This window comes from Streptomyces sp. (assembly GCF_036524955.1).
Lineage (GTDB): Bacteria > Actinomycetota > Actinomycetes > Streptomycetales > Streptomycetaceae > Actinacidiphila.
This window is the reverse complement of record NZ_DATDBG010000147.1, coordinates 1-57,671: the sequence shown is the minus strand read 5'-3', so window position 1 is coordinate 57,671 and position 57,671 is coordinate 1. Positions and strand designations below refer to the sequence as shown.

The window sequence follows — 57,671 nt, the reverse complement described above, 5'->3', positions numbered from 1 at the left end:
CCGGTACCGGTGACCTGCTGTCGCGGATCACCACCGACATCGACCGGCTGTCCAACGCGATGCGTGAGGCCGTGCCGCAGCTCGCGATCGCCGTGGTGTGGGCAGGACTGCTGCTCGGCGCGCTCACCGTCACCTCGCCGCCGCTCGCGCTGTCCGTCCTGGTCGCCCTGCCCCTGCTGCTGGCGGGCTGCCGCTGGTACTTCCGGCGCGCCCCGCAGGGCTACCGCTCCGAAGCCGCCGGATACGCGGCCGTCGCCGCGGTGCTCGCCGAGTCGGTGGACGCCGGGCGCACCATCGAGGCGCACGGACTGGGCGTCCGCCGCGAGGAGCTGTCCCGGCGCCGGATCGGCCAGTGGGTGGCGTGGGAGCGCTACACCCTGTGGCTGCGCAGTGTCCTGTTCCCGGTGATCAACCTGACGCACACGCTGATCCTGGCCTCCGTGCTGATGATCGGCGGCGCCTTCGCGCTGCGCGGCTGGGTGACGGCGGGCGAGCTGACCACCGGCGCCCTGTACGCGCAGATGCTCGTCGATCCGGTCAACCTCATCCTGCGCTGGTACGACGAGCTCCAGGTCGCCCAGGTGTCACTGGCCCGGCTCGTCGGAGTGCGCGAGATCGCCGAGGCCGAGGGCGACGAGGCGATCTCGCCCGACGGGCGGGAGGTGGCGGCCGACAGGGTGCGGTTCGGCTACCGGGCGGGCAGCGACGTGCTGCACGGTGTGACGCTGAACGTGCCGCCGGGCACCCGGCTGGCCCTGGTCGGACCGTCCGGCGCGGGCAAGTCCACTCTCGGCCGGCTGCTGGCCGGGATCTACGCCCCGCGCACGGGCGAGATCACCCTCGGCGGCGCGGCCCTGGCCCGGATGCCCGCCGAGCGGGTCCGCGAGCACGTCGCCCTGGTCAACCAGGAGCACCACGTGTTCGTCGGCACGCTGCGCGACAACCTGCGGCTGGCCCGGCCGGAGGCCGCGGACGAGGACCTCTGGGAGGCGTTGCGGGCGGTGGACGCCGAGGACTGGGCGCGGACGCTGGACGACGGGTTGGACACGGAGGTCGGGTCCGGCGGGTCGGTGCTGACCCCGGCCCAGGCGCAGCAGCTCGCCCTGGCGCGGCTGGTCCTCGCCGATCCGCACACCCTGGTGCTGGACGAGGCGACCTCGCTGCTCGACCCGCGCGCCGCCCGCCACCTGGAACGCTCGCTCTCCCGCGTGCTCGACGGCCGCACGGTCGTCGCCATCGCACACCGGCTGCACACCGCGCACGACGCCGATGTCATCGCGGTGGTCGAGGAGGGACGGATCAGCGAACTGGGCAGCCACCACCAGCTGGTCGCGGCGGGCGGCGCCTACGCGGCGCTGTGGCGGTCCTGGCACGGCTAGTGCCGCGCCCACCGGTGCGGTCGGGTCGAGCGGCCCGACCGCACCCGGGGTCAGCCGATGACGCCCAGGGCGCCGAGCGCGCTTGCCCCGCCGAGCAGGAAGAACACCGGGGTGAGCACCTTGAGCTCCACCCAGCTCCCGGCCCGGAACCGCATGAACTTCGGCGGACCCACCGGGTACCAGCGCTTGCGGCCGATCGGTATCGGCCACAGGATCGGGCACCCCGACACGGTCAGTGCGTCGCCGAGGCAGTGCACCAGCGCGCCCAGCACGATCGGCAGGCCGATCCAGACGTACTGCAGGTCCGGCTCGGTGAACAGCCAGGCCTTGCCGTTGCCGGGGTCGTCCAGCACATCGGCGAGCACCCAGGCGCTGGTGGCACCGAGCAGCCAGACCAGGACGTCGCTCGACATCCGGGCATGCCGCCACAGCAGGCCCTCCACGGCCAGCACCATGTGGACGAAGAGAATCCCCAGCACCGCCCAGCGCCCACCGTAGACAGCGGCGGCCGAGGAGCCGGAACCGAGCAGCACGGCCCAGACCCAGGTGTGGGTCAGGGTGCGGTGACCGCCGGAACGCCTGGGGTCGCCCATCTTCCTCGTCGCCTTGTACGCGGAGTGCGCCAGCCCGTCGATGATGCCGCACAGGGCTCGCGAGAAGGGTCCGAAGGCCCGTGAGATCGTGGCCGCCTTGTGATCGAGGTCGGGGGCGAGTGCCGCACCCGCGCAGATGAGCGCACCGACCACCAGCGTGGGCCACGGCATCGGGTGGTCGACGCCCGCCGCGACAGCCCCGACGACGAGCCACGCCGCCGCTCCGGACAGTGAGTGCGCAGGTCCCATCATGGTGGTGCTCATCCCCCCTGGACAACCGCCCGCAGGCGTTGTTGACGCGTCGTCGACGGCACACCCTACCCTTGGCGATCGCGGTCTTCTCCTCCGGTTCCACCGCTCATGGCCGGGACGGGCAAGATGGAGGGGTGACCCTTATCGATCAGCTCCCCGCCGACCCCGGCCCCGATGCCCTCTTCGAAGCGTTCTCGACGTGGGCCGAGGGACAGGGCATCTCCCTCTACCCCGCCCAGGAGGAGGCGCTGATCGAGGTGGTCTCGGGTGCGAACGTGATCCTCTCCACCCCCACCGGCTCCGGAAAGAGCCTGGTCGCCGCCGGTGCGCACTTCGCCGCGCTGGCCCGCGACGAGGTCACGTTCTACACCGCGCCGATCAAGGCGCTGGTGTCCGAGAAGTTCTTCGACCTGTGCAAGCTGTTCGGCACGGAGAACGTCGGGATGCTGACCGGCGACGCCTCGGTCAACCCGGACGCCCCGGTGATCTGCTGCACCGCCGAGGTGCTGGCCTCCATCGCGCTGCGGGACGGCAAGGACGCCGACGTCGGCCAGGTCGTCATGGACGAGTTCCACTTCTACGCCGAGCCGGACCGCGGCTGGGCCTGGCAGATCCCGCTGCTCGAGCTGCCGCAGGCCCAGTTCCTGCTGATGTCGGCGACGCTCGGTGACGTCTCCCGGTTCGAGGAGGACCTGACCCGCCGTACCGGCCGCCCGACGGCGGTCGTACGGTCGGCCACCCGACCGGTGCCGCTGAGCTACGAGTACCGCTCCACCCCGCTGACGGAGACCCTCACCGAACTCCTGGAGACCCGCCAGTCCCCCGTCTACATCGTGCACTTCACGCAGGCGGCGGCTGTCGAGCGGGCGCAGGCACTCATGAGCATCAACATGTGCTCGCGCGCCGAGAAGGACGCCATCGCCGAACTGATCGGCAATTTCCGCTTCACCACCGCCTTCGGCCGCAACCTGTCCCGCTTCGTGCGGCACGGCATCGGCGTGCATCACGCCGGGATGCTGCCCAAGTACCGGCGGCTGGTGGAGAAACTCGCCCAGGCCGGCCTGCTCAAGGTGATCTGCGGGACGGACACGCTGGGCGTGGGCGTCAACGTGCCCATCCGCACGGTGCTCTTCACGGCGCTGACCAAGTACGACGGGCAGCGTGTACGGGTTCTGCGGGCGCGGGAGTTCCACCAGATCGCCGGCCGCGCGGGGCGGGCGGGGTTCGACACGGCGGGCTTCGTGGTGGCGCAGGCGCCCGAGCATGTCATCGAGAACGAGAAGGCGCTCGCGAAGGCGGGCGACGATCCCAAGAAGCGCCGCAAGGTGGTGCGGAAGAAGGCTCCCGAGGGGTTCGTGAGCTGGTCCCAGAGCACCTTCGAGAAGCTGATCGGGTCCGAGCCCGAGCCGCTCACCTCCCGCTTCCGGGTGACGCACGCGATGTTGCTGTCGGTCATCGCCCGACCGGGCAACGCCTTCGAGGCGATGCGCAGGCTGCTGGAGGACAACCACGAGGACCGGCGGTCCCAGCTTCGGCACATCCGCCGCGCCATCGCGATCTACCGCTCGCTGGTGTCCGGCGGTGTGGTGGAGCGGCTCGACGAGCCGGACTCCGAGGGCAGGATCGTGCGGCTCACCGTCGACCTCCAGCAGGACTTCGCGCTCAACCAGCCGCTGTCCACGTTCGCGCTGGCCTCCTTCGAACTCCTCGACCCCGAATCCCCCTCGTACGCCCTGGACATGGTGTCCGTCGTGGAGTCCACCCTCGACGACCCGCGGCAGATCCTGGCCGCGCAGCAGAACAAGGCGCGCGGCGAAGCGGTGGCCGCGATGAAGGCCGACGGCATCGAGTACGAGGAGCGCATGGAGCGCCTCCAGGACGTGTCCTACCCCAAGCCCATGGAGGAGCTGCTGCTGCACGCCTACGGCGTCTACCGGAAAAGCCACCCGTGGGTCGGCGACCACCCGCTCTCCCCCAAGTCCGTGGTCCGCGACATGTACGAGCGGGCCATGACCTTCTCCGAGTTCACCTCGTACTACGAACTCGCCAGGACCGAGGGCATCGTGCTGCGCTACCTGGCCGGCGCCTACAAGGCGCTGGAGCACACCGTGCCGGACGATCTGAAGTCGGAGGACTTCCAGGATCTGACCGCCTGGCTCGGTGAGCTGGTCCGGCAGGTCGACTCCAGCCTGCTCGACGAGTGGGAACAGCTCGCCAACCCGGAAGAGGAGAGCGCCGAGGAGGCCGCCGAGCGCGCCGACCAGGTCAAACCGGTCACGGCGAACGCCCGCGCCTTCCGTGTCCTGGTCCGCAACGCCCTCTTCCGCCGGGTCGAACTGGCCGCGCTGGAGAAGTACGAGCAGCTCGGCGAACTCGACGCGGAGAGCGGCTGGGACACCGACGCGTGGGCGGACGCCATGGACGCGTACTGGGACGAGTACGACGACCTCGGCACCGGTCCCGACGCCCGCGGCCCGAAGCTGCTGCTCATCGAGGAGCAGCCGGAACACGGCCTGTGGCGGGTGCGGCAGACCTTCGCCGACCCCGACGGAGACCACGGCTGGGGTATCTCCGCCGAGGTCGACCTGGCGGCCTCCGACGACGAGGGCCGTGCGGTGATCCGGCTGACCGGCGTGGGCGAACTGTGAACCGGGCGATGACGAAAGGATCGCGATGAGCAATCCGGCCGAGCGGCTGGTCGATCTGCTCGACCTGGAGCGGATCGAGGAGAACATCTTCCGCGGGCGCAGCCCCGAGGAGCGGCTGCAGCGGGTGTTCGGCGGCCAGGTGGCCGGGCAGGCGCTGGTGGCGGCGGGCCGTACCACGGACGGTACCCGGCCGGTGCACTCGCTGCACGCGTACTTCCTGCGGCCGGGCCGGCCCGGCGTGCCGATCGTCTACCAGGTCGAGCGGGTGCGTGACGGCCGCTCCTTCACCACCCGGCGGGTGGTGGCCATCCAGCAGGGTCGGACGATCTTCAATCTGACGGCCTCCTTCCACCAGCCGGAGCCAGGTTTCGAGCACCAGTTGCCGATGCCCGCGGTACCGGAACCGGAGAGCCTGCCGCGGCTCGGCGACGAACTCCGGGCGCACCTGGGAGTGCTGCCGGAGACGCTGGAGCGGATGGACCGACGCCAGCCGTTCGACATTCGCTACGTGGAGCGGCTGCGCTGGACGCCCCGGGAGATCGAGGGCGCCGAACCGCGCAGCGCGGTGTGGATGCGCGCGGTGGGACCGCTGGGCGACGATCCGCTGGTGCACACCTGCGCGCTCACCTATGCGAGCGACATGATGCTGCTCGACGCGGTGCGCGTACCGGTCGAACCGCTCTGGGGGCCGCGGGGCTTCGACATGGCCTCCCTCGATCACGCCATGTGGTTCCACCGGCCCTTCCGCGCCGACGAGTGGTTCCTCTACCAGCAGGAGTCACCCACCGCGACCGGGGCTCGCGGGCTGGCGCGGGGCCAGATCTTCGACCGCCAGGGACGTCTCGTCGTCTCCGTGATGCAGGAGGGGTTGTTCCGCAAGGTCGGTGGCTGACCGGCGCCCCCGGCAGCCCGCGCGGTCCGCGCCGCGCGCACGGACCGGCTGCGGGCGGCGGCGCCCGGCGGTGGCATCCCCGGGGGGAGCGGCGCCGTCCGCAGCGTGGAAGCGAGTCCCACAACCAGGTTGGGGAAGCCGATCCCGTGGTCATGGCCGCGCGTTGACCCTGACGGGCTGCGGTCGCCGGATGGACCGCCGCCGGGCTGACCGCCGCGGGATCGGCACCGCCGACACCGAACAGCCGGCACGGGACCGCCCGGGACCGCCGGAATGCGACCGCCCCCGGGCAACGGTGTCAGAACGGTGCCGCGCCGGATTGCCGGGGGGCGACCCCGAGGTGCTCGCCGACCCGGTGAACGAGGAGGGTCATCTCGTAGGCGACCTGACCGACGTCGGCTTCCATGCCGCTGAGCACGGACAGGCAACTGCCGTCGCCGGCGGCGGTCACGAAGAGAAAGCCCTCGTCGAACTCGACCATGGTCTGGCGGACACCTCCGGTGCCGAACTGGCGGCCGGCGCCCTTGGCGAGGCTGTGGAACCCGGAGGACACGGCGGCCAGATGTTCGGCGGTCGGACGGTCCAGGTCTCCGCTGACTCCGGTGACCAACCCGTCGTTCGACAGGACGAGCGCGTGCTGCACATGCGGCACTCGCTGCGTCAGGTCGTCGAGCAGCCATGCGAGCCCGTTGCCCACCGTCATCGCCTGCCTCCCGTTCTCCGCTGCGGTACGAGCCTGTACCGGTCGGCGCGCCACGGCAACCCCTCCTCGGGAGCCAGCCATGATCAAGTCGAACCGGGGAGGTCGGACCGGCGGGATTCAGCCGCCGCGCGGCACGTACATGATGACGCCCACCCCCACCAGACAGGCCGCTGCCCCGATGACGTCGAACCGGTCGGGCCGGTAACCGTCCAGGACCACGCCCCACAGAAGGGAGCCGGCCACGAAGACACCGCCGTAGGCGGCCAGGATGCGCCCGAAGTCGGCGTTCGGCTGGAGGGTGGCGACGAACCCGTAGAGCCCGAGGGCGACGATCCCGGCCCCCACCCAGGCGGTGCCGCGGTGCTCACGCACCCCTTGCCAGATCAGCCACGCGCCGCCGATCTCCAGCAGCGCGGCGAACATGAAGAGAGCGACGGAGCGGAAGGGGATCATAGGATCATGATGCATGGCCGGCAAGGAGAGCGGACAACAGGAATCAGGGAGTTCTTCGCGGCCCGGGCGGTCGGCTGGGAGACGCGATACCCCGATGACACGCCGGCCTACGCGGCGGCGGTCGGCGAACTGGGGCTGCTGCCCGGCGGGCGGGCGCTCGACGTGGGGTGCGGAACGGCACGGGCGTTGCCGTTGCTGCGGGGTGCGGTCGGCGCCTCCGGCACGGTGGTGGGTGTCGACCTGACACCCGAGATGTTGCGCGAGGCCGCGGCCCTGGGCCGCCGCGGTGCGGGCGCCCTCGTTGAGGCGGACAGTGAACTGCTTCCGTTCCGGGAGGGCGTGTTCGACGCGGTGTTCGCCGCGGGACTGGTGCATCATCTGCCCGATCCGGCCGCCGGGCTGCGGGAGTTGGCCAGGGTGACCGGGCCGGGCGGGCGGCTGGCGCTGTTCCACCCGCTGGGCCGGGCCGCGCTGGCAGCCCGCAGGGGCCATGGGCTCCGGCCGGACGATGTACGGGCCCGGCCGCGGATCGGCCGGCTGCTGGACGCGACGGGCTGGGAGCTGTTGCTGCTGGACGATGCCGAGAACCGTTATCTGGCACTGGCGGTCAGGCGGCGCTGACCGGCTCGGCGTGACGCCTGGTGTCGTTCGACCCCGATACGTTTCGGCGACCGGCACGGGTGCGGACCGGTGGCGGCCGGCTGGGCACGGGGGCGGTGACCCCCGGCCGGTCGGCGGCACCGGCTCCCGCGGGGGCAACACGGCCCGGGCCCCGCGGCACCCGGGCAGAGGCTCGGTCTCACGGCGGAAGGCGCGAGAAGCCGCCCCGGGGATCGTGCTTCCCCTCGATCGGATCCCCTGACCGCACCGGGCACCCTATCCGGGGTCGTACCTGCTCAGCGACCGATCTGCCGCCGGGTGACCCGGCGCAGCCGACGCCGCTGGGAGGAGTCGAGGGTGAGGTAGGCGGCCACCGGGACGCCCACGATGATCAGGAAGAACGCCCACAGGGGGATCCAGTACAGCAGGAGCAGCCCTACCGCCACGCCACCGATGACGACCTTCGTACGATTCGACATGTCCCCGCCTCCGTCCACGGCGGCGGCGCCGCGCCCTCGCCGTATCTACCCACTGGAACGCGCCGCGGACCGCCCGGGTTCCCCCGGAAAGTACCGGTCGGCCCGGTTCGGCCGCCGCGGCGGACGAGGACGCCGCGGCGGGCCGTACCACCTCGGCGCGCGACACGCCCGTGCGCGACCCGCGCCCTACTTGCCCCCCGTCAGCCCCGCCCTCCGCAACGCGTCCGCCATGGCGCCGCCCGCGGCCGGCTGGGGGGACCCGCCACCGCGCCGGCCACCGCCCTGGCCGCCGTGACCGCCCCGACTCCCCTGACGCGGCGGCTGCCGCCGCTCCCCGCCCCGCTCCTCGCCCCGCCGGGCACGCGGCTCCTCCTCCAGCCGCAGCGTCAGCGAGATCCGCTTGCGCGGCAGGTCCACGTCCAGCACCTTGACCCGGACGATGTCACCGGGCTTCACGACGTCACGCGGGTCCGACACATACGAGTCGGACAGCGCGGAGACGTGGACCAGACCGTCCTGGTGCACGCCGACGTCCACGAAGGCGCCGAAGGCGGCGACGTTGGTGACCACGCCCTCCAGCAGCATCCCCGGCCGCAGGTCCGTCATCTCCTCCACGCCCTCCTTGAAGGTCGCTGTCCTGAAGGCGGGGCGCGGGTCGCGGCCGGGCTTCTCCAGTTCGGCGAGGATGTCGGTGACGGTCGGCAGGCCGAACGACTCGTCCACGAAGTCCTGCGGCCTCAGCCCGCGCAGCACGGAGCCGTTGCCGATCAGCGAGGAGATGCCGGTGCCGGCCGTCGCGCTGATCCGCCGGACGACGGGGTACGCCTCCGGGTGCACGCTGGAGGCGTCCAGCGGGTCGTCGCCGCCCTGGATCCGCAGGAAGCCGGCGCACTGCTCGTACGCCTTCGGGCCGAGCCGCGCCACCTCCTTGAGGGCCTTGCGGGTGCGGAAGGGGCCGTTGGTGTCGCGGTGGGCGACGATGTTGGCGGCCAGGCCCTCGGTGATGCCGGAGACGCGGCGCAGCAGCGGTACGGAGGCGGTGTTGACGTCCACGCCGACGCCGTTCACGCAGTCCTCGACCACCGTGTCGAGGGAGCGGGACAGCTTCACCTCGGACAGGTCGTGCTGGTACTGGCCGACACCGATGGATCGCGGGTCGATCTTGACCAGTTCGGCGAGCGGGTCCTGGAGGCGGCGGGCGATGGACACCGCGCCGCGCAGGGACACGTCCAGGTCGGGGAGTTCCGCGGAGGCGTAGGCGGAGGCGGAGTAGACCGAGGCGCCCGCCTCGGAGACCACGGCCCTGGTGAGCTTCAGTTCGGGGTGCAGCCTGATGAGGTCGGCGGCGAGCTTGTCGGTCTCGCGGGAGGCGGTGCCGTTGCCGATGGCGATCAGGTCCACCTGGTGGGCGGCGGCCAGCCGGGCGAGGGCGGCCAGCGACTCGTCCCAGCGGTTGCGCGGGGCGTGCGGGTAGATCGTGTCGGTGGCGACGACCTTGCCGGTGGCGTCCACCACGGCGACCTTCACGCCGGTGCGCAGGCCCGGGTCGAGTCCCATGGTGGCGCGGGTGCCGGCGGGCGCGGCGAGCAGCAGGTCGCGCAGGTTCGCGGCGAAGACCCGTACCGCCTCGTCCTCGGCCTGCTGGCGCAACTGGACCCGCAGGTCGATGCCGAGGCGGACCAGGAAGCGGGTGCGCCAGGCCCAGCGGACGGTGTCGCCGAGCCACTTGTCGGCGGGCCGGCCGCGGTCGGCGACGCCGAACTGCTGGGCGATGCGCCGCTCGAAGCCGGTCGGGCCCTCGGCAGGCTCCTCCGGTTCGAGGGTGAGGTCGAGCACCTCCTCCTTCTCACCGCGCAGCATGGCCAGCACCCGGTGCGAGGGGAGCTTGGTGAAGGGTTCGGCGAAGTCGAAGTAGTCGGAGAACTTCGCGCCGCTCTCCTGCTTCCCGTCCCGCACCTTCGCCACCAGTCGGCCGCGGTTCCACATCCGGGTGCGCAACTCGCCGACCAGGTCGGCGTCCTCCGAGAAGCGCTCGGTGAGGACCGCCCGCGCGCCCTCCAGCGCCGCCGCGGCGTCCTCGACGCCCCGGTCCGCGGAGACGTACGACGCCGCCTCGGCCTGGGGGTCCAGTCCGGGGTCTGCGAGCAGCGCGTCGGCGAGCGGTTCGAGGCCGGCTTCCCTCGCGATCTGCGCCTTGGTGCGGCGCTTGGGCTTGTACGGCAGGTAGATGTCCTCGAGGCGCGCCTTGGAGTCGGCGGCCATGATCTGTGCCCGGAGCGCGTCGTCCAGCTTGCCCTGCGACTCGATCGACTCCAGTACGGCCGCGCGCCGCTCGTCCAGCTCGCGCAGGTAGCGCAGCCGCTCCTCCAGGGTGCGCAGCTGGCTGTCGTCCAGGGTGCCGGTGGCCTCCTTGCGGTAGCGCGCGATGAACGGCACCGTCGCGCCGCCGTCCAGCAGCCCGACCGCCGCCCGTACCTGCCCTTCGCGTACGCCGAGCTCCTCGGCGATCCTGGCCTCGACCGACCGCACAACCGACGTCGTCACGATGCTGAACCCGCTCTCTTCGCTGGACTCCTGCCCGCATTATCCAGGTCGCGGGCGGGCGACCGCCGAGGCGCGGCCCCGTCGCGCGACGCGGCACCCGCTCGCACGGCGGGACGGCACCCGGTCGGGCGGCGGGGGCGGCGCCCCCGCCCCCGGATCAGGTCAGCTGCTTCTCGAACCAGTGGTCCGCGTACGGGTCGTCGTTGTACGACGCGTGGCGCGTCACCGCGCGCTCACAGGTACGACGGACTCGCCCGGTCGCGCCGTCGCATGCGCCCCGGCGGCGAGGGCTTTCACAGTTCTGGTGGCACAGCGATACTGTTCCGGTGCCCCAGACCGGTCTCACCATCGACGAGCTGGCCGCCCGCGCCGGGGTGACGGTACGCACCGTCCGCTTCTACAGCGCCCGCGGCCTGCTGCCGCCGCCCACGATCGGCCCGCGCCGGATCGGCCGGTACGGGCCCGCGCACCTGTCCCGGCTGGACCTGATCGGGGAGTTGCAGCACCAGGGGCTGACCCTGGCCGCGATCGAGCGGTACCTCCAGCAGCTTCCCGGCGACATCAGCGCCCACGACCTGGCGATCCACCGCGCGCTGGTGGCGTCGTGGCTGCCCGAGGGCACCGAGGAGACCGACCGGGAGAAGCTGGAGCGCCGGCTGGGCCGTCCGCTGGCGGCGGCCGACCTCGACCGGCTGGCCGCGATGGGAGTGCTGGAACGCACCGCGGACCCGGACGCCTTCCGGGTGGACCCGGGCACCCTGCACCTGGGGTTGCGGCTGATGGACATGCCGATCCCGGTGGACGCGATCCTCGCCGCCCGCCAGGTGATGCTGGAGCACGCACGGGCGGCTGCCCACGAGATCGGCCGGATCTTCCGCGACGAGGTGTGGGAGCCGGACCGGGTCGAGCAGATGCGCTCGCTGTCGGCACAGATGCAGCCGCTGGTGGTGCAGGCGCTGGTGACCACGTTCCAGCGTTCGCTGCGGGAGGAGGTGCGGGCCTGGCCGGAGTCCGACGCCCGGCCCGGCCCGCGGCCGTCCCCGTGAACCGAACCGGTGCGCTCGGTCCGCGCGGACGGCCGGGTACCCCTCCGTCCGTTCAGTCCGTGAAGGTCTCCCCGCTCTCCGCCTTGGCGACCAGCAGCGCGGGCGGCGTGAAGCGCTCGCCGTAGGCGGCGGCCAGTTCCCGCGCCCGCGCCACGAATCCGGCGGGCCCGCCCTGGTACCCGTTGATGTACTGGAGCACTCCCCCGGTCCACGCCGGGAAGCCGATGCCCAGCAGCGAGCCGACGTTGGCGTCGGCGACCGAGGTGAGGACGCCCTCCTCCAGCAGCCGTACGGTGTCCAGGGCCTCGGCGAACAGCATCCGCTCCTGCATGTCGCGGAACGGGATCTCGGCACCCGCCTTGCCGAAGTGCTCGGTGAGACCGGGCCACAGGCGGGTGCGGCGGCCGTCCTCGTACGCGTAGAAGCCGGCGCCTCCGCTGCGTCCCGGTCGGCCGAACTCGTCCACCATGCGCTCGATGATCCGTTCGGCCGGGTGTTCCTGCCAGACCCCGCCGGCCGCCTCGACCGCGGTGCGCGCCTCGCGGCGGATCCTGCGCGCCAGGGTGAGGGTCAGTTCGTCCAGCAGCGACAGCACCTTGGCGGGGTAGCCGGCCTGCGCGGCGGCCTGCTCGACTGAGGCCGGTGCCAGGCCCTCGCCGACCATGGCGACGCCCTCGTCGAGAAAGTGGCCGATGACCCGGGAGGTGAAGAAGCCGCGCGCGTCGTTGACCACGATCGGGGTCTTGCGGATCTGCCGGACCAGGTCGAAGGCGCGAGCCAGCGCCTCGTCGCCGGTCCGCCGGCCGCGGACGATCTCCACCAGCGGCATCCTGTCGACCGGCGAGAAGAAGTGCAGGCCGACGAAGTCCTGGTCGCGCTGGACGCCTTCGGCGAGCACGGAGATGGGCAGCGTGGAGGTGTTGGAGCACAGCAGCGCGCCGGGCGCCACGACGCCCTCGATCTCCTGGAACACCTTGTGCTTGAGGGCGGCGTCCTCGAAGACCGCCTCGATGACGGCGTCGCAGCCGGCCAGGTCCGCGGGGTCGGCGGTGGGGGTGATCCGGGCGAGCAGCGCGTCCCGCTTCTCGGGGGTGGTACGGCCCCTGGCGAGCGCCCTGTCCAGCAGCCCGGCCGAGTACGCCTTGCCGCGCTCGGCGGCCTCGACGGAGACGTCCTTGAGGACGACCTCGATCCCGGCCCGCGCGCAGGAGTACGCGATGCCCGCGCCCATCATGCCCGCGCCGAGGACGGCGACCCTGGTGACCTTTCGGGCGGGCACGTCCGAAGGGCGGCCCGCGCCGGAGTTGACGGCCTGCATGTCGAAGAAGAACGCCTGGATCATGTTCTTCGAGGTCTGCCCGCAGACCAGCTCGGTGAAGTAGCGCGCCTCGATGACGGTGGCGTTGTCGATGTCCACCTGAGCGCCCTCGACGGCCGCGGCGAGGATGTCACGCGGCGCCGGGTAGGGCGCGCCCGCGAGCTGCTTGCGCAGGTTGGCCGGGAAGGCGGGCAGGTTGGCGGCGAACCCGGGGCTCTTGGGGGTGCCGCCGGGGATCCTGTAACCGGGGACGTCCCAGGGCTGGCACGCGGCCGGGTTGGCGTCGATGAAGGCGCGGGCGGCGGCGAGCATCGCGTCGCGGTCGGTGGCGACCTCGTGGATCAGTCCGGCCTCCAGGGCGCGCCGCGCGTCGTACTGGCGGCCCTGGAGCAGCACCTTCAGCAGCGCGTCGGCGATGCCGAGCAGCCGTACGGTACGGACCACGCCTCCGCCGCCGGGCAGCAGGCCGAGGGTCACCTCGGGCAGGCCGATCCTGGTCCCGGGGGTGTCCAGGGCGATGCGGTGGTGGCAGGCGAGCGCGATCTCGTACCCGCCGCCGAGGGCGGCGCCGTTGATGGCGGCGACGACGGGCTTGCCGAGGGTTTCCAGGCGGCGCAGGCGGCGCTTGATCCGCATCGAGCCGGCGAAGACCTGCTCGGCTCGGTCGGGGGTGACCCGGATGAGGTCGCGCAGGTCGCCGCCGGCGAAGAAGGTCTTCTTGGCGGAGGTGACGATGACGCCGCGCACCGCGTCGATCTCCGCTTCGAGGCGGTCGAGGGTGGCGTCGAGAGAGTCGGCGAACGCCGCGTTCACGGTGTTGGCGGACTGGGCGGGGTCGTCCAGGACGAGGGTGACGATGCCGTCGGCGTCCTGCTCCCAGCGGATGGTGGTGGACTCGCTCATGGTCTTCGGGCTCCGTTGGATCCGTTGAAGGGGCAGGGCGTCAGAGGCGTTCGACGACGGTGGCGACACCCATGCCGCCGCCGACGCAGAGGGTGGCGAGTCCGTACCGCTGGTCGCGGCGCTCCAGTTCGTCGATGAGGGTGCCCAGGATCATCGCGCCGGTCGCACCGAGCGGGTGGCCGAGCGCGATGGCGCCGCCGTTGACGTTGACCTTGTCGATGCTGATGCCCATGTCGGCGGCGAAGCGCAGCACGACCGCGGCGAACGCCTCGTTCATCTCGAACAGGTCGATGTCGTCGACGGTCAGGCCGGCCTTGGCCAGTGCCTTGCGGGAGGCGGGTGCGGGGCCGGTGAGCATGATGGTCGGCTCGGAGCCGGAGACGGCGGCGGAGACGATCCGGGCCCTGGGGGTGAGGCCGTAGCGCTCGCCGATCTCGCGGTTGCCGATGGCGACGAGGGCGGCGCCGTCCACGATGCCGGAGGAGTTGCCCGCGTGGTGGACGTGGTCGATCCTCTCCACCCAGTGGTACTTCTGCAGCGCGACCGCGTCGAAGCCGCCGAGGTCGCCGATGTCGGCGAAGGACGGCTTGAGGCCGGCCAGCGTCTCGGGGGTGGTGCCGGGGCGGACGTGCTCGTCGTGGTCGAGGACGACCAGACCGTTGCGGTCCACGACGGGCACCACGGAACGGGCGAACCGGCCTTCCTTCCACGCCTCGGCGGCCCGCTCCTGGGAGAGCGAGGCGAAGGAGTCCACGTCGTGCCTGCTCCAGCCGCCGAGGGTCGCGATCAGGTCGGCGCCGATGCCCTGCGGGACGAAGCCGGTCTCGTACGCGGTCATCGGGTCCATCGCCCAGGCGCCGCCGTCCGAGCCCATCGCGACCCGCGACATCGACTCGACGCCGCCGGCGAGGATCAGGTCCTCCCACCCGGAACGGATCTTGGCCGCGGCGAGGTTGACCGCTTCCAGCCCGGAGGCGCAGAAGCGGTTCTCCTGCACACCGGCCACCGTGTCGGGCAGGCCCGCGGCGATCGCGGCGATCCGGGCGATGTCGGAGCCCTGGTCGCCGATCGGGCTGACCACGCCGAGCACGATGTCGTCGATCGCCGCCGGGTCGAGGTCCGGGAAGCGCCGCCGGAGTTCGTGGATGAGGCCGACGACGAGGTCGATCGGCTTGGTGCCGTGCAGGGATCCGTTCGCCTTTCCGCGCCCGCGCGGGGTGCGGACGGCGTCGTAGACGTAGGCGTCGGTGCTCAACGTGGTGCCTTTCGGTGAGGGTGCGGGCCGGGGCGGGTGGTGGTGCTGTCAGGGGTCAGGTACGGAACGGGTCAGCTGCGGAACGGGTCAGGGCTCCAGCGCGGGCGTGTCCCAGTCGCGGGCCACTTCCGCGGTGTGCGCCCCGGGCCGGGCGGGCGGGCGGCGGACGGCGGTCGGGGTGGCGGAGAAACGGGGCGCCGGGGCGGGCTGGATGATCCCCGCCGACCGGACGAAGGTGCCGCGGTCCGCGAGGTGCGGGTGGTGCGGGGCCTCCTCCAGCGAGAGTACGGGGGCCACGCACGCGTCGGTACCGGTGAACACGCCGGTCCACTCGGCGCGGCTGCGGGCCCTGAACCGTTCCGCCACGGCCGCCCGGAGCTCCGCCCACCGGCCCGGGTCCGTGCGCAGCGCCGCCACGTCCTCGCCGAGGCCCAGCAGCCGGGCGAACTCCTCGTAGAAGCGCTGCTCCAGGGCGCCGACTGCCATGTGTCCGCCGTCCGCGGTCTCGTACACGCCGTAGAAGGGGGCACCGCCGTCCAGGAGGTTGGCGGCGCGGCGGTCCTGCCAGGCGCCGGCCGCGCGCATGCTGTGGATCATCGTGGTGAGGTGGGCGGTGCCGTCCACGATCGCGGCGTCCACCACCTGGCCCACGCCGTGCGCGCGGGCGTGGTGCAGGGCGGCCAGCACGCCGGTGACCAGGTAGAGGGAACCGCCGGCGTAGTCGCCGAGGAGGTTGGCGGGGGCGACGGGCGGGCCGTCGGCGGTGCCGGTCATGCCGAGGGCGCCGGTGACCGCGATGTAGCCGAGGTCGTGTCCGGCGGTGTGGGCGAGCGGGCCGTGCTGACCCCAGCCGGTCATCCGGCCGTAGACCATCCGCGGGTTGCGGGCCAGGCAGGCGTCGGGGCCGACACCGAGGCGTTCGGCGACACCGGGCCGGTAGCCCTCGATCAGGATGTCGGCGCGTTCGGCCAGGTCCAGTACGGCTCCGGGTCCGCGGTCGGCCTTCAGGTCGACCAGCACCGAGCGCTTGTTGCGGTTGGTGACGTCGTACGCCGGGTCGATGCCGATACCGGCGCCGCCGGGCCGGTCGACACGGACGACGTCGGCGCCGAGGTCGGCGAGGAGCATGGCGGCGAACGGGGCCGGTCCGATGCCGGCCAGTTCGACCACGCGGACGCCTGCCAGCGGACCGGGCGTCGGGCCGTACGCCCCGTCGGCCGACGGGTCGTACACGGGATCGCCCGCCCCGCCGGTCGCCGGCGACCGGTTTGACACTCCTGATGTCACATCAATGATGCTAGGAACGTGTTCCAGTCTTGGCAAGGGCTGACCGAGCGCTCGCTCAGCGCGGTGGCAGTGGTCCGGGAAAGGCGACGGCCCGCCTCCGCCCGGTCGGGCGGAGGCGGGCCGTCGGGGACGACGATCAGGCGGAAACCCCGGACGCGGCAGCCGCCGCCTTCTCCAGTTGGAACGCCTCGTTGCCCTGGCCGATCCTGGCGTGCACGCCGGGGCGCCTGGCTTGCAGCACCATCCCGTAGACCAGGCCGATGGCGGCGGCCAGCGCGATGATGCCGGGGAGGATCCAGCGCAGCCCGTGGCCGGGGTTGGCGCCGAGCAGGACCGCGAAGTCCTTCACCGAGTACACGAAGATCGCCATCAGCGCGACGGCCGCGAGCCCGGAGGTGACCAGCCGCCACGCCTGGACGCCGGCCGCGCCGCGCTTGACGAAGAAGGCGATGACGGCGACCGCCGCGGTGGCCATCAGCAGCACGATCCCCAGCGCGCCGACGTTGCCCGCCCAGATGAACAGCCGCAGGACCGGCGCGGTCGGGTCGCCGGTGGGCTTGCCGTCGGTGACGGCGAAGGCGACGACGACGGCCAGCGACACGGCGGTCTGCAGGAGGGAACCGACGGCCGGGGCGCCGCTGGACTTGGAGGTGCGGCCGACCGCGGCGGGCAGCAGGCCGTCGCGGCCCATCGCGAAGGCGTATCTCGCGACCACGTTGTGGAAGCTCAGCATCGAGGCGAAGATGCCGGTGATGAAGAAGATGTTCAGGGTGTCGGTGAACGCGGTGCCGAGCCGGTCCTGGTTGAGCGCGAAGATCAGGTTCGGGCCCTGTTCCTGCGCCGCCCCCACAACGTGGCCCGGGCCGGTGGCCACGGTGATCGCCCAGGCGCTGAGGGCGAAGAAGATGGTGGCGAAGCCGATGGCCAGGAACATCACCTTGGAGACCACGCGCTGCGGATCGCTGGTCTCCTCGGCGTAGACCGGGGCCTGTTCGAAGCCGACGAACCCCGCGATGGTGAAGCACAGCGCCGTACCGAGGCCGGCCCCGCTGAGCGTGCCGGGGTCGAAGGCGTGCACCGAGACGCCCTGCGGACCCGAGTCGGCGAGGAAACTGAGGTCGAAGACGACGGTCAGCGTGGTCTCGATGAGCAGCAGCAGACCGAGCGCCTTCGCGTTGAGGTCGATCTTCAGCGCGCCGAACACCGCGGTGATCGCCACACCGCCCAGGGCGGGGATCCACCATGCCACGTTGTGGTGCCAGTGCTCGGCGATCTGGCTGGATATCTGGAACCCGAAGATGCCGTAGGTGCCGATCTGCATGATGCTGTAGGCGAACAGCGCCACGTAGGACGCGCCGGCGCCCGTCGTGCCGCCCAGCCCGCGGGCGATGTAGGCGTACAGCGCACCGGCGTTGTGCACATGACGGCTCATCTCGGCGTAGCCGAAGCTGAACAGGATGAGCACCGCCCCCACGATGAGGAACAGCAGCGGCACACCGACGACGCCCATGGTGGCGAAGGTCGTCGGGACGACTCCGGCCACCACCATGAGGGGTGCGGTGGCGGCGAGCACCGAGAGCAGGAGGGCCGGAGCGCCGATCCGGTCCGCGCGCAGCGCGCGCTGCTCACCCTTGAATGTGCTGATCTCGGTTGTACTGCCCGTCAGCATGGCTGCGGTTCCTTCCATGGAGGTGCGAGGGGGTGCTGGTTGCCGGTCTTACGAGGAACCGAATCCGAGCGCGTGGTTGCGCGCGGTACGGAATGTCTTCTTCGGATCACGGTCGAGGTACGACCACGGGGCGCGGGTGGCGTGTCGGCCGATCCGGTTGAACAGCGCGGCGGCGGCCACCGTGTCGCCCGAGTGGAACTTGGCGAAGGCGAGGTAGTTGAGGTCCAGAGCCAGGCGCGGGTGGCTTCTGCCGTCCCAGTCCAGCCACCAGTCGAAGGAGCCGCGCAGGCTGGTACGGGCGCGCGGGCTGGTCCAGTACGGCAGCCGGGCCGGATCGGCGGGCATCGCCCCGGCCGCGGCCAGCGCCCGGTACCGCTCGACCAGGGCGACCAGCGGCAGCATGGAGAGCGGCGATCCGGGGCCGGCCTCGTCGGCGGCCCACTCGGCGAACTCGTACACCTCGTGGAACGGGTCGTCGCCGTCGGTCTTCTGGCGCTCCGCGAGGCACTGGGTCATCAGGTAGTGGCCATGGTGGTGGCCGCGGTGCCGGCCGCGTACCTGGTCGAAGGCGCGGACCTGCTCGTCGTCGGTGCCGGTGCGGCGGGCCAGGATCAGCAGGCCGAGCCAGGGCGTGGGGTCGCCGGGGGACATCCGGGCGGCGCGCATGCAGGCGTCGCGGGCCGTCTCTGGGCTCTGCTTGCCGGCCGACGCCCGGAACACGGCCGCGCAGGCGCGCAGGGCGACGGCGTCCGGGCTCTCCGGCTCGGCGAGCAGCCACTCCTCGGCCCAGGCGGCGGCGGACTTGCCCTCGCCGAGCACGACCAGCCGGTGGCCGCGGCTGTCCCAGTCCTTGCCGGTACGGGCGAGGAGCGCGCGGACATCCGTCCAGCGACCCTGCGTCAGGGCGGCCCGGGCGGCGACCAGTTCCTCGTCGTCCAGCGCGGGGTCGAAGGCCACGTCGTCCTTGCCGCGGGTGAGGCGGAAGGGTGGCAGCGGTGGGGTCATCCGCGGGCAGCCCTCCACGGCGCGCTACGTCATGTGATCGCGAACAGCCAACCGGTACGCGCGGGTCCGCTACAAGGCTGCACCTGTTGTCTCGGTGTAGTCCCGTATCGTTGGCGGCGTTTGAGGCGCGGATCATCAGGGATGACACGGCTTGGCAGGGGATGGGTACGGTTCGGCGGGGCATGGACGCCGTTGAGCAGGGGACGGATCGCGTTGGGCAGCGGATCGGCGCTGATCACGGGGTGGCCGGTGCGGGGCCGCACAGCCGCAACGAGAAGGCGTGACCGTGGCGCCGCGGTGGCGAACGGCAGTGGGGACCTGGTGAATGGACGGCGGTAACGTGGCGAGCGAACGGTCTGCCGCGTCCACGCACCCGCTCGCCTACGTACGGCGCCGGCACGGCTGGAGCTACCAGGACCTGGCCAGGGTGATCGCGGACCACGCCCGCGCGCTCGGGGTGCCGATGGCCGCCCGCCGGGAGAAGGTGTGGCGCTGGGAGCACTGGGGTGTCGTCCCGGAGGCCGACAGCCAGCGGGCGCTGGCCCGTGCGCTCGGCATCGCGCCGCGTGAACTGGAGGAGCGCCCCTGGCCGCGCTGGCTCCCCGCGCACCAGGGCATGCCGGACGGCCTGCCCTGGAGCACCGAGGGCAGCCTGACCGCCCTGGGCTCCCTGGTCGACGACGGCACCGCCGACCCGCGCGGCTTCCCGATCGCCGACGAGCGCGCCCTGCGGGACGCGATCGCCGACTGGGACGCGGCGGAGGCGGAGGGGCCGGCGGCCTTGCTTGGGGACGACGTGTGTCCGTGCGGCGACCGGGTGCCCCGGGTCGGCTCCGCAGTGGCCCCGGAGCACGACCGCGTGTCCCCGCCGACCGGCGAGCAGTGGATGTCCACGCCGGCCGGTCCCGCGTCGCACCCCGCAGCGCCGGCCGTCCACCGCGTGCTCGCCCAGCCGGCCCCGCGCGTCCTGGGCGGCGGCCCGGCGATGACGGACCCGGCCGGCGTCGGCGCCTCCGTGGCGGAGTGGCTGGAAGCGGGAGTGGCGGGGCTGCGGCGGCTGGACGACCGGTTCGGCGGCGCGGCGGTACGGCACCGGGTGGAGGCGGATCTGCGGCTGGTGTGCGGGCTGCTGCGCAGGGGGTCGCGGGGGCCGGTGATGGAGGCGCGGCTGCTGCGCGTCGCGGCGGATCTGGCGCAGCTCGGCGGGTGGGCGGCCACCGACACCGGACGCCATGGCGCCGCGCAGCGGCACTATCTGACCGGGCTGCGCCTCGCGCACACCGCCGGCGACCGCGCGATGGCTGCCGCGCTCTGGGGCGGGCTCGCGCTTCAGGGGGTGATCGCGGGCCGCCCGCAGGACGCGGTGCTCGCCGCGGAAGCCGCCGTACGTGCGGCCGACGGCGCTCCCCCGGTCGTACGGGCGATGGCAGCCAGCCGGCTGGCCCGCGCGCATGCCGCACTCGGTGCGGACACCGCCTTCCTGCGTGCGGCGGCCGAGGCCGAACACCACCTGGACGCGGCCGAAGGAGATCCGGGGCCGCCCTGGCTGTACTGGTTCGACGCCGCCGAACTCGCCGCCCAGACCGGCCAGTCGCTGCTCGACCTCGGGGAAGCGTACGAGGCCCGGCCGCTGCTGGAGCAGGCGCTGGCGATGCAGGACGAGGCGTTCGTCCGCGACCGTTCCCTGTACTCGGTGCGGGCCGCCGAAGCCCGTGCTCTCACCGGCGACGTGGAAGGCGCCCGCGTGCTCGGCCGCGAGGCCGCCCGGCTCTCCCGGCACTGCGGCTCCCCGCGCCTGGCGGACGCGCTGGACGCCCTCAAGGTCTGCCTGGACGCCAGAAGCTGACGCGGGGGCCCGTCCGCTACACCCGGCGCAACCGCACCACCGGGATGTCCCGGTCGGTGTTCTTCTGGTACTCCTCGTACGGCGCGTACACCTCCAGCAGGTGCGGCCAGACGCGGGCCTTCTCCTCCGGGGACAGCGTCTCCGCGCGGGCGGGGAACCGCTCGCCGAGCACCCGCAGATGGACTTCCGGGTTCTCCACGAGGCTGTGGAACCACAGGGGGTGCACGGGCGCTCCGCCCTTCGACGCGACGACCAGATAGTCGCCGCCGTCGCGACCGTAGATCAGCACCGTACGGTGCCAGTCGCCGCTGAGCCGGCCCTGGTAGTCCAGCAGCAGGCAGGGCGAGCCGTTCATGTCGGTCGCCTCGGTGCCGCCCGACTCCTCGTAGCGGCGGGCCTGGTCGGCGACCCACTGCGAGGGGCTGAGCTGCACGGTGGCAGGGTCGTACGCGGTCATCTGTGTCCTCCTGTGCGGGAGTTCGTCGGCAGTGATCCCCAACCATAGGGACTCCGGCAGCCCTCTGACGGTGTCACAGGCCCGGCGCGCCCCAGACCGGGAACCAGCGCGACAGGTCGTTCTCCAGTCGCAGGTCGTTGGCGACCAGCGCCTTCACCTGGAGCTCCAGGGCGCTGTCCCGCTTCTCGCCGGGGAGCGGCGCGAACGGGTAGAACGACCCGCGCTTGTAGAGGTACACCAGCGCCAGGGAGCGGCCCTGCGGGTTCGTGAAGGCGAGCAGGGAGCACAGGAGCTGCGGGCCGAAACCGTGGTCCTCCAGCGTGGAGTTGACGGCGTGCAGATCGGTGACGAGGTCGGTGGTCTCGGTGGGCCGGTGCCGGCTGAGCAGCCACGTGTAGCCGTAGTCGTCCTGGCTGGACTCGACGGTCAGCAGGGCGCGCAGGTCCTGCTGGATCTCGGCGAAGGCGCCGCCCTCGACGGCCGCGAAGCACACCGAGCCCAGCCCGGTGGGCCGCAGGTCGCTCGCCGCCTCCAGGGTGATCGCGGCCGAACTGAGCCCGAAGAGCTGGTCGAGGTCGGGGCGTACGGGTTTGCTGCGCCCGAGCAGCACGTCCAGCAGCCCCATCAGCGGCGGCCCAGTTCGAGGGTGATCCGGCCGAGCTGCTCCAGCCGCTGCTCCAGGGTGGGGTGGGTGGACAGCAGCCTGGACAAGGAGGGTCCGGCGCTGAGCGCGGGGGCGAAGTAGAAGGCGTTGAACGGCTCGGCCTTGCGCAGGTCCCTGGTGGGGATCGCGGCCATCTCACGGCTGACCTTGGTGAGCGCCGAGGCCAGCGAGGAGGGACGGCCGGTGAGCAGGGCGGCGCTGCGGTCGGCGGACAGTTCCCGGTAGCGCGACAGCACGCGGGTGAGCAGGAAGCTGATGACGTACACGGCGGCGCTGACCAGCGGCACGAGGACGGCCACGGCGGCCGTGCCGGGGTCGCGGCTGCGCTGGAAGCCGCCCCACAGCCCGATCCGGGTGATGACGCCGGCGAGCAGGCCGAGGAAGGAGGCGATCGTCATCACGGCGACGTCCCGGTGCGCGACGTGGGACAGCTCGTGGGCGATGACACCTTCCAGTTCGTCCGGTTCCAGCCGGCGCAGGAGTCCGGTGGTGGCGCAGACCACGGTGTTCTTCTCGTTGCGCCCGGTGGCGAAGGCGTTGGGCACGTCGGAGTCGGCGATCGCCACCCTCGGCTTGGGCAGGTCGCCGAGGGCACAGATGCGGTCCACCACGCCGTGCAGCTCCGGGGCCTGTTCGGGGGTGACCTCGCGGGCGCCCATGCTGAAGGCGGCGATGCGGTCGCTGAACCAGAACTGGGCGATGAACAGGATGCCCGCGATCACCAGGATTATCGGCCAGGAGCCGCCCAGCAGCGCCAGCAGCGTGCCCACGAAGACGACGTAGAGCAGTCCGATCAGGAACATGGTGACGATCATGCGGGTCGTCAGTCCCCGGTCGGGCGCGAAGCGGTTCCGGTTCATGGCCCCTCCCGAGTTCGTGCGGGGCGTGGGTCGCGGTCCGCGGCCCGACGTGCTCCGTCGCTGTGGGTGTGTCTCTGCCACCAGTGCAACGACCAGGACGGCCTCACCGGTTCCGCTCAACGGGTCATATCGAGGACCAGCTTCCCGACCGTGCGGCGGGCCAGCAGGTCCCGGTGGGCGCGAGCGGCCCCGGACAGCGGGTAGACGCCGCCGGTCCGGGGCCGGAGAGCGCCGGCCGCGGTCATGGCGAGGAGTTCCGCCAACGGCTCGTGGTACATCCCCGGACGGCCGAGGCAGTGCGCCAGCCAGAAGCCGACGAGGGTCTGGGAGCGGGCCAGCAGCTTGGCGGCTTCCACCGGGGCCGGCGGGGTGCGCGACGCCATGCCGTACGTGACGAGCCGGCCGAACGGCGCGAGGGCGGCGAGCGAGGCGTCGAAGACCGGGCCACCGGTCATCTCCAGGACGATGTCGGCCTTCCGGCCGCCGTTGGCCTCGACGATCCGCTCCTTGAGGCTCGCCGGGTCGGGGTCGAGCGCGGCATCCGCGCCGAGTTCCAGGGCGAGGGCGCGCTTCTCCTCGGTGGAGGCTGTGGCGATCACCCGGCCCGCGCCGAACGCCTTCGCGAGCTGTACGGCGAGCGAGCCGGTGCCGCCGGCCGCCGCGTGCACCACGACGCTCTCCCCCGCGGTCAGCCGCGCGGCGGTGCGCAGCAGGTGCCACGCGGTGAGGCCCTGGACGACGAGGGCGAGCGCCTGAACGTCCGAGACGCCGTCGGGCACGTCGTGCGCCAGGTGCTCGTGGACCACGGCCTGTTCGGCGTAGCCGCCGTTCTCGGTGAGCGCGACGACCCGGCGGCCGTCGGGTGTGCGGCCGACGACCTCGGCGCCGGGCACCATCGGGAGGCTGGAGCGGGAGAGGTACGAGTTCTCCACGGTGTGCGTGTCGGCGTAGTTGACGCCCGCGGTGTCCACCCGGACCAGGAGTTGTCCGGGGCCGGCCACCGGATCGGGCAGTTCCACCTCGCGCAGCACCTCGGGGCCGCCGAACTCGGTGATCTGGATCGCGCGCACGATGACTCCTGGGGACGGGGGCGGCTTCGCTCCCCGCCTGCGAGCGCGGGGGCCTGACCCGAGATTACCGACTGGTCGGTATGGAGTGCACTGGTCGGAGTGCGCCGCCCTCGACGGAGCGCACCGCCCTACCCGGGCCGCCCGTCAGACGGCCGGCGGCCGGGCGCGGGGGCGGCTGAGGCGGCTGAGGCGGCCGGGGCCCGCGTACCGTGCGGGGCCGGGGCGGACGATGCCGCTCTCCTGGGCCTGTTTCCAGGATGTCGGCGCTCGGCCGGGCACTCACCCGCCTGTCCGTCCGCCCTCAGACGCCGGTGAGCCCGGGGACGCGGCCGACCAGCTCGGCCCACTCCGTGTCGGCGTGCCCCGGTACCATGCGGCCCGCTGAACGCCACTGGTCGGCGAGGGCCGCGAAGACGGGAGCGTCGGTGCACCACAGAACCGTTTCGCCGCGGGTGCCGCACCCCGCCCGTCCCTGGCCGGCGTCCTGGCCGGCCTCGCCGCCGCTGTCCGGGATGTGCTGTCTCGCTGCTGCCATACGCCGACCAACGAGCGCGGGGGCCCACGCCACCGCGATCGCGGGTCGCGCCACCCGAATGAGTGAACGGGACGCGGAGGCGAGGTGGAATTTCCGGCGGCGGCGACTCGTTGTGAGGGCATGAGCACTGTGGAGCTGACCAAGGAGAACTTCGACGAGGTCGTGTCGTCGCACGACTTCGTCCTCATCGACTTCTGGGCCGCCTGGTGCGGGCCGTGCCGGATGTTCGCGCCGGTCTACGACAAGGCGTCGGACAAACACGAGGACCTGGTCTTCGCCAAGGTCGACACCGAGGCCCAGCCCGAGCTGGCCGCGGCCTTCCAGATCCAGTCGATCCCGACGCTGATGATCGTGCGCGACAAGGTGGCGATCTTCGCCCAGCCGGGCGCCCTGCCGGAGCCGGCCCTCGAGGACGTCATCGCCCAGGCCCGCGCCCTCGACATGGACGAGGTCCGCAAATCCGTGGCGGAGGCGGAGGCGCAGCAGACTTCCTGACCCCTCCCCTTCCGCCCAGCCTCACGGTCCGGCGGTGCCGGTTGTCACACCCGTCCGGCACCGCCGCGCCGCGCTCTGCCCCGTCCCGCCGCGCCACCGGGAAGAGCCGAACCCGAACGGGCCGAGCCACGTCCCCCGGTTGTGCCCGGGCGGCAGCGGAAGACCCCGCGTCCGCGTCGCGAAGCCGGGCCGGCCGGTTCTTCCCGCCACGACGGCGAGCATCCCGGCGGCGCCGGACCGCGCCGGCCACCGGTGGGTGGACCCCACCCCGGGCGACCAGTCCCCCTTTTCCCGCATGTACCACGACCCACCGCCCCCGGGCTGCAGCGGAGAGCCCCCAACGCCTCCGCGGCCCCCGGAAGACCCCGCTCCCGTACGTCCGGCGGCGCTGTCGGTGGGGGCGCTTACGCTCGGGGCGTGGGGAGAGCCGAAGCCGTCGCAGGGCGGCTTGCCGTGGTGGCCGATCCGGTTGGGTCGGGCGGACGGTTGCGCGCCGTCGCGGAGGACGGGACAGCGGCGGGGCCGGAACTCGTCGTACCGGACCTGGCCGCGGAGGTCGCGCGCCGGGAAGCGGCCGAGGGCCCACGCTGGGTGTGGGTCGCCACGGACGAGACCTACCCGTGGCTGCTGGACCGCGGCGCGCCCCGCCTCGCCCGCTGCCACGACATGAAGCTGGTCGAATCGCTGCTGCTCGGCCAGGAGGGACGGCACGGCCGCCCCCGGTCGCTCGGCGCCGCGTGGGCGCGGCTCGACGGGCGGCCCGAGCCCGAGGACGCCCCGGAGCCCGGCACCGACGACCAGCCCGTACTCTTCACCGCGGACCGCCACCGCCTGCCGCCGGATGTGGACCCGTTGACCGCCCTGATCGCCGTACACGCGGCCCAGCAGCGGCGGATCGCCGGCGGTGAGCGCCCGGACCGGATGCGACTGCTGTGCGCGGCCGAGTCCGCGGGCGCCCTCGCCGCGGTGGAGATGGGCCGCGACGGGCTGCCCTGGAGCGCCGCCGTCCACGACGAACTCCTCACCGGCCTGCTCGGCCCCCGCCCGTCGCCCGGCGCGCGACCGGCGCTCCTGGGCGACCTCGCCCGGCGTATCCAGGACTGCCTCGGCCACCCGGTGAACCCCGACTCCCCCGCCCAGATGCTGCCCGCCTTCGCCCGGGCCGGCGTGCACCTGAGGTCCACCCGCTCGTACGAGTTGCGCGGCGTGGACCACCCGGCCGCCGCGCTCCTGCTCCGGTACAAGGAGCTCTCCCGGATCCACACCGCCCACGGCTGGGCCTGGCGGGAGACATGGGTGCGCGACGGCAGGTTCCGGCCCGAGTACGTGGTCGGCGGCGTCGTCTCCGGGCGGTGGGCGACGCGTGGCGGCGGAGCGCTGCAGATCCCCCGGCCGCTGCGGGCCGCGGTGGTCGCCGACCCCGGGCACCGTCTCGTCGTCGCCGACGCCGGGCAGTTGGAGCCGCGTGTGCTGGCGGCGATGTCCGGCGACGCGGGACTCGCCCGGGCCGCGGGCGACGGCGACCTCTACGCGGCGCTGGCCCGGGACGCCTTCGCCGGTGACCGCCCGCGCGCCAAGGTCGGGCTGCTCGCTGCGATGTACGGGCAGACCAGCGGCGAGGCGAGCCAGCTCCTCGCGGTGATGCGGCGCCGTTTTCCCACCGCGCTGGCCCTGGTGGAGTCCGCGGCCCGCACCGGCGAGGCGGGCGGCACCGTACGCTCGCAGCTCGGCCGCACGTCCCCGGCGCCGTCCGCCGACCGTTTCCTCGACGAGACCGCCGACCCCGGTGACGGCGCCTCCCCCGACCGGCGCGCGGCCCGCTCCTGGGGGCGGTTCACCCGTAACTTCGTCATCCAGGCCAGTGCGGCGGACTGGGCGCTGGCCATGCTCGCGGCACTGCGGCGACGGCTCACCGCGATCGGCCCCGAACCCCGGCTGGTGTTCTTCCAGCACGACGAGGTGATCGTGCACACGCCCGTCCACCTCGCGACCGCGGTCGAAGCGGCGGTGACGGCGGCGGGCGACGAGGCCCGCCGCCTGGTCTTCGGCGCCACGGCGGTGTCGTTCCCCCTGGAAACGCACGCGGTGGAGTGCTACCTGGACGCCAAGTAGCCCGCGCGACCGCTCACTTGTCCGCGGCCGCGTCCGACTCGGCCGCGGCGGCGGCCGAATCCGCGTCGTCGACGAGCTGGCGCAGATGGGCGAGGTCGGAGACGGATGGCGCCGACGGCGTACTCCCGGGCGACGCCCCGCCCCGGTCGTCCTGCCCGCACCCGGCGACCAGCAGCGCGGCGAGCGCCACCGCCGGCAGCACCGCGAAGCCCCTGATCCGGCCGGTCACTTGGCGGTCTCCGGTGTGCCCGCGCCCTGGTGCCGCGTGCCGCACCACGTCCGTACGGCGTCCAGATCCGTGCTGCGCTGGTTCAGCATCGGCACGAGGGACTTCCGGAAGGCCAGCTTGTCCTTGAGGTACGTCTCCACGACGGTGTTGCCCGCCGCCGCCGCGTTGTCCACCCGCTTCTGCAGCCGCGCCACCGAACCCCGCACCGTGGCCGGCCCGTTGAGCCGCCGCAGCGCCCGGTCGATCCGCGCGTCGATCCGCGGTACCCGCTTGCACAGCGCCCGGTCCTTCGCCCTCGCGGAGGGCAGTCCCGACTCACGGCTGTCCGCGGCGGCGCTTCCGGCGGTGGCCGCCACCAAGGCGATGGCGGCTGTCGCCGCCGCCAGCGCGTTACGCGTGGTACGCATGGGGTTTCTCCTCCGACATTCCTACGGCTCGCCCGTGCCCGGGTCCCCCGCAGCGTAGGAATGCTCTTTGTGGAAACCTTGTGGACCTCGCGCCGGTCGGCTCGGGGTTCCGGCGGAGGTACGAGCCCTGGGGCCACGGCCGGAAAACGGTCCGCCGTCCCGGACGACGGCACCCGGCACCCGGCCACACGCTGAGCTGGTCCTCGTGGTGACGGCACCAGGCCGTCGCCCGCCGCCGCACTCACCGTCGCACCCGACGTCACAAACTCACTCAACCTGACGGTGCGCCAGTCGGCCATACCGCAGAGAACAGCCCTGACCAGCACAGACAGCAAACTGCGACTGGAGTAGGGCCCGATCATATGCGCCTCGCCGCGTATGAAGCCGTCGTAGCGCCGGTCAGCCAGTCGCGTTGACGGGGCAAGGTCGATACGCCCTTGGCTCGTGGAAGGTCGAGGACGAAGCACGCGCCGGGACGGCCGTCGGTTCGGTCCGTGACCGTGACGGCGCCACCGTGCAGGGCTCCTTGCTGGCCGACCAGGGCCAGGCCAAGGCCGGAACCGAGGCTGTCGGGGCGGCGGTGGAAGCGGTGGAAGACGACGTGGCGGGCGGCCGGGGGTATGCCCGGGCCGTGATCGGCGACGGTGAGGCGTACCGCGGTCCCGTCCGGGGAGGGCTGGAGCGAGACCTCGACGGGACCTGCGCCGTGCACAATCGCGTTGGTGAGCAGGTTGTCGACGGCCGAGCGCAGGCCCGGCGGCCACATCTGGATCACGCAGGGGCCGGGTGCGACGGTCTCAATGTGGGCCTGCGGGTAGTCACGGCGCAGGTCGCGTACGGCCGCGTCCACGAGTTCGGCGAGGTCGCCGGGTACGAACGCGTCGGCCTCGACCAGGTCGCCTTGGGCGAGGGTACGCAGCATGACGAGCAAGCCGAGGAGCCGTTCGTGCGCGGCTCGCAGGTCGGCGACGACTTCGGCTTGCTCTGCCGGGTCGGGCAGCGGATCGCCGTCCAGTACATCCAGATTTATCCGCATGCTCATCAAGGGGGTCCGCAGTTCGTGGGACGCGGCCGCGGAGAACGATCGGGCGGTTTCCAGCGCGTCGGCGGTGCGGACGGCCTGCTGGTCATAGCGGGCCAAAAGGGTTTGCAGGGTGCGGGCCAGGTCGTCGATCTCCGGCACCCGGGTCGGAGCGTGGTCGAGGCGGGCCTTGCTGGTGCGGGGGTCGATGCCGCTGGCGCGTCGCTGGAGGAGGAGCAGCGGGCGGGACACCCGGGCTGCCGCAAACCATGCCAGGCCGCCGGCGAGGGGAGCGGTCAGGAGCGCCACGGTCAGCACCCGGCGCCGCACCTGGTCGATCTCCGACTGGCCCGCGGTGTCGCTGCTGAACAGCCACAGCATGCCGGACGCGGCGGGCCTGGCCCCGCGGACCGGCACGGCCAGCACCCGCCAGCTCTGGTGTCCGGCACGAAGAGTGATTGGCCGGGCGGCGCTCCGAACGGACGGCAGCGGCACGGAGTCAGCGGGCTGGGGCCCGCCGGAAACCGTTCCCTGGGGGCCGGTGACGCGGATGCCGACGTCGAGCGCGGCGCTGAAGAGCCTGCGTCTGCGGGCCTCCTCCACGCTCGCCGGACGGTCGTTGGCCATGGCCCGCAGCAGGTCGCGGGCCTGCCGTTGGACGTCGGAGGCACGCTGGCGCAGATGCACGTCCGCCTGCCGGTGCACGTCGCCCGTCACCAGGCGGACCATGATCCACCCGGAGGCGAGCACCAGCAGTGGCACGAGGACGCCCACCGCCAGGGCGATCCGGGTCGACAGCCTCATCCGCCCACTCCCCTCTCCCAACGGCTGCCGGACGGCATCGCCGGTGAGCGGAGCATCCCGGGCGTCACGTCCGGTGCCTGGCGCCCGCCGCGGTCGCCCCTTCGGCTGTCGGCCGGCCGGTTCCCCGGCACCACCCGCCTTGCCGCCCGAAGCCTCCGCTTCGCGATCGCAGCATCGTCGCACTGCGGCGGCCAGGCGTCACGGTCAGGGTCCTCCCTTGTGAACCCAACATGGAGTTCGGCGCCGTACCGGCGTCCGGCGGCTCGGCCGGTCCACCGAGCACCGCGCAGACCCGTCCCCGGCAGCCGACCTGTCCACAACGGGTGAGCGTGCACCGACAGCAGCGCTCACCAGGACGTCTGGCGGAATATGCCGGAAGCAGCAGATCGAACGTCCGGGGCCGAGCCGGGTCGGTGAGGGCCGACTGGCGACTCGCCTCGTGCCGCCCACCGCGCGTGACGTCACCTGGCGGCGGTGCGCGCCACGGACACCGAAGCGGCGGCCGGGAAACCCGATGGATCAATTCCGTTTGCTTTCCCGCGCGCAACTGCCGTCACCGTACCGTCACCTGTCCCACCGACGCATTCAGGGCCCCTCGTCGGCGACGAGCCCACTGGCCGCGAGGTCGGGGCGACAGGATTCGAACCCGCGACCCCGTGACCCACGAGTCCAAAGGTTTGGCATCGATCACGGCTATCCTGGGCTCCGAATACTGTTCGGCAGGCAAGCAGCGAGGCGAGTCGCCGATCGCGACACACGGGAATGAGCCTATTTCGTATACATCTACCGCTTTGATCACGGCCGGTGCGACGGTGCACGCAAGCCCGATGCCGGGCGGTTCGGCTCCTGACCCGCAGTCGAAAGAGCCGGCAACCCAGGAATCGGAGAGAAATGCGCAGCCAGACAGTAACACCAGGACTCCCACCTGAAATGCAGAGGTTCTCTCCCGCAGGGCGCTCCCGGGGAAACACGGTCGAGAGGATTGGGGACGACAGGACTGTTTCACGACCCATGCGGGAGACCGAAGACGTCGGCTGGAGGATTCATGGCGCGACCGGTCCCGTCCGCCCCTCCCCGCGGGAACCCATGCACCACCAGAGCCTCATCCTACTGCGGGCGTCGGCACACGGTCGCTCGCACCCCCCTGCCGACCACCTCGGAACAGCCGTGCCGCACGTCCCGGAGCGGTAGTGACACACATCACGGCCCGAAATCCGCCATCGCCGCGAACAATTCCGGCCTTCTTTCTCGTGCCGGTGCACCGGACATCTCGACTCCCCCCTTCCCACCGGACGCCGCCGCCGACGCCGTCGACCCCTCGGGGAATGCCCCTCACGCATGGCACGTTAAGGTTGTGTTTCGCCTCCCGAAACCGCACGACGATCCTTGATCCGCACTTCGAGCCGGATACCGTCTTGCCTTCCGGCCCCGGTCTTCCCCGGGTCACCGGGCATGTCGGCGAGCCCGTACGATGAAGGGCCCCACCGACGGCGGCGACCGGACCGAGGCGAAGAGCGCACCGACGCGCGGCGACCGGAACGCGCCCCGCAGCGATCTCGTCTCCCATGAAAAATCATTGACAGATCGGGAGACCGGCATTTGACTCTTAATGTTCGCCGAGATAGTCGAGACTGCGTCCTAAGGCCGGGGGGCAAGATTGATTACCAGCACGTGGACCGGTTCTGCCGGTACGGGATTATTTGAAGCCCGTACCGCAGATCCTCAAGCGCTGTACGAGCGTGACGCCCAGCTGTCCTCCCTCCTGGCACTGCTCGCCGAAACCCGCCGAGGCAGAAGCGGGGTCGTCGTGGTCAGCGGCGCGGCCGGCCACGGCAAGACCGAGCTGCTGCACACCTTCACCCGCCATCCGGACGCCCGCGCCGCCGTCCGGCTGACGGCCCTGGCCTACGGGGCCGAGCGGGAAGTGCCGTTCGGGGTGCTGGCCCAGCTCTTCCGGTCCGCCCGGATCTCCGGCGAACCGGGCGTCCGCGTCAACCGGCTGCTGCGCGAGGCGCAGAGCACGGCCGCCACCGACGAGATCCTGCCGCAGCTCTTCCACGGTCTGTGTTTCGTCCTGCTCGATCTGATCGAGCACAGCGACCAGCCGGTGATCATCGGGATCGACGACGTCCAGTACGCGGACGTTCCGTCCCTGCGCTGCCTGTCGGCCGTCATCGGACGGCTGCCGGCGTCGCGGCTGCTCGTCGTGCTGAACGAGACACCGCAGCCCGGGCCTTCCACCGCGTTGCTGCTGGCGGAGCTGCCGCCCGAGCCCCGGTCGCGGTGGCTGCGGCTGGAGCCGCTGACGCCCGGGGGTGTCGAAGCGCTGCTGGCCGAGCGGCTCAGCCCGCAGGCGGCGCGCGGGCTGAGCGCCGAGATCCACACGCTCTCCGGTGGGAACCCGCACCTGGTCCGCGGACTGGCCGAGGACAACCCCGAGCCCGCGTCGTCCGAGGACCGGCCGCGGGCCGTCGTCGGGGCGGGATTCCGCCGGGCGGTGCTCCACTGCCTGTACCGCTGCGATCCGGCGATGCTGACGCTCGTCCGCCAGTTGGCCGTACTGGACCGCCCGCTGCCCGACGACCTGCTGAGCCAGCTCGTGGGATGGGACGTCGAGACCACGGTGCAGACCCTTGATTCCCTGAACGCGACGGGCATCGTGGCGGGGAGGGAGCTGCGGCACCCGGAGATCGGGGCAGCGGTGCTCACCGGGATGGTCCCGCGCGAGCGGAGCGACCTGTACGTGCGCACCGCGGACGTACTGTGCACGGTGGGTGCCTCCGTGGTCGTCACCGCCCGGCTGCTCATCGCGGCCGACCGGATCGACTCGCACTGCGCCGTACCGCTGCTCCAGCAGGCCGCCGAACAGGGGCTCGCCGACGGCGACCACGACCTTGCACTCAGGTGTCTGCGCCTGCTGGGCCGTCATCCCACCGCTCCGCACACCCATGCCCGCACCCTGGCGCTGCTGCTGCGCACCGAGTGGCGCAAAGACCCCTCGCTGGCCGCCCGCCGGCTCCCCGAACTGGCCGACGCCGCCCGGACGGGGGCACTGTCCGGGCAGGCCATGGCGCTGCCGGTCCACGGGCTGATGTGGTTCGGCAACGAGGAGGAGGCCCGGACGGTACTGGAGGAGGCGGAACGCAGGGCCGGCACCGCGCAGGACACGGAGGCCCTCGCGCAGTTGGGGATGTCCAGGCTCTGGCTCGACCTGCTCTATCCGGCGACCGGCGGCGGCCCGGGAGCGGGCGACGCCGTCATGGACGCCCACTCCGCGTCCGCGGTCTCGCCGCACCCCGGCGCCGTGGCCACGGTGCGCGGTGTGCTGACGGCCGGGCCCGGCCCCGACACGGTGGCCGACGCGCTTCAGACCCTGTACCGGAACCCGCTGACCGAGCAGACCTTCCCGTCCCTGATGGCGGCGCTGGTCACCCTGTGGCTGAACGACCGTCTCCCGGAGGCCCGGCACTGGGCCGACGCCCTCGCCGCCGAGGCCGAGGGGCGGTCCGCCCCGGTGTGGCACGGCATGCTGCTCACCGTGCAGGCGCTGGTCGCGCTGCGCAACGGCGATGTCCGGACGGCCGAACTCCGCGCCCACCGGGCGCTCGACACGGTCTCGCTGGAGAGCTGGGGGGTGGCGATCGGGTTTCCCGTGGGAGCCGCCCTCCAGGCGCTGACCGCGCAGGGGCGGTACGACGAGGCGCTGACCCTGCTGAAGGAACCCGTGCCCGAGGCCCTGTTGCGCACCCCGATCGGGATGTTCTACCTCCGGGCCCGCGGCCACTATCTGCTGGCGACCGGCCAACCGCGGGCGGCGCTGGGGGACTTCCGCACGATCGGGCGGATGGCCGACCGGTGGAAGCAGGACGTCCCCGCCGTCATCCCCTGGCGTGGCGACGCGGCGCTCGCGCTGGTCCGGTGCGGGGACACCAGACAGGCCCGGGAACTGGCCCAGGAGCAACTGGCCCTGGCCGGACCCGATCAGCACCGGGTGCTGGGCGCGACCCTCCGGGTGCTGGCCGCGGCCGGTCCCCCGAAGGGCCGCACATCGGCGCTCACCAGGGCGACGCAGCACGCGCAGGACAGCGACGACCTGCTGGAGCTGGTGCACATCCTGGTCGACCTGGGCTGGGCACATCAGGAACAGGGCGCCTACAGCAAGAGCCGGCAGACGCTGCGCCGGGCGCAGAATCTCGCGGACGACCTGGGGATCGTGCTGCCGCAGCGGCTGCTGCCCGGACCGGCGGGGGGCACGGGAGACCGTCCACCGGGGACGGCGCAGGGCGGTGAGTGGTCCGACGCCCTCAGCGACGCGGAGTTGCGGGTGGCCACCCTCGCGGCCGGCGGGCACAGCAACCGTCAGATCGCCCACCAGCTCTTCGTCACGACCAGCACCGTGGAGCAGCATCTGACCCGGGTCTACCGCAAGCTCAACGTCAAGAACCGCACGGATCTCGCCGACGAGCTGCACGCCGGCCTCGGCCTGCGGGCCCGCTCACGGGCGGACGTCGGAGCGGGCCGCCCGGTCGGCGCGGACCCCATCGGAGCGGACCCCATCGGCGCGGGCCCGGCCTCCGACCGGGAGGACGGCTGAGAGGGGCTCGTGCGACCGTACGGGGGATCGGTGCCATGAGCCCCGAGGCGTGCGGAGTCCTGTCATCCGCACGCCGGTACGGCGGCCGGAGCCCGGCGGGCGACCGGGCGGGCCGTCGTACGGTCCGTGATCAGGAACCGGCCCGGCGAGCCCCATGGCGCCGCCGGCCTGCTGGGAGGTGACGGCGAGCCCGGAGGCCACGCCCTGCTCCTCTGCGGCGACGCCGGTGCCGGCCGCGACGAACATGGTGACGCAGGTGACACCACCGGCCAGGCCGAAGAAGGCGATGCCGGGAAGGACCACCCAGAACGAGCCGCCCACGGACATCCCGGCGGTCACGGCCACCAACCCGACCCCGGTGCCGATCATGCCGATGAACAGGGCCGCGCCCGACGGCCCCCGGGCCGACCGCGGGGCCGGTCCGGGGGCCGTGTCCGTCGCACAGCGCCTCAAACACCTCAAGGGCGGGCGGACGGGGGGCGGTTCCTCACGCGGCGGAGCTGAGCCTGACCGGCAGTTCGCCCAGGGTCCGCAGCACCATCCCGGGGAAGCGCTCGGGCTCCTCCACGGTCAGTTCCACGTCGTGCTTGACGAGTTCGGCCAGTGCATAGTGCGCCGTCATCCGGGCGATGGGCGCGGCGATGCAGAAGTGGATGCCGTGCCCGAAGCCGAGGTTCTGGCCGGCCGGGCGGGCCAGGTTCAGCACGTCCGGGTCGTCGTACGCCTTCGGGTCGTGGTTGCCCGCGCCCAGCACCGCGGCGACGTGCTCGCCCGGCTGTACGGTGACGTCGCCGATCTCGAGCTCCTCGAAGGCGGTGCGCGGGACGATCTGCAACGGCGAGTCGAACCGCAGCAGTTCCTCGGTCGCGCTCACGATCCGGTCCGGGTTCTCCCGCAGCCACTTGTACTGCTCGGGGTGGCGCAGCAGGGCGAGCGAGGCATTGCCGATCAGTCCCGCCGTGGCGTTGAAGCCGGCGGCCAGGACGTTCATCAGCGTCATGCCGAGTTCCATCTCGGTGAGCTTGCCGTGCTCGGTGTACGCGATCACCAGCTGGCTGATCAGGTCGTCGCCCGGGTTGGCGCGCCGATCCCGCGCCATTTCCATGCCGGCCGAGACGAAGCCCTCCCGGACCTCGTCGCGCTGCTGCTTCTCCTTCTCCGTCAGCAGGAAACCGGGGTCCAGACCGCGGCCGCTGAGGTTGGACATGCCGATGAAATCCGCGTGGTACCGCTTCGGCACGTCGATCAGCGCGTCCAGCACCCGCCCGGGCAGCGGCCGGACGAAGGTCGCCATCAGGTCGACGACCCCGTCGACGGCCGATGCGCGGGCCTCGGCGAAGGCCTCGACGGCCAGCTCCCGGGTCCGGGCCCGGATCTTCTCGACCATCCGCGGGGTGAACGCCCGGGAGACCAGGGCCCGGACCCGGGTGTGGTCCGGCGGGTCCATGAAAATCAGCGGCCGGCCGGCCGGGCCGTCGGGGTTGGGCTTGAACTGGTCCTTGACCACCGGGTCGTCGCCGTAGCCCAGCCGCGGGTCGGTCAGAACCGTCTGGCACCCCTCGTGGCTGAGCACCGCGATCATGCCGCCGGGGGTGCGGAATATGTCGCCCTTCTCCTCGCGGAGCTTCTGGTAAATGGGATAGGGGTAGGTGCGGTACTGCGGGTCCAGGGCGTCGAACGGCAGAATGCTCGCCGCGAGTTCGCGGTCAACCTCGGACGTCGTCTCGGTCATGACGGGCCTCCCTTTCACGAGATTCCGGTGTGCTGCGGGGCATGGGCCGACGGCTCCGCGGGGGTGTCGTCGAGGGATCGCGCAGCCAGGTGCGCGATCCCGCTGTGGTCCGGCCCGTCCTGGCGGGTCCTCGGCGGCGAGTTGCCGCCAGTGGCCGGCGAGCCGGTGGCCGGGGCGGCGCAGTACACGTCGCTCGACCACTGGACTCTGCCGGCTCGTCGGCGACCGGGCCGGCGGCCTGGCCGGCACCGCGCCCACCGAGAAGAGTTCGGCGGCGATCCGGGCGAGGAGGATCACCGTGGCCGTGCTGTGCCATTCCGAAATCCCCGTTTCTCCACATTCATCGAAAAGGATTCAGACGGCGGACACCGATCCGCTCCCGCTTCTCGGGATCGGTCACCCGGAGCCGGCTCCAGGCACAGCACGCCCAGCTTGCCGACATGACGGTTCAGCTGAACCGTCCGTGCGGCCTCCGCGCCCTCCTGGAGGGGGTACACACCGGAAAGGACGAGCGACAGCATCCCGATGCCGAAGAGACGGTTGCATTCCGACTGCTCCTGAAGACTCGCCGCGTGACTGCCCACGACGCGCTTGAGATTCATCCACAGACAACGGTTGCCGAATTCGTGCTGGTATCCCGTGCTGGAGCCGCAGGTGACCACGACGCCGCCCTTGCGGACCACGAACACCGAGATGCCGCCGGTCGCCCGGCCGACGAAGTCGAACACGACGTGCGGGTCCTCCCGACCCGGGCGCGGATGGCCCGGCCGAGGCGCTTGCCGCTCTTGACGGTCTGCTCCGGGGTGCCCACCCGGTCGTCGCCGAGCCCGATCTCGTCGCGGTTGATCACCACGTCGCAGCCGAGGCCGCGCAGCAGCTCGTCCATGGGCTCCGAGCCGACCACGCCCACCGGGATGCCGCCGGCGTCCCGGATCCGCTGGCCGGCGCCGAGCATCGCGTCGTCGTGCGTGGCGGGCTCCTGGCCGTCGATCTGGACGCAGCTGACGACCACCCGGTCGCCGGGGCGCCAGCGCCTGACGCCCGCCCCGGCCCGGACCACGACACCGGACGCGTCGGAGCCCACGACGTGGTACGGCAGGTCGTGCCGGGCGGCGAATCCGTCCGTCCTGCCGAATCGTTCGAGAAAGGCGAAAGTCGGGACCGGCTCGAAAGTCGCCGACCATACGGTGTTGTGGTCGACGGAACTGGCCATGACGAAGACGACTTCGTCCGGAGCGAGTTCCGGCATGGGCACGGCGCCGACGTGGAGTGGCTTGCGGACGTCTTTGTCCTCGGCGCCCCCGAACATTCCGACCTCTTCGGCCCCCAGACGGGCGGCCAGGTAATCCCCCGGCAAGTCGAGTGTGCGCGGGTGCTCGCCAGGAGCGCCTTCCAACAGAGCCTCGGTCAACGATTCCACGCCGTTCCTTCCCCCGCCATCAGACCCGGCACGGGCCTCATGAGATGGGTTTCGGTAACTGATTCTCCGCTCTCGAACCCTAGGGATTTCCGCCGGGCGGCCCCACCCTTAACCGTCCCCTAGCGCCTTCCCCGGCGGGCCCCGGACGGAGGTGTGCGCCGGGAACCGGCGGCTAGGGGGATCGGGTCCGCGACCGGCGGAAGGCGTGGTGGGACGACCGGAGGGCACCCGTCCGGGGACGGCGGCGGGATCCGGCGGGAAGAAGCGGAATCCCCTACGCGAGCGCACCCTCACCCGGGAAGGCGGCCGGGCTGTCGACTCTTCGGGCACGCCGGGCCGAGTGCCGGTGGCCGTCCAACACCACGGGGGTACGGCACGGGGTGCCAGCCGCCTGCCGCACGTCCTGAGCTGCTCCGGGCTGCCGGAGGGCGTCGAGAACGCCTCGGGCCTGGCCGTGGGGGCGCCCACCACCCGCCCGGTCGAAACGGGGCGCGTGGCCCAAGGCAAGATCCTCGGCCACGTGAACAGGGGCGTCGTCGGCTCCCCGACCGTCGCCCAGTCCTCGACGTACCTACTGCTGCGGGGCATCGGCTACCGGCGCGGCGCCGGTGCGCGGCATCGGTGGCGAGCCAGGTCGGCGTCGTAGCGCCACCGAAGCCGGGGACTGCGGCCCGCCGGACACCGTGGCCACCACGGCCGCCGTCACCGGGACGACCCGTACGCCGACGTCCGGCGCGGCCGTGCCTGTTCGACGCCGGCCGGACGGTCGTCGGCCATGGCCCGCAGCAGACCACGGGCCTCCGTCCGTACCGCCTCGGCCCGCTCCCGCAGGTGGGTGTCGGCTGCCGTGTGCACGTCGTGGCCGACCAACCGCACCATGATCCAACCCGAGGCGAGTACGAGCAGGGGTACGACCACGCCGAGGGCGAGCGCGACCCGGGTGGAGAGCCTCATCCGGTGCTCCCGTCGCCGGGAGCTGCGGGACGCAGGACGAAGCCCACGCCGCGCACGGTGTGCAGGACGCGCGGACGGCCGCCGGCCTCCAGTTTGCGCCGCAGGTAGCTGACGAAGGTGTCGACGGCGTCGCTGCGTACGTCGAAGTCGTAGCCCCAGACGCGGTCGAGGAGCTGGCCGCGGGTGAGGACGAGGCCGGCGTTGCGGACCAGGACCTCCAGGAGTTCGAACTCTCGGCGGGTGAGGTCCAGGCGTTCGCCGTCGCGGGTGGCGGTTCGGGCGGCCGGGTCGAGGGCCAGGCCGCAGGCACGTACCTGGTCGTCGGGGCGGGGCGGGCGGCGGCGCAGCAGCGCGTGCAGACGCAGCACCAGCTCTTCCAGCGCGAAGGGTTTGACGAGGTAGTCGTCGGCGCCGGCCTGGAGCCCGGCGACCCGGTCGGCGACCTCGTCGAGCGCGGACAGCACGAGAACGGGCAGGTCGTCACCGCCGGCCCGCAGGGTGCGGCAGACCTCGATGCCGTCGATGTCCGGCAGGGAGATGTCGAGAACCAGCACGTCGGGCGGGGTGCGGCTGAGCAGGTCGAGGGCGGCTGCTCCCCCGTCGGCCTCGGAGACGGTGAAACCGCGCAGCCGCAGGGCGCGGCCGAGCGAGCGGCGGATCGCCGCGTCGTCGTCCACGACCAGGACCCGGCCAGCGGGGAGACCGGGCCCGGCCTCCACCGCGGGTACGTCCCGCTCGCCCGTCGAGCCCGTCGCACCGGTCGAGCCCGCCGCACCCGTCCGCCCCCTCGGTGTTCCTGTCACCGAACCCACCTCCGCTCCCCGGCCGCAGCATGGTCGCATCGCGGGAACCATGCCGCACAGCCGGGGAGCGTGGACTCTTCACCGGGCGTCCGGCGGACCGCCGACGGCCCGGCGCGGCGGATCCGCCGGGCGGTCTGGCGGTCTGGCGGTCTGGCGGGCGGTCGGGCGGTCTGTCCGACTCGCCGCCGGCCACCGGCGGTTCGGCGGCTACCCGGGCCTCACCCGCCGTCCGCGCGCCTCGGCCGGTTCCGGGTCCGCGGGTTCGCCGCCGGCCACCGGCCGGCCGCAGCGTTCCCGGCCGCAGCGTTCCCGGCAGCCGCTTTCCCGGCAGCCGGGGCCCTGCCCGTGGGTGTCCCGCCGGCCGCGCGGCACGCCGGCTGCCGCCTCACGGGCTCACCGTCCACTTCTGGTTGGCGGTCCCCGCGCAGCTCCAGATCTGGAGCCGGGTGCCGTTGGCGGAGCTGTTGCCGGTCGCGTCGAGGCACTTGCCGGCCTGTGGGTTGACGAGGTCGTGGGCGGCGGTGACGACCCACTGCTGGGCGCCGGTGCCGTTGCAGTCGTAGAGCTGGACCTTGGTGCCGTCGGCGGTGCCGGCCGCGGTGACGTCCATGCACTTGCCGAGCGCGCGGAGCGTGCCGTCGCCGCCCACGGTCCACGCCTGCGCCGCCGTGCCGTTGCAGTCGTAGAGCTGGATCGCCGTGCCGTTGGCGGGGTTGGCGCCCGCGACGTCCACGCACTTGCCACCGATGCCGGTGATGGTGTGGGTGGCGGCGGAGTCGGCCGTGGTGACGTGGACGTAGTCGACGACGAGTTGCTGCGGGAAGGTGGTGCTCGCGTCCGGGTCGCCGGGCCAGTAGCCGCCGACGGCGAGGTTGACGATGAGGTAGAAGGGGTGGTCGAACACCCAGCGGTTGCCGCCGAGGTCGGCCGGCGTGCGGTGCTCGTAGACGACGCCGTCCACCGACCAGGTGATGGAGCCGGGAGCCCAGTCGACCGCGAAGGTGTGGAAGGCGTCGGCGAAGCGCTGGCCGCCGGGCAGCGTGTAGGCCGCGCCGATGCCGCCCGCGCCGGAGTAGCCGGGGCCGTGGATGGTGCCGTGCACGGTGCCGGGCTCGAAGCCGACGTTCTCCATGATGTCGATCTCGCCGCTGCCCGGCCAGCCGACCGTGCCGATGTCGTTGCCGAGCATCCAGAAGGCGGGCCACATGCCCTGGCCGCGCGGCAGTTTCATGCGGGACTCGAAGTGGCCGTACGCCTGGGTGAACCTCTGCGGAGTGGACAGCCGTGCGGAGGTGTACTGGCAGGTGCCGTACCAGCACTGGTAGTTGGCCGGGTTCTCCTTGCGGGCGGTGATGACGAGGTTGCCCTGGCCGTCGAGGGCGGCGTTGCTGGTGCTGTCGGTGTAGTACTGCCGCTCGTGGTTGTTGACGTTGTCGCCGGTCTCGTAGCCCCACTTGGAGCCGTCGACCCGACTGCCGGCCGGGCCGTTGAAGTCGTCGGTGAAGGTGGGGGTGGCGGCTGCGGTGGCGGCGTTGGGGGTGCTCGCCGCGGGGTGGGGGGAGGCGGTCTGCTGGAGCCAGCCGCACAGCAGCAGCAAGGCGGCGGCGAGCAGGGTGAGGGGACGTATGCGTGGGACGCGTCGGGTGGGGGGTAATGCCGGCATGCCGGACTCCTCGGTCGGGCGGCGCGAGCGGGTGGGGGCGCGAGCAGGTGGGGGCACAGCAAAGGTCTGTACCTATAGTTCCCGGCGCCGCACCAACACCGCAAGTACCAGGACGCCGGGGATGAGCGGCAGCCACGCCGTCACCAGCCGGTAGCCCAGGACGGCGGTGGTGGCGGCGACCGCCGAAGCGCCCGCGGTGACCAGGGCGAGCCCCAGCGCCGCGTCGAGCGAGCCGAGTCCGGCGGGCGTGGGCAGCCAGCCGGCCGCGGTGCTCGCGAAGAGGTACGCCACCACGACCCCGCTCACCGGCACCGGCACGGCCACCGCGCGGCATACGGAGACCAGTACGGCCGCATGCGCCGCCGGGAAGGCCAGCGACCCGCCCCACAGCGCCGCGACCCGCGCCCGCTTGCCGTGCAGGGTCCGTACGTCGCACGCCACCGAGGCCACGAAGGCGCGCACCCGGTCCCGTAGCCTGCGGCCGTACCGCAGCAGTGCCACGGCGAGCGCGAGTGCCACCGCCGCACCGGCCACGACGAGCAGCGGATGCCCGGTGAGCGCGGAGCCGAGGAAACCGGAGCGGCCGGTCGGCGCGGACGCCCGGCCGGCCGGCGCGACCTGTCCGGACAGGACGGCGGGGTCGGACAGCGGAGGGTCGGGAGATTCCGCGCGGTGCGGTGCGAGCCGCTGGAGGCTCAGGGCGCCGGGGAAGACCACGAGCAGCACCAGCAGCAGGGCGATCCTGCCGATGGCGGCGGCGGTGGCCCTGACCGCGAGCGCTGCCACCGAGCGGGTGGGACTCAGACCGCGGCGGACCAGGAAGCGCAGGTTGACCGCGTTGCCGCCGACACCCGCGGGCAGTACGTGGTTGGCGGCGGAGGCCGCGAACTGCGCGGCCAGCAGCCGCCCGGGCGGCAGCGTCTCGACGACCGCGCCCTGCTGCGCGGTGGCCGAACAGACCCAGGTCATGAAGGCAGCCAGCCCCGCCAGGGCCATCCATTCGCCGTCCGCGGCGCCCAGCCGCCCGGCGCTGGAGTCGATCATCGGCCACTTGCTCACCGCCAGGGCCGCGACCGCCACCACCGGCAGCAGCATCGCCACCGACCGCACCGACGCGCGCTGCCACACGGCACCCTCGTTGCGGGCGATGGACACGGGTACTCCTCGTCGCGTGAGGGACGGCGGCGGGGCCCGCCGGAGCGGGGCTCGGCGTGCCGGGAAGGCGGCGGAACAGCAGGGAGCGGCGGAAGCGAAACGGCTGCGCGAGCGGCAAGGCGGAGTGAACGTTCGGGACGATGGTGCCAAACGGCATCAAAAGTACGGGGACGGCGCGTCCAGAGTAGGCGGCCGGACACCCGCGGACCTACCCGCGCAGGGCCACACGGGTCAACACGTTCGATGAACCCCGCGCGACGCACGGGTGATGGGGTGCCGGACAGCCGCTGCCCGGGCCTGCACCGCCACTCTGAAGCCCGTACCGCGGCCCGGAACGCGACCAGCCGCCTCCGGTGACGAGCAGGCGGACCGGCGGCTGTTCCCTTGGGCTCGGGCCGACGCCGCGCGGCGGTCGCCCCGGGCGCGTGTGCCCGTGACCGCACCGGGGTCTCAGGAACCGGGCCCGTCGCCCGCCGACCAGCGCGGCCTGCGGTCCTTGTCGACCAGCGCCGCCCGCACACCCTCGGCGAAGTCGAGGCTGCGCGTGGTGCGCCGGGCGAGCTCCAGTTCGCGGGCCAGGCACGCCTCCAGGCCCGAGCCGGCACCGTCCCGCAGCAGGTCGAAGGTGATCGCGAGGCTCATCGGTGAGACCCGGCCGAGGAGGGCCAGCGTCTCGTCCGCCCACTCCCGGTCGTCGTCCTCGGCGCCGAGCCGGGCCCGCACCTCGCCGACCCCGTCGGCCAGGCCGGCGGAGAAGCCGGAGAAGCAGCGGTCGATCGCTTCGCGGTGCCCGGCCAGTTCCGACGGCGGGGCGGCAGCGGCGAAACCGTCCAGTACCCGTGCCGGGTCGCCGCCGCCCGGCAGCGCTGCCTCCAGCGCGGGCAGCTCGGCGGCGGGCACGTAATGCGTGGCGAGCCCGCACTCGACGGCCGCCGCGGCGGAGATCCGTGTCCCGGTCAGGCCCAGGTACAGTCCGATCCCGCCCGGCAGCCTCGGCAGGAAGTAGCTCGCGCCGACGTCGGGGAAGAACCCGATGCCCGTCTCCGGCATGGCGAGCGCCGCCCGCTCCGTCACCACCCGCGCTGTGCCGTGCACGGAGATGCCGAGCCCGCCGCCCATCGCGTAGCCGTCGATCAGCGCGGTGTACGGCTTCGGGTAGCGGGCGATCAGCGCGTTCAGCGCGTACTCGGCGGAGAAGTACGTCAGCACGGCCGCGTCGTCGCCGCGCAGCGCCGCCTCGCGCACCGCCCTGATGTCGCCGCCCGAGCAGAACGCCTTCGGCGAGGTGCTGCGCACCACCACCGACCGCACGGCGCCGTCGTCCCGCCACTCCTCCAGCGCGGCCGTGATCAGCCGGATCATCCCGAGGTCAAGGGCGTTCAGCGCCCCGGGCCGGTCGAGTTCGATCACTCCGACACCGGCGGCCACCCGCGTGACGACACCGGGTGGGGACGTACGGCCCCGGCCGGCTCCCCCGGACTCGGCGTGCTGCTCCATCGCTCTCCCCACGGATCGGACGATCCCGCGCTCCTACGGCATGGGCGAACGCCCATCCAACACCCGCCGCGCCGGGCCGTTGCGGCCGGGGCCGCCCGCAGCACACTTCCCGGGAGCGCCAGAGAGGCTGGCGCGCCCGGGTGCCTGCCCGCGCGGGCCTGCAGGGGTGTCCGGTGCGTACGGTTCAGGCGGATTCCGTGCGGGCCCGCACGCCGGGCCCGCACGCCTGGCCCGCGCGCCGGGCGTGATCAGGCCGCGCTTCCCGGGCCGGCCGGACGCACGGGACCGGGCGGTGCCCGGAATATCCCCGGTCCCCGCCGGGCCACACGCCGTGCGCGACCGCGCCGCGCTCCCCAGGGTCCGCCCACGACCCGAAACCGGGCAGCCGGCGGCCGACGGGCGAGGCACCGCCGGTCAGCGCGCGGACGGGGCGGGCCGCAGCCACGCGGTGGCGCGGGTGGCCGGCCCGCCTCACCGCCGGCAGCCACCGCTCCCGCCCGAAGGTTGATCGCGCTCGCCCCGGTTCGTTCCTCATTGCTAAGCTCGCGGCGAGCCGTGACTGGCGCGCTGGGATGGGTGCAACCATCGGGGAGCGGCTCGCGTTGCCTCACGAAGTGCCGTGCGCCTGGGCCGTCCCGTTGCCGAACCCGGAGGACTCCCATGGCCGCAGCAGAGCCGTCAACCGCCCCGTACAGCACCGAGTCGATCGCCTACCGCAGTGCGCTGGAGGTGATCGCGGGCGTCGAGCCGCGGGTCGCGGACGCCATCAGGAACGAGATCGCGGACCAGCGCGAGATGCTCAAGCTGATCGCGAGCGAGAACTACGCCTCGCCGGCCGTGCTGCTGGCGATGGGCAACTGGTTCAGCGACAAGTACGCCGAGGGCACCGTCGGCCGCCGCTTCTACGCGGGCTGCCGCAACGTGGACACCGTCGAGTCGCTCGCCGCCGAGCACGCGCGCGAGGTGTTCGGCGCCGCGCACGCGTACGCCCAGCCGCACTCCGGCATCGACGCCAATCTGGTCGCCTTCTGGGCGGTGCTCTCCCAGCGGGTGGAGAGCCCGGCGCTGGCCAGGGCCGGGGTACGGCAGGTCAACGACCTTTCCGAGCAGGACTGGGCGGAGCTGCGGGCCGAGTTCGGCAATCAGCGGATGCTCGGCATGTCCCTGGACGCGGGCGGCCACCTCACGCACGACTTCCGCCCGAACATCTCGGGCAAGATGTTCGACCAGCGCAGCTACGGCACCGATCCGCAGACCGGGCTGCTGGACTACGACGCGCTGCGGGCGGCGGCCCGCGAGTTCCGGCCGCTGATCCTGGTGGCGGGCTACTCGGCGTACCCCCGGCTGGTGAACTTCCGGATCATGCGCGAGATCGCCGACGAGGTGGGCGCCACCTTGATGGTGGACATGGCGCACTTCGCGGGCCTGGTCGCGGGCAAGGTGCTGACCGGGGACTTCGACCCGGTACCGCACGCCCAGATCGTCACCACCACGACGCACAAGTCGCTGCGCGGCCCGCGCGGCGGCATGGTGCTGTGCGACGACTCGCTCGCCGAGCACGTGGACCGCGGCTGCCCGTTGGTGCTCGGCGGCCCGCTGCCGCATGTGATGGCGGCGAAGGCGGTGGCGCTGGCGGAGGCCGCCCGGCCGGAGTTCGGTGCGTACGCGCGGGCGATCGTGGACAACACCCGGGCGCTCGCCGAGGGGCTGCTCACCCGGGGCGCTCGGCTGGTCACCGGCGGCACCGACAACCATCTGGTGCTGATCGACGTGTCGGGTTACGGGCTGACCGGCCGCCAGGCCGAGGCGGCGCTGCTGGACGCGGGGATCGTCACCAACCGCAACTCCGTTCCGCAGGACCCCAACGGCGCCTGGTACACCTCGGGCATCAGGATCGGCACGCCGGCGCTGACCACGCGCGGGCTCGGGCCCGCGGAGATGGACGAGATCGCCGGGCTGATCGACACGGTGCTGTCCGGTACGAGCGCGGCGCCGGCCCCCAAGGGCGGCCTGTCCAAGGCCCATCACGTGCTGGACGCGGCGGTCGCCGAGCAGGTGGCCAAGCGCGCGGCCGACCTGCTGGCGGGCTTCCCGCTCTACCCGGGCATCGACCTGAGCTGACGCCCCTGCGAGGCGCACGGGAAGAAGTGCCCCGGGATAGGGGTGGGCCCGGGACCGGCGGGGCGGGTCCGGGACCGGCGGCCCCCGGGGCCGAGCAGCCCGGAGTCCATGGGTCCGTCGCCCCGGCGTCAGAGAACCGCATCGGCCCGCGGGGCCGCCGGGAGCCGGACCGGCTGATCCGGGCCCGGCCCCGGGCCCGGATCAGCCGGAGGACCGGATCACACCGTCGTTGGCGACGGCCAGCGCGACCAGGACGACCAGATCGGCGGCACCGAGCACGAGACCGAGCAGGGCGCGCCCGCGACCGCCTCCTGCACGCCGCGCGGATGCGGATGCGGATCATCAGCCTGGGCCACGCGCACTGGCTCGACCCGGATGAGCCGTGGGCCCGCCGAGCGAACGAACGTACGGGCGGTCTTGGAGCGAACCGGCTCTTGGGGGCGCGCAACCGGCTCGCGCGCCGGGAAATCTCGTCGTTCACAGGCGCAATCGGCGACCGCGCTACTACCCTGAGTCGCCGGGGGAGGGTTGGGCGACGTCGGACCGGGAGGGCCGTATGGACGCAGAGCCTGCGCGCGCGGCAGAGGTCGTACGGTCGGGTGGCCGGCCGGCCGAGCAGTTGGCCGGGCTGCTGGAGCGCGCGGAGAACCGCGAGCAGGCGGCACGGTACCTCGCCGAGGTCCGGTCCGCGCTCATGCACTACTGCGGGCTCCAGTCGTGCCGCCACGCCAAAGGGCCGCCGCGGCGGCTGAACCGCCGTACCTTCCGGCACAGCTTCCTGCTGCCGGACGGCGACGTGCGGGTGGTGTGGGAGCTGGAGCACAACACCCGTCCGGACGGCGCGGTCCACCACGCGGTCTTCGCCGACCGCGAGGACCTGACGCTCGCCGAGTGGGCGGTCGACATCGCGTTCGGCGGCTCCTACGGGCCGCCGGAGCCGTCGTCGCAGGCCGCGCCGCCGCCACCCGCGCTGAGCCCGGGCGACCAGGCGGACGACCCCGCGGAGCTGGACGCGCTGCTGGCGACGGGTCAGGGAACGTACCGCCGCGCGTACACCGAGGGCGACTCGGCCGAGCACGCCCGGCGGCTGCTGCGCCGCGCGGCCAACGCGAACGCGCCGGGCCACGACGTCCTGGCCCGGCTGCGCGCCGCCCTGGCGCACGACATCAGCATCGTCACCCGGCGCAGCGCGATGATCGCCGGCCGCCTGGTGTCCTGGTCGCTGTACGAGCACGCCTTCCTGCTGCTGGACGGCAGCGAGGTGAGCCTGTGGGAGATCGACCACACCCGCACACCGAGCGGTGAGCCGGTGTGCGAGGTGTACGCGTCGCAGGACGCCGCGCTGGACATGGCGGTCCGCCGCATCGAGGCCGGCTGACGCGCCCGGTTCAGCAGGCGGCGGCCGGCTCAGACCGGCACGTCGTCCGCGAACCGCGCCCGGGAGACGGCCGCCGCCAGTGCCTCCGCGGAGATCGTCTCCTCGTGCGTGCCCGGGCTGCCGCACGCGTACGCCCCGGAGACCGATCCGGCGACGACACACGCCTCCAGGTCCGCGCCGCCGAACCGAGCGTGCAGGAAGGCGGTGAGGAAGGCGTCCCCGGCGCCGTTGCTGTCCACCACGGGCCGTTCCGGCACTACCGCGGGGTAGCGGCGCGGCGACTCCTCCCCGCGCCGCAGTACGTGGCAGCCCGCGGCACCGTCCGTGGCGACGACCAGTTCGGCCCGGCCGCGCTCGACGATCCGCCGCATCACGGCGGGGACGCCCTCCCCGACCTTGGCGGCGCTGAGGAACACCAGGTCGGCGCCGTACGCCCACGGGTGCGCCGAGGCGTCCTCGCCGTCCCAGGCGTGCAGGTCGGTGGAGACGGTACGACCGAGGCGTACCGCGTCGGTGAACACCTCCCGGGCGTGCGCCGACCGCGAGACGTGCACGTGGCGGGCGCGGGCCACGTACGGCAGGTAGAAGTCCCGGGGCAGCCGCAGGTCCTCGGGGTGCCGGCCGTCGTAGAAGGAGAAGCGGCGGCCTTCGCGGTCCACCAGGTTGACGCTGCGCGGGGTGCCGTTCGGCGCGGGCAGGTGGCTGAAGTCCAGGCCGGTGGCGGCGTACCGGTCGAGGATCATACGGCCCTGCGCGTCGTCGCCGAGGAAGTCGATGAACTTGGTGGTCAGGCCGAGCGCGTGGAAGCCCAGGGCCACGCCGTTGCCGGTGTGCGCCACGTAGTCGCGGATCGGCGGGACGAGGGTGGAGTCCCCGCCGGGGATGGCGAGTTCGTCGATCCGGACGATGGTGTCGATACCGGTGCCGCCCACCACCAGGACGTCGTACGGCGGGAGTTCGGCGGTCATCGGTGTTCTCCGTCCCGGTCGCGGCCGTGGTGCGACCCGTGCTCCGACCCGTGCTCGTGGAGGAACATCCGGCGCATGTGCCGCACGTGCGGGTCGTGCGGCGAGGAGGCGTCCGGCAGCATGCCGTCCACTGTGCCGGATCACCGGTCCGGCGCGGGGCCTCTCCGGTGATTTCAAGGTCGTTTCCCGGGCTCGAAGGCTGATTCCCCGCGTTCGAAGGCCGGTTCCCGGGTGCGCGTCGGCGCGGAGCGTACGTCCCGCCTGCCGGCACCGGGTGTGCTCGGCCCGCGGTCCTTCGCCTCCCCCGTGCTCCCCGGGGGCGTTCAGGCCGCCTGCTCCTCGTCCCCTGCGCCCTCCCCCCGCTCTTCGTTGGGTACCACGATCGCGGTCACCACGAAGCCGTTGCGGGCGATCCACCGGCCGCTGAAATGGTCGGGGCCGGTGCCTTCGGCGAGCAGCGGCCCGGGGATGAGCAGCCGCGCGGTGTAGGAACCCCGGTCGGGGACGTCCGGGTCGCGGGTGAAGAGGAGTTCGGCCTCCTCGAAGCCGAGCATGCGGCGGTGGAAGGGGTACCACGCCTTGTAGACCGTCTCCTTGGCACTGAACAGCAGCCGGTCCCAGTGGATCTCGGGTGCCCGGCCGGTCAGGTCGGCCAGGGCGTCGGTCTCCGCCGGGGTGGCCGTGATGACGTCGAAGACGCCCTGGGGCAGCGGACCGTGCGGTTCGGCGTCGATGCCGAGGGTGAGGATGTCGGTGGCGTAGGCGACGGCCGCCGCGCGGTAGCCGTCGCAGTGGGTGATGCTGCCGACGACGCCGTCCGGCCAGACCGGCGCGCCCCGCTCGGCGTCGCGCAGGATCGGCACGGGCTCGGTGCCGAGCGCGGAGAGCGCCGCCCGGGCGCAGGCACGGCCCGCCGCGTACTCCGCGCGCCGCTTGGCGACCGCCCGCGCGACGGCTTCGGCCTCTTCGGGGAAGAGCGGGGCGTGGTCCAGTTCGTCGCCGTACGCGGCGCGGGAGCGCACGGCGGCGGGCACCACATACTCGATCACCGGGGCACCCCCTGCCGCACGCCCTGCCGTCCCGCGAGGATACGGCGCGGCCCGGCGGGTCCGGCGGGCCGGGCGCCCCATTCACGCGGATAGCCCAACGAGACCTCCGTGAAGCGGACTTCGTCGCGATAGGTGACGCGCGGGATGTGCAGGTGGCCGTAGACCACCTCGGTGGCGCGGAACCGCACGTGCCAGTCCTCGGTGCGTTCGGTGCCGCACCACAGGGCGAAGGACGGGTAGCGCAGGATGGCGGTGGGGTCGCGCTGGAGGGGCCAGTGGTTGGCGAGCACGGTGGGCAGCGCCGGGTCCAGGGCCGCCAGGCGGCGTTCGGTCTCGGCGACCCGGGCCCGGCACCAGTCGTCGATGCCCGGCAGCGGGTCGGGATGCAGCAGCATCTCGTCGGTGCAGACGACGCCGAGTTCGCGGGAGTAGGCGAGGGCCTCCTCCTTGGTGGTGGCCCCGGGGGTGCCGTCGCGCCACGTGTAGTCGTACAGCAGGAACATCGGGCAGACCGCGACCGGCCCCTGCGGGCTCTCCCAGAGTGGATACGGGTCCTCGGGGGTGACCACGCCGAGGCCCCGGATCTCCTCCACGAGGTGGCGGTACCGCTGTTCGCCGCGGAGGGTGACCGGGTCGTCCGGCGGGGTCCACAGTTCGTGGTTGCCCGGCAGCCAGATGACCGTCTCGAACTGCTCCTTCAGAGTGGACAGGGCCCACGTGATGTCGGCGGAGCGCTCTCCGACGTCACCGGCGACGATCAGCCAGTCTCCATCCGTTTCCGGCCGCATCCGCTCGACGATCGCGCGGTTCGCGGCGTATCCGACGTGCAGGTCGCTGATCGCGAGGAGCTGTGCCCCGCCCGGGGCGGTCAACGTGCCGCCGCCCGTCCACGTGTCGGTATATGCACGGGAAACATTCTCCCAGACCTGCGCCTCCGGGAAAACCCCCTTCCGGGTGAAGGGGTCGGCCCGGAACCCGGGCATGCTAGCCGCGCTTCGAGCCGACGGGGTGGGTGTCGGTGCGGGGCGGGCGAGAAGCGCTGGTCGCGGGGCGCGGGGGCGCGGGAATCGTCACGGAGCGGCAGGTTCCGCGGTGAGCGGCGAGGCGCAGGAGCTCGGAGCGGGCGGCTCCGTCGCCGTGGTCCAGGTGTACCGCGGCGGCGGTCGCAGCGTCCACCAGCCGTTCCAGCGCTGTGATCTCCCCGGTCGCCCCGCGCGAGTGCCGGGCGAGCGGGGGCAGTTCGGCGGCGGCCAGTTCGGCGGCCGACCGCGCGTCGGCGAGCGTACGGTACGCGGCGCGCCGCAGGGCGAACCTGCGGTCGGTGTCCCCGGACCGTTCCAGTACGTGGCCCACGTACCGCTCGGCCGCCTCGGTCGCGTCCGACAGCCGTACCGCCACGTCGCCGCCCCGCCGCACCGGCCACGGCAGATGCCCGACGAGCAGCACGATCGCGCAGGCCAGCAACGTGTCGCTGAGCCGGTCCCAGTACGCCCCCGCGTCGCCGCCGACCGTCACGAAGGCCAGCACCAGCATCGTGACCACGCCGGTCTGCACCCCGAAGTGCCGCGTCGCCACCGGAACCAGCGCCGCGCACACCACGGCGAACGGGTACGGCCAGACCCCGCCGGGCACGACCGCGGCCATCACGGCGAAGAGCAGTACCCCCGCGACGGTGCCGAGTGCCCGGTTGATCACCCGCGAGGCCAGCGGCCCCAGATCGGGCTTGACCAGGAACACGGCGGTGACGGGCAGCCAGTACCAGTGGCCGGGGTGCAGCGCCTGCGCCACGGCCGCACTCGCCCCGATGGAGGCCGCCACCCGCACCCCGTACTCCCGCCCCGCCCGCCCGAACGCCCTGCGGGCAGCGGAGGTACGGGGGTTGGGCCGGGCGGGGTAGGACGGCGCCACGGGGCGGTCGAGGGGGGCATGGGCGCCGGTCGGCGGATCGCCGAGGGCCGTCCGTGGGACGGTCAGGGCGCCCTGCGGCAGGTGCGGTACGGCGGTCTTCCGGGTGGTGCGCTGCGAGCCGCGGCCTGTCGTACCCGGGGCGGCGGCCGCCCGTGGTGTCCCGAACGCCTCGGCCGCCTTCAGCAGGGCGTCGTCCAGGGCGCGCAGACCGGGGGTGTCCCGTACCGGCGCCGGGAGCGGTCCCGGGGGGCCGTCGGTGCGGACCGCCCGGGCCAGGCGGCGGGCACCCTCCGCGGCGCGGTCGGTCAGCGGGTCGCCCGCCCAGGTCAGGGCGGTGGCGGCCTCGGTCAGCGGGAGGACGGCCGCGAACCGGGAGCGGATCCGGCGTTCCGCGGCGATGGGGCGGCGCCACCAGCGGGGTCCGCCCAGCGCGTCCTGCGCCCGGTCGAGCGCGGCGGTCAGCCGGGCCCGGCGGTCCAGTGCCCTCGGCCCGCCGGCGGCGAGCAGCAGGTCTGCCACGGCGTCGTAGGCGGCGGCCACCGCGTCCCGCTCGCCGTCGAGGAAGTCCAGCCGCGCGCCCGGCGAGGGCATCGTCACCCTCAGCACGACCAGCCAGCAGCCGCCTGCCAGATAGAGCACGGCGCGCTGCCACGCGGGTTCGGGCAGCGGCATGCCCGCACCCACCATGATGGTGATGAGCAGCTGCGTGCTGGCGATCGAAGCGACCGGGCCGGCGGCGCTCAGCGCCCCGGCGGGCAGCGCCACCGCGGTGAGGGCGAGGACCAGGAGCAGGGGCGAGGCACCGCCCACCGACGTACCGATCAGCATTCCGCACGCGCCGGCCAGCGCGGGCAGGCCCAGCCGGGACACGGCGGAGCTGCGGCTGCCCGGACGGTCGTTGACGCCGGCGAGCATCGCCCCGAGGGCGGCGATCACCCCCATGGTGGGCCGCCCGAGTGCGCCCGCGACGGCGAGCAGCGTCCCCGCGCCGAGGGCACCGCGGGCCACCGCGCCCCACGGCACCGGTCCCCGCTGCCAGCGCACCGCGTGCGCCAGCCAGGCCGGGAGCACGTAGGACTTCCTCGACATCGCCATCGGCGCGGCTCCGTTTCGTCGTTGCGGGCGGGTGTTTTCGCCTGTGGACGACCTCGGCCGGGCGCTGCCGTCCCAGTTTACGGGCGCACCGTGGCGGTAACACGTCGAGCGCGTGTCGCACACGTGACACTGCCTGCGGCGGGCTCCACCGCGGCCGTGGCGGAGCCCCGAACACGGCGGCCCGACGGCGGGCGCGCCGTACCGCCCGAGGAGCCACACGGGCCGACGGCGGTTCCGCGATGCCGCGATGCCGCGACCCGCCGGACTTCAGCGACATCACCACCGGCGCCCAGGGCAGGGGGCTGGTGGCCCACGCCGACGGCTGCACTGCGCCTGCGCCAGGCGGCGCGCGGAACTTCGGCGCGCCGGCCACGACCAGCCGCAAGTCGCCCGGCAGCCCGCTCCACGGCGCCTTTCGACGCCCTGCTCGCGGGCAGGCGTCACGTCCACGTCCACGGCCCGGCCCGGCCCGGCCCGGCCCAGGGCATTTCAGGGGAGATCAGCTGAGCGGAGTCGTTCCCCCAGGCGGCGGCGCTCGCCGGCGCGGTACTCAGCACCGCGGCCGTCACCGGGTGCGTTGACGCCGAGCACCGCCGCGGCGTCGCAGGCGTGGACAAGAACGCCGGCGACGACGCCGGACGGTCCGGGCCCTCCCCGCGCAGTCGGGCCGCCGCGTCGCCGCCTGGGGAGCCTGTCTCAGGGATCAGGCCCTTGCCGTGCCGGGGACGTCCCGCCTAGTCGCGGTCGATCAGGATCGCGCTGCCCTGGCCGACCCCTACGCACATCGTCGCCAGGCCGCGGCGGGCGCCGGTGCGGCGCATGCGGTGCAGCAAGGTGGTGAGGATGCGGGCGCCGGAGCAGCCGAGGGGGTGGCCGAGGGCGATCGCGCCGCCGTCGGGGTTGACCAGGTCGGGGTCGATGCCGAGTTCGCGGATCGAGGCGAGGGTCTGGGCGGCGAACGCCTCGTTGACTTCGGCCTCCTCGACGGAGTCGACGCCACGGCCGAGGCGGGCGAGTGCGCGCCGGGTGGCGGGGACCGGGCCGATGCCCATGACGTCGGGGTGAACGCCCGCGCTCGCGCCCGCCGCGTACCGGCCGAGGGACTCCAGACCCAGCTCGCGCAGTGCGTCCTCGCTGACGAGGAGGAGTCCGGCGGCGCCGTCGTTCATCGGTGAGCTGTTGCCCGCGGTGACGGTGCCGTTCTCGCGGAAGACGGGCTGGAGGGCGGCGAGCCGTTCGGCCGTGGTGTCCTCCCGGACGGACTCGTCCTGGGTGACGGTGATCCCCTCGGGGCGGCTCACCGGCAGCAGCTCAGCGTCGAAGAGACCGTTCTTGCGGGCCGCGGCGGCGTTGCGGTGGCTGCGCAGCGCGAACGCGTCCTGGTCGGCGCGACTGACCCCGTACCGCTCGGCGACCTCCTCGGCGGTCTCCCCCATGGACAGCACGCCGTGCAGGTCCCGCATGCGCGGATGGGTGAGCCGCCAGCCGAGCCGGGTGTCGTAGGTCTCGAGGGTGCGCGGCAGCGCTTCCTGGGGGCGCGGCAGGACGAAGGGGGCGCGGCTCATCGACTCCGAGCCACCCGCCATCACGATCTCCGCCTCACCCGCGGCGATCATACGGGCGGCGGTGGTGACCGCTTCCATCCCGGATGCGCAGAGGCGGTTGACGGTGGCCCCCGGCACGGTCTGGGGCAGCCCGGCGAGGAGTACGGCCATCCGGGCGACGTTGCGGTTGTCCTCGCCGGCCTGGTTGGCGGCGCCCCAGTACACGTCGTCGATCCGGGCCGGGTCCAGCGCCGGTGCGTCGGCCAGCAGGCCGCGGATCACGGTGGCGGCGAGGTCGTCGGGCCGGACTGTCGAGAGCGCCCCGCGCAGCTTGCCGATGGGGGTGCGGCGGGCGGCGGCGAAGTGGACAGGTCGCATCGCTGGCTCCTCGGTTGGCGCGGCGGGGCCTTCGTGAACCGGCACCGCGCGTTCACGGAGGCGAGGGTGTCATGGCCCGGCCCGGGGCGGTCAGGGGTCGGTGCCGGGTTCGCTCAGGCGGGTCAACTTGTCCGGGTTGAGGACGGCGAACACGCCGTGGATACGGCCGTCGCGCACGTCGAGGAAGGTGGTCTGCTCGTGGCCGCCGACCGCCGGGCGCAGTGCGGGCAGGCCGTTGGCCTCGGTGGGGCGGACGTGGTCCACGGTGTGACGGGCGAGCTGGCCGGGCAGGAACGGGATCATGTGGGAGCGGCCGACGACCGGTCGCAGGGCGGCGCGGGTCCACCGCGGATACGCCTCCCGGACCACGTCCTCGGCGTCCCACATGCCGCTCAGCAGGCGGTGGGCGAGGCCGGTCAGGACCGACCGGTGCCGCTCGAACGCCGCTTCGGGCGTTTCGGCCACGGTGGACACGCGTCAGCCGGCCGGCGGGCGCCAGGTGGGTCCGAGCAGGCGCAGGCGTTCCATCTCGCGGCGGTCCCGCTTGGTGGGACGGCCGGCGCCGCGGTCCCGGACACCCAGGGCCAGCACGTCGGCGCGCGGGGGCGGCGGCGGGCTGTTGTCCACGTAGCACTCGGTGGCGACGGGCGCGCCCACGCGCTTGTTCAGCAGGCGGGAGACGATCACGACGCGCTCGCGCCCGGCGTGGAACAGCCGTACCTCGTCGCCGACCCGTACCGCCTGTGCGGGCTTCACCCGCTCACCGTTCACCCGCACGTGACCGCCCTTGGCCGCGGCCGAGGCCAGGGAACGGGTCTTCGTGAGCCGCACGCACCAGATCCACAGGTCCACTCGCACGGTGCCGCCGCCCGGTTCCCCTTCACGTCCCGCCATACACCGAGCCTAAGCCTTCCCCCCGCGCCACCGCTCCCGGCTTTTCCGACTGACCACGACGGCCCGGCGCCGCACCCCGCATCGCACGGGCGGCCGTCCGCCGGTACGTCCCGGCGCCGCCGCCTCCCTCCGCAGGGGACCTCCGCCGGGAAATCGCGGCCGCGCGGAGTGCCGCCCCGCGGGACCCCGAATGCCGCAGGCGGCTGGCGGACGGGGGCGGTCGGCGGATAGTGGGGACAGTGGCGGCGAGTTCTCCCGACCGCCACCGGCCCCCACGCACGAGGACGTCCGATGCGCGAACAGCTCACGCCCCGGCCGGGCACGGCGCCTCCTTTCGTGGTCCGGCGGTCGGCGGCGCAGGCGCGGCGCCCGCTGGCGGCGGTGTGCATCGGGTTCACGCTCGCCCAGCTGGTGCTGGTGGTGCCCGGGACCGGGCTGGGCTGGGACGAGACGGTCTACACCAGCCAGGTCAGCGGGTTCGTGCCGGCCGCGTTCTTCAGCGCGCCGCGTGCCCGCGGCATCACGTTCCTCGCCGCACCGGTCGCCGGGCTGACCTCGTCCGTCCTCGCGCTGCGGATCTGGCTGGCGCTGCTGTCCGGGGCGGGCCTCTACCTCGCGTTGCGGTGCTGGCAGGTGCCGGGGCCGGCCGGGCGGATCGCGGCGTACCGGCCCGCGACTCCCCCGGAGCTCCGCCCGGGGGCACGCCCGGGAAGTCCCACCGCGTCGCGGGCGACCGGTGCGGCAACGCGGCGGCGTACGGGCTGCTGGGCGAAGTTCCGGGATCGGGGCGCGGACCCGCCGCGATCCGCCGGACCGGCCCTCGTCCCGGCGGGGGTGCTCGCCCTGGCGGGCGCGCTCTTCGCCACGCTGTGGATCACCGTGTTCTACGGGCCGCAGGTGATGCCCAACCTGTGGAGCGCCTATGGCGCGCTGGCGGCCGTCGGCTGTTTCCTGCGGGCCGGGCGGGACCGCGGCGACCGCGCGGCGCTGGCCGGGCTGGCTGCCGGGGTCGCGGTCGTCGCGCTGATGCGGCCACCGGACGCGGTCTGGCTCGCGCTGCCGCTGGCCGGTGCGACGGCGGTGGTCCGGCGCTGGCGGCGTCCGGCGCTCTTCGCGGCGCTGGCGGCCGGGCTGCTGCTGGGCGGCGCGGAATGGGTGATCGAGGCGTATGCGAATTTCGGCGGCCTGTCGGCCCGGATCACCCGGGGCAGCGAGATCCAGGGCGGCATGGGCTGGCACGTCGCCGTCGACGACCAGATCCGGTCCCTGGACGGCCGGGGGCTGTGCCGGCCGTGCGACGTGCCGTGGCGGCACAAGGTCACCTCGGTGTGGTGGTTCGCGCTGCCGGTCCTGGCCGTCGGCGGGGCCCTGGTGGCGGCCCGGGTGCGCGATCGGGCCACGGCCGTGCTGCCACTGCTGGTCGCGGGGTTCCTGGCCTACCCCTACTTGTTCACGATCGACTACGCGGCGCCGCGTTTCCTGCTGCCCGCCTACGCGCTGCTGGCGCTCCCGGTCGCGGAGTGCCTGTGGTGGCTGGTCAGCGGCCCTGCGGGACGGCCGCGGCCGGTGCTCGCCGCGGTCGTGGCGGTGGCGCTGTGCGGCCATCTGGCCGTCCAGTACGGGGTGCTGGCCAACATCGTCGGCAACAACCACGCGCTGAGCACGGAGTACGGCGCGGTCGCCGCCCGCCTGCACGGCGCGGGGGTGCGTCCGCCGTGCCTGGTCTCGGGAGACCGCGCCGTGCCGATCGCGTTCTACGCCGGCTGCGCCTCCCGCCAGACCTCCGGGCCGGACAGCAGCATCACGCCGGCCGGCGTGCTCGCGGCGGCCCGTGTCCAGCCGGTTGCCGTGATCGTGCCGCCGCACCAGCGGCCACCCTCGTACGCCCGGGCCTGGCGCCCGCTCCGGCTGCCCGACGGCGCCTCCGTCCAGGGGTACCGCGCCTACCTGCCGCCGCCCACGGCCGCCGGGTGGCCCTGAGAAGCGCCGATGCGGCCGGGGGCGGGACGCCGTGCGGCCCCGGAGGACGGTGCCGCGCGGCCGGTTGCCCGTATCGCCGGTTGCCCGAATCAAGGCGCTGACAGCGCGCACCCGATGACAAGGGATGGAACCGGCCAGGTGTGACATCGCCGCCGGGTCGCATGGCCCGGACCGATGGTTTTCAGCCAGGGCGGCGACGTGCCGAAGATCACGCGGTCACCGCGGGGGCGGATCGGGGCCGCCGCCCGGCGCGCGGGCTCGCGGTGCTGCTCGGCGGGCCCGGGCGGCGGGTGAGCGCGGCCGGAACCGGCCCGGTTCCCCTGGAACGACCGGGCGTTCCACCGCCCGGGCGGTCCGCTCCGGGCTCCGCCGCCGCCCGGCCGGGCGGCCGGGGTACGCGTGGCCCGCACGCCACGGACCCGGCGTGTCGGTCGTGTGCGTGACACCGCGGGCCAACTCCGGAAAGCGCGCGGAAATTGGCCGGTTCCCGCCGTGTGTCACGGAAGTTCTGAGAGGATTCCCCTGCGGCGAGCGCGCGCCGGGCATCCTGCGATTGCCGATTTGCGACCGCGATACCGAATTCCTTGATGACGGAAGGACCCGTTATGGTTTCCGTAGGACTACTGGCCCGTTTCCCGGTGCAGCCCGGCAAGGAGGACGAGTTCGCCGCTCTGCTGGAGGAGGCCCTCCCGCTGGTGAACGACGAGCCCGGCACCATCGCCTGGTTCGGGATCCGTATCGGCGAGTCCGAGTTCGGTATTTTCGACGCCTTCCCGGACGAGGACGGCCGCAAGGCGCACCTGGCCGGCCGACTGGCCGAGATTCTGATGGGCAAGGGCGCGGCGCTGTTCGCGGGCCCGCCCTCCATGGAGCAGGTCGACGTGATCGCAGCGAAGCTCCCCGCCTGACGGTCGTCGTTCGTCGGCAGCCCTGACAGCGCCGGCGGTCGGCGGAACCCGGTGCGGCGGGGTGGAGAACACGGAACGGCGGGGGCCCTGGGGCCACCGCCGGT

At 73.3% G+C, this 57,671-nt stretch carries 47 protein-coding genes and 1 riboswitch (1 of these 48 running past the window's edge); of the genes, 14 read left to right on the top strand and 33 right to left on the bottom strand.

The window, feature by feature from the left end; all coding sequences use genetic code 11:
* Positions 1-1,379: the 3' portion of an ABC transporter ATP-binding protein gene (locus VIW71_RS12095; RefSeq protein WP_331622111.1), read on the top strand. It extends 403 nt beyond the left edge of the window; the window shows 1,379 of its 1,782 coding nt (coding positions 404-1,782); the start codon falls outside the window, past its left edge; it ends in the stop codon at positions 1,377-1,379.
* A gap of 50 nt (positions 1,380-1,429) precedes the next feature.
* Here VIW71_RS12095 and VIW71_RS12090 read toward each other — a convergent pair whose 3' ends face one another.
* Entirely contained in the window at positions 1,430-2,224 is a 795-nt protein-coding gene (locus VIW71_RS12090; RefSeq protein WP_331622132.1) for a metal-dependent hydrolase, read from the bottom strand.
* Between the two features lie 134 nt (positions 2,225-2,358).
* Here VIW71_RS12090 and VIW71_RS12085 point away from each other — a divergent pair, with 134 nt between their 5' ends.
* The gene (locus VIW71_RS12085; protein ID WP_331622110.1) at positions 2,359-4,872 is read left to right on the top strand and encodes a DEAD/DEAH box helicase; all 2,514 of its coding nucleotides are present in this window, start codon (positions 2,359-2,361) and stop codon (positions 4,870-4,872) included.
* A 25-nt stretch (positions 4,873-4,897) separates the two neighbouring features.
* Entirely contained in the window at positions 4,898-5,764 is an 867-nt protein-coding gene (locus VIW71_RS12080; RefSeq protein ID WP_331622109.1) for an acyl-CoA thioesterase, read from the top strand.
* Between the two features lie 298 nt (positions 5,765-6,062).
* Here the strand turns inward: VIW71_RS12080 and VIW71_RS12075 are convergent, their stop codons facing one another.
* Positions 6,063-6,467, bottom strand: a complete 405-nt coding sequence (locus VIW71_RS12075) for a roadblock/LC7 domain-containing protein (RefSeq protein WP_331622108.1) — start codon at positions 6,465-6,467, stop codon at positions 6,063-6,065.
* A gap of 117 nt (positions 6,468-6,584) precedes the next feature.
* Positions 6,585-6,920, bottom strand: a complete 336-nt coding sequence (locus tag VIW71_RS12070; protein ID WP_331622107.1) for a YnfA family protein — start codon at positions 6,918-6,920, stop codon at positions 6,585-6,587.
* Between the two features lie 9 nt (positions 6,921-6,929).
* Between VIW71_RS12070 and VIW71_RS12065 the strand changes: the two genes are divergently transcribed.
* Positions 6,930-7,541 (top strand): class I SAM-dependent methyltransferase, encoded by a 612-nt coding sequence (locus VIW71_RS12065; RefSeq protein WP_414720732.1) that lies wholly within the window; start codon positions 6,930-6,932, stop codon positions 7,539-7,541.
* 275 nt (positions 7,542-7,816) lie between these two features.
* Here VIW71_RS12065 and VIW71_RS12060 read toward each other — a convergent pair whose 3' ends face one another.
* Entirely contained in the window at positions 7,817-7,999 is a 183-nt protein-coding gene (locus tag VIW71_RS12060; protein WP_331622105.1) for a hypothetical protein, read from the bottom strand.
* 186 nt (positions 8,000-8,185) lie between these two features.
* A complete protein-coding gene (locus tag VIW71_RS12055; RefSeq protein ID WP_331622104.1) occupies positions 8,186-10,543 on the bottom strand; it encodes a Tex family protein in 2,358 nt (785 codons plus the stop codon).
* 326 nt (positions 10,544-10,869) lie between these two features.
* Between VIW71_RS12055 and VIW71_RS12050 the strand changes: the two genes are divergently transcribed.
* Positions 10,870-11,589, top strand: coding sequence for a MerR family transcriptional regulator (locus VIW71_RS12050; protein WP_331622103.1), 720 nt, complete (start codon positions 10,870-10,872; stop codon positions 11,587-11,589).
* 52 nt (positions 11,590-11,641) lie between these two features.
* On the opposite strand, the gene VIW71_RS12045 is transcribed toward VIW71_RS12050, so the two are convergent.
* The 5 genes from VIW71_RS12045 to VIW71_RS12025 all read right to left on the bottom strand — a co-directional run bounded on the left by VIW71_RS12045 (position 11,642) and on the right by VIW71_RS12025 (position 19,026).
* Positions 11,642-13,810, bottom strand: a complete 2,169-nt coding sequence (locus tag VIW71_RS12045; RefSeq protein ID WP_331622102.1) for a 3-hydroxyacyl-CoA dehydrogenase NAD-binding domain-containing protein — start codon at positions 13,808-13,810, stop codon at positions 11,642-11,644.
* A gap of 40 nt (positions 13,811-13,850) precedes the next feature.
* Complete coding sequence (locus VIW71_RS12040) at positions 13,851-15,065, bottom strand: acetyl-CoA C-acetyltransferase (protein WP_331622101.1); 1,215 nt, start codon at positions 15,063-15,065, stop codon at positions 13,851-13,853.
* 87 nt (positions 15,066-15,152) lie between these two features.
* Positions 15,153-16,298: a CaiB/BaiF CoA transferase family protein gene (locus VIW71_RS12035; RefSeq protein WP_331622100.1), complete on the bottom strand. Its 1,146-nt coding sequence runs from the start codon at positions 16,296-16,298 to the stop codon at positions 15,153-15,155.
* Positions 16,299-16,488: 190 nt separating this feature from the next.
* The gene (locus tag VIW71_RS12030; RefSeq protein WP_331622099.1) at positions 16,489-18,021 is read right to left on the bottom strand and encodes an APC family permease; all 1,533 of its coding nucleotides are present in this window, start codon (positions 18,019-18,021) and stop codon (positions 16,489-16,491) included.
* 48 nt (positions 18,022-18,069) lie between these two features.
* Positions 18,070-19,026: a tetratricopeptide repeat protein gene (locus tag VIW71_RS12025; RefSeq protein ID WP_331622098.1), complete on the bottom strand. Its 957-nt coding sequence runs from the start codon at positions 19,024-19,026 to the stop codon at positions 18,070-18,072.
* Between the two features lie 325 nt (positions 19,027-19,351).
* Between VIW71_RS12025 and VIW71_RS12020 the strand changes: the two genes are divergently transcribed.
* Positions 19,352-20,872, top strand: coding sequence for a hypothetical protein (locus VIW71_RS12020; protein ID WP_331622097.1), 1,521 nt, complete (start codon positions 19,352-19,354; stop codon positions 20,870-20,872).
* A gap of 16 nt (positions 20,873-20,888) precedes the next feature.
* On the opposite strand, the gene VIW71_RS12015 is transcribed toward VIW71_RS12020, so the two are convergent.
* From VIW71_RS12015 to VIW71_RS11995, 5 genes are all read right to left on the bottom strand, one after another.
* Positions 20,889-21,329 (bottom strand): nitroreductase family deazaflavin-dependent oxidoreductase, encoded by a 441-nt coding sequence (locus VIW71_RS12015; protein WP_331622096.1) that lies wholly within the window; start codon positions 21,327-21,329, stop codon positions 20,889-20,891.
* Positions 21,330-21,402: 73 nt separating this feature from the next.
* Positions 21,403-21,954: a PspA-associated protein PspAB gene (gene pspAB / locus VIW71_RS12010; RefSeq protein WP_331622095.1), complete on the bottom strand. Its 552-nt coding sequence runs from the start codon at positions 21,952-21,954 to the stop codon at positions 21,403-21,405.
* Positions 21,954-22,853, bottom strand: coding sequence for a zinc metalloprotease HtpX (gene htpX, locus VIW71_RS12005; RefSeq protein WP_331622094.1), 900 nt, complete (start codon positions 22,851-22,853; stop codon positions 21,954-21,956). The genes pspAB and htpX overlap by 1 nt, the downstream gene beginning before the upstream one ends.
* Positions 22,854-22,969: 116 nt before the next feature.
* The gene (locus tag VIW71_RS12000) at positions 22,970-23,923 is read right to left on the bottom strand and encodes a quinone oxidoreductase family protein (RefSeq protein ID WP_331622093.1); all 954 of its coding nucleotides are present in this window, start codon (positions 23,921-23,923) and stop codon (positions 22,970-22,972) included.
* Positions 23,924-24,224: 301 nt separating this feature from the next.
* The gene (locus VIW71_RS11995) at positions 24,225-24,458 is read right to left on the bottom strand and encodes a hypothetical protein (protein WP_331622092.1); all 234 of its coding nucleotides are present in this window, start codon (positions 24,456-24,458) and stop codon (positions 24,225-24,227) included.
* Positions 24,459-24,578: 120 nt separating this feature from the next.
* Between VIW71_RS11995 and trxA the strand changes: the two genes are divergently transcribed.
* The gene (trxA, locus tag VIW71_RS11990) at positions 24,579-24,953 is read left to right on the top strand and encodes a thioredoxin (RefSeq protein WP_331622091.1); all 375 of its coding nucleotides are present in this window, start codon (positions 24,579-24,581) and stop codon (positions 24,951-24,953) included.
* A 417-nt stretch (positions 24,954-25,370) separates the two neighbouring features.
* Complete coding sequence (locus VIW71_RS11985; protein WP_331622090.1) at positions 25,371-27,065, top strand: bifunctional 3'-5' exonuclease/DNA polymerase; 1,695 nt, start codon at positions 25,371-25,373, stop codon at positions 27,063-27,065.
* A gap of 13 nt (positions 27,066-27,078) precedes the next feature.
* On the opposite strand, the gene VIW71_RS11980 is transcribed toward VIW71_RS11985, so the two are convergent.
* From VIW71_RS11980 to VIW71_RS11970, 3 genes are all read right to left on the bottom strand, one after another.
* Positions 27,079-27,294 carry a hypothetical protein gene (locus VIW71_RS11980; protein WP_331622089.1) on the bottom strand — a complete coding sequence of 72 codons (216 nt, stop codon included), beginning with the start codon at positions 27,292-27,294 and terminating at the stop codon, positions 27,079-27,081.
* A complete protein-coding gene (locus VIW71_RS11975) occupies positions 27,291-27,701 on the bottom strand; it encodes a hypothetical protein (protein WP_331622088.1) in 411 nt (136 codons plus the stop codon). The genes VIW71_RS11980 and VIW71_RS11975 overlap by 4 nt, the downstream gene beginning before the upstream one ends.
* 358 nt (positions 27,702-28,059) lie before the next feature.
* Positions 28,060-29,526 (bottom strand): sensor histidine kinase, encoded by a 1,467-nt coding sequence (locus VIW71_RS11970; protein WP_331622087.1) that lies wholly within the window; start codon positions 29,524-29,526, stop codon positions 28,060-28,062.
* A 1,657-nt stretch (positions 29,527-31,183) separates the two neighbouring features.
* On the opposite strand from VIW71_RS11970, the gene VIW71_RS11965 reads away from it, so the two are divergent.
* The gene (locus VIW71_RS11965; protein ID WP_331622086.1) at positions 31,184-34,120 is read left to right on the top strand and encodes a helix-turn-helix transcriptional regulator; all 2,937 of its coding nucleotides are present in this window, start codon (positions 31,184-31,186) and stop codon (positions 34,118-34,120) included.
* Between the two features lie 487 nt (positions 34,121-34,607).
* Here the strand turns inward: VIW71_RS11965 and VIW71_RS11960 are convergent, their stop codons facing one another.
* From VIW71_RS11960 to VIW71_RS11950, 3 genes are all read right to left on the bottom strand, one after another.
* On the bottom strand, positions 34,608-35,852 hold the full coding sequence (locus VIW71_RS11960; protein ID WP_331622085.1) for a cytochrome P450: 1,245 nt from the start codon (positions 35,850-35,852) through the stop codon (positions 34,608-34,610).
* Positions 35,853-36,145: 293 nt separating this feature from the next.
* Positions 36,146-36,535: a hypothetical protein gene (locus tag VIW71_RS11955; RefSeq protein ID WP_331622131.1), complete on the bottom strand. Its 390-nt coding sequence runs from the start codon at positions 36,533-36,535 to the stop codon at positions 36,146-36,148.
* Positions 36,451-37,272, bottom strand: coding sequence for an alcohol dehydrogenase catalytic domain-containing protein (locus VIW71_RS11950; protein ID WP_331622084.1), 822 nt, complete (start codon positions 37,270-37,272; stop codon positions 36,451-36,453). The genes VIW71_RS11955 and VIW71_RS11950 overlap by 85 nt, the downstream gene beginning before the upstream one ends.
* Before the next feature lie 346 nt (positions 37,273-37,618).
* Between VIW71_RS11950 and VIW71_RS11945 the strand changes: the two genes are divergently transcribed.
* Positions 37,619-37,918 carry a hypothetical protein gene (locus tag VIW71_RS11945; RefSeq protein ID WP_331622083.1) on the top strand — a complete coding sequence of 100 codons (300 nt, stop codon included), beginning with the start codon at positions 37,619-37,621 and terminating at the stop codon, positions 37,916-37,918.
* 56 nt (positions 37,919-37,974) lie between these two features.
* Here the strand turns inward: VIW71_RS11945 and VIW71_RS11940 are convergent, their stop codons facing one another.
* From VIW71_RS11940 to VIW71_RS11920, 5 genes are all read right to left on the bottom strand, one after another.
* On the bottom strand, positions 37,975-38,226 hold the full coding sequence (locus VIW71_RS11940) for a hypothetical protein (RefSeq protein WP_331622082.1): 252 nt from the start codon (positions 38,224-38,226) through the stop codon (positions 37,975-37,977).
* Complete coding sequence (locus VIW71_RS11935; protein ID WP_331622130.1) at positions 38,223-38,945, bottom strand: response regulator transcription factor; 723 nt, start codon at positions 38,943-38,945, stop codon at positions 38,223-38,225. The genes VIW71_RS11940 and VIW71_RS11935 overlap by 4 nt, the downstream gene beginning before the upstream one ends.
* A gap of 469 nt (positions 38,946-39,414) precedes the next feature.
* Positions 39,415-40,692, bottom strand: a complete 1,278-nt coding sequence (locus tag VIW71_RS11930; protein ID WP_331622081.1) for a ricin-type beta-trefoil lectin domain protein — start codon at positions 40,690-40,692, stop codon at positions 39,415-39,417.
* Between the two features lie 72 nt (positions 40,693-40,764).
* Entirely contained in the window at positions 40,765-41,847 is a 1,083-nt protein-coding gene (locus tag VIW71_RS11925; RefSeq protein WP_331622080.1) for a lysylphosphatidylglycerol synthase domain-containing protein, read from the bottom strand.
* Positions 41,848-42,297: 450 nt separating this feature from the next.
* Positions 42,298-43,344: an enoyl-CoA hydratase/isomerase family protein gene (locus tag VIW71_RS11920; RefSeq protein ID WP_331622079.1), complete on the bottom strand. Its 1,047-nt coding sequence runs from the start codon at positions 43,342-43,344 to the stop codon at positions 42,298-42,300.
* Positions 43,345-43,889: 545 nt separating this feature from the next.
* Positions 43,890-43,982, top strand: a riboswitch (ZMP/ZTP riboswitch).
* Between the two features lie 22 nt (positions 43,983-44,004).
* On the opposite strand from VIW71_RS11920, the gene VIW71_RS11915 reads away from it, so the two are divergent.
* Positions 44,005-45,465, top strand: a complete 1,461-nt coding sequence (locus VIW71_RS11915; protein ID WP_331622078.1) for a glycine hydroxymethyltransferase — start codon at positions 44,005-44,007, stop codon at positions 45,463-45,465.
* Between the two features lie 556 nt (positions 45,466-46,021).
* The gene (locus tag VIW71_RS11910) at positions 46,022-46,843 is read left to right on the top strand and encodes a DUF6227 family protein (protein ID WP_331622077.1); all 822 of its coding nucleotides are present in this window, start codon (positions 46,022-46,024) and stop codon (positions 46,841-46,843) included.
* Between the two features lie 29 nt (positions 46,844-46,872).
* On the opposite strand, the gene VIW71_RS11905 is transcribed toward VIW71_RS11910, so the two are convergent.
* From VIW71_RS11905 to VIW71_RS11875, 7 genes are all read right to left on the bottom strand, one after another.
* Complete coding sequence (locus tag VIW71_RS11905) at positions 46,873-47,811, bottom strand: carbohydrate kinase family protein (protein WP_331622076.1); 939 nt, start codon at positions 47,809-47,811, stop codon at positions 46,873-46,875.
* Between the two features lie 323 nt (positions 47,812-48,134).
* On the bottom strand, positions 48,135-48,860 hold the full coding sequence (locus VIW71_RS11900; protein ID WP_331622075.1) for a 4'-phosphopantetheinyl transferase family protein: 726 nt from the start codon (positions 48,858-48,860) through the stop codon (positions 48,135-48,137).
* On the bottom strand, positions 48,857-49,732 hold the full coding sequence (locus VIW71_RS11895; RefSeq protein WP_331622074.1) for a metallophosphoesterase family protein: 876 nt from the start codon (positions 49,730-49,732) through the stop codon (positions 48,857-48,859). Before VIW71_RS11895 ends, VIW71_RS11900 begins: the two co-directional genes overlap by 4 nt.
* Positions 49,733-49,844: 112 nt before the next feature.
* Positions 49,845-51,857 (bottom strand): FUSC family protein, encoded by a 2,013-nt coding sequence (locus VIW71_RS11890; RefSeq protein WP_331622129.1) that lies wholly within the window; start codon positions 51,855-51,857, stop codon positions 49,845-49,847.
* Positions 51,858-52,597: 740 nt separating this feature from the next.
* Complete coding sequence (locus VIW71_RS11885; RefSeq protein ID WP_331622073.1) at positions 52,598-53,785, bottom strand: thiolase family protein; 1,188 nt, start codon at positions 53,783-53,785, stop codon at positions 52,598-52,600.
* A gap of 90 nt (positions 53,786-53,875) precedes the next feature.
* Positions 53,876-54,250, bottom strand: a complete 375-nt coding sequence (locus tag VIW71_RS11880) for a hypothetical protein (protein WP_331622072.1) — start codon at positions 54,248-54,250, stop codon at positions 53,876-53,878.
* A 12-nt stretch (positions 54,251-54,262) separates the two neighbouring features.
* Positions 54,263-54,679, bottom strand: a complete 417-nt coding sequence (locus tag VIW71_RS11875; protein WP_331622071.1) for an RNA-binding S4 domain-containing protein — start codon at positions 54,677-54,679, stop codon at positions 54,263-54,265.
* A gap of 291 nt (positions 54,680-54,970) precedes the next feature.
* On the opposite strand from VIW71_RS11875, the gene VIW71_RS11870 reads away from it, so the two are divergent.
* Together VIW71_RS11870 and VIW71_RS11865 are read left to right on the top strand one after the other, a co-directional pair.
* On the top strand, positions 54,971-56,659 hold the full coding sequence (locus VIW71_RS11870) for a hypothetical protein (protein ID WP_331622070.1): 1,689 nt from the start codon (positions 54,971-54,973) through the stop codon (positions 56,657-56,659).
* A 605-nt stretch (positions 56,660-57,264) separates the two neighbouring features.
* Entirely contained in the window at positions 57,265-57,567 is a 303-nt protein-coding gene (locus VIW71_RS11865; RefSeq protein ID WP_331622069.1) for a putative quinol monooxygenase, read from the top strand.
* Positions 57,568-57,671 lie beyond the last annotated feature (104 nt).

Coding starts and splice junctions, on each gene's coding strand:
- VIW71_RS12060 (WP_331622105.1), bottom strand. CDS start 7,999: ATGTCGAATCGTACGAAGGTCGTCATCGGTGGCGTGGCGGTAGGGCTG.
- VIW71_RS11960 (WP_331622085.1), bottom strand. CDS start 35,852: ATGACCGAGACGACGTCCGAGGTTGACCGCGAACTCGCGGCGAGCATT.
- VIW71_RS11875 (WP_331622071.1), bottom strand. CDS start 54,679: ATGGCGGGACGTGAAGGGGAACCGGGCGGCGGCACCGTGCGAGTGGAC.
- VIW71_RS12020 (WP_331622097.1), top strand. CDS start 19,352: ATGGACGGCGGTAACGTGGCGAGCGAACGGTCTGCCGCGTCCACGCAC.
- VIW71_RS11920 (WP_331622079.1), bottom strand. CDS start 43,344: ATGGAGCAGCACGCCGAGTCCGGGGGAGCCGGCCGGGGCCGTACGTCC.
- VIW71_RS12075 (WP_331622108.1), bottom strand. CDS start 6,467: ATGACGGTGGGCAACGGGCTCGCATGGCTGCTCGACGACCTGACGCAG.
- VIW71_RS11975 (WP_331622088.1), bottom strand. CDS start 27,701: ATGCGTACCACGCGTAACGCGCTGGCGGCGGCGACAGCCGCCATCGCC.
- VIW71_RS11905 (WP_331622076.1), bottom strand. CDS start 47,811: ATGACCGCCGAACTCCCGCCGTACGACGTCCTGGTGGTGGGCGGCACC.
- VIW71_RS12070 (WP_331622107.1), bottom strand. CDS start 6,920: ATGATCCCCTTCCGCTCCGTCGCTCTCTTCATGTTCGCCGCGCTGCTG.
- VIW71_RS11890 (WP_331622129.1), bottom strand. CDS start 51,857: ATGTCGAGGAAGTCCTACGTGCTCCCGGCCTGGCTGGCGCACGCGGTG.
- VIW71_RS12045 (WP_331622102.1), bottom strand. CDS start 13,810: ATGAGCGAGTCCACCACCATCCGCTGGGAGCAGGACGCCGACGGCATC.
- VIW71_RS12030 (WP_331622099.1), bottom strand. CDS start 18,021: ATGCTGACGGGCAGTACAACCGAGATCAGCACATTCAAGGGTGAGCAG.
- VIW71_RS11885 (WP_331622073.1), bottom strand. CDS start 53,785: ATGCGACCTGTCCACTTCGCCGCCGCCCGCCGCACCCCCATCGGCAAG.
- pspAB (WP_331622095.1), bottom strand. CDS start 21,954: ATGGGGCTGCTGGACGTGCTGCTCGGGCGCAGCAAACCCGTACGCCCC.
- VIW71_RS12090 (WP_331622132.1), bottom strand. CDS start 2,224: ATGATGGGACCTGCGCACTCACTGTCCGGAGCGGCGGCGTGGCTCGTC.
- VIW71_RS12065 (WP_414720732.1), top strand. CDS start 6,930: ATGCATGGCCGGCAAGGAGAGCGGACAACAGGAATCAGGGAGTTCTTC.
- VIW71_RS11930 (WP_331622081.1), bottom strand. CDS start 40,692: ATGCCGGCATTACCCCCCACCCGACGCGTCCCACGCATACGTCCCCTC.
- htpX (WP_331622094.1), bottom strand. CDS start 22,853: ATGAACCGGAACCGCTTCGCGCCCGACCGGGGACTGACGACCCGCATG.
- VIW71_RS12025 (WP_331622098.1), bottom strand. CDS start 19,026: ATGACCCCACCGCTGCCACCCTTCCGCCTCACCCGCGGCAAGGACGAC.
- VIW71_RS11865 (WP_331622069.1), top strand. CDS start 57,265: ATGGTTTCCGTAGGACTACTGGCCCGTTTCCCGGTGCAGCCCGGCAAG.
- VIW71_RS11910 (WP_331622077.1), top strand. CDS start 46,022: ATGGACGCAGAGCCTGCGCGCGCGGCAGAGGTCGTACGGTCGGGTGGC.
- VIW71_RS11915 (WP_331622078.1), top strand. CDS start 44,005: ATGGCCGCAGCAGAGCCGTCAACCGCCCCGTACAGCACCGAGTCGATC.
- VIW71_RS11995 (WP_331622092.1), bottom strand. CDS start 24,458: ATGGCAGCAGCGAGACAGCACATCCCGGACAGCGGCGGCGAGGCCGGC.
- VIW71_RS11970 (WP_331622087.1), bottom strand. CDS start 29,526: ATGAGGCTGTCGACCCGGATCGCCCTGGCGGTGGGCGTCCTCGTGCCA.
- VIW71_RS11940 (WP_331622082.1), bottom strand. CDS start 38,226: ATGAGGCTCTCCACCCGGGTCGCGCTCGCCCTCGGCGTGGTCGTACCC.
- VIW71_RS12015 (WP_331622096.1), bottom strand. CDS start 21,329: ATGACCGCGTACGACCCTGCCACCGTGCAGCTCAGCCCCTCGCAGTGG.
- trxA (WP_331622091.1), top strand. CDS start 24,579: ATGAGCACTGTGGAGCTGACCAAGGAGAACTTCGACGAGGTCGTGTCG.
- VIW71_RS12080 (WP_331622109.1), top strand. CDS start 4,898: ATGAGCAATCCGGCCGAGCGGCTGGTCGATCTGCTCGACCTGGAGCGG.
- VIW71_RS11870 (WP_331622070.1), top strand. CDS start 54,971: ATGCGCGAACAGCTCACGCCCCGGCCGGGCACGGCGCCTCCTTTCGTG.